The organism is Micromonospora parastrephiae (assembly GCF_016802865.1).
GTDB lineage: Bacteria > Actinomycetota > Actinomycetes > Mycobacteriales > Micromonosporaceae > Micromonospora > Micromonospora parastrephiae.
Genome location: NZ_JAEVHM010000036.1, coordinates 1 through 41,457 on the forward strand (window position 1 = coordinate 1; position 41,457 = coordinate 41,457).

General features: G+C 72.4%; 43 protein-coding genes and 5 pseudogenes. 23 read left to right on the forward strand and 25 right to left on the reverse strand.

All coding sequences use genetic code 11. The features are described from left to right. Positions 1-253 precede the first annotated feature (253 nt). The 5 genes from JNW91_RS10500 (at position 254) to JNW91_RS10520 (ending at position 4,528) form a co-directional block, all read left to right on the forward strand. Complete coding sequence (locus tag JNW91_RS10500) at positions 254-538, forward strand: GlsB/YeaQ/YmgE family stress response membrane protein (RefSeq protein ID WP_203174689.1); 285 nt, start codon at positions 254-256, stop codon at positions 536-538. Positions 539-762: 224 nt separating this feature from the next. Then, the gene (locus JNW91_RS10505) at positions 763-2,049 is read left to right on the forward strand and encodes a sugar ABC transporter substrate-binding protein (protein ID WP_203174690.1); all 1,287 of its coding nucleotides are present in this window, start codon (positions 763-765) and stop codon (positions 2,047-2,049) included. After that, positions 2,046-3,032 (forward strand): carbohydrate ABC transporter permease, encoded by a 987-nt coding sequence (locus tag JNW91_RS10510; protein WP_203174691.1) that lies wholly within the window; start codon positions 2,046-2,048, stop codon positions 3,030-3,032. Before JNW91_RS10505 ends, JNW91_RS10510 begins: the two co-directional genes overlap by 4 nt. Beyond that, positions 3,029-3,859, forward strand: coding sequence for a carbohydrate ABC transporter permease (locus JNW91_RS10515; protein WP_203174692.1), 831 nt, complete (start codon positions 3,029-3,031; stop codon positions 3,857-3,859). The genes JNW91_RS10510 and JNW91_RS10515 overlap by 4 nt, the downstream gene beginning before the upstream one ends. Positions 3,860-3,886: 27 nt before the next feature. Then, on the forward strand, positions 3,887-4,528 hold the full coding sequence (locus JNW91_RS10520) for an MOSC domain-containing protein (RefSeq protein ID WP_238424735.1): 642 nt from the start codon (positions 3,887-3,889) through the stop codon (positions 4,526-4,528). A 51-nt stretch (positions 4,529-4,579) separates the two neighbouring features. On the opposite strand, the gene JNW91_RS10525 is transcribed toward JNW91_RS10520, so the two are convergent. Next, on the reverse strand, positions 4,580-5,482 hold the full coding sequence (locus JNW91_RS10525) for a phytanoyl-CoA dioxygenase family protein (RefSeq protein ID WP_203174693.1): 903 nt from the start codon (positions 5,480-5,482) through the stop codon (positions 4,580-4,582). A gap of 221 nt (positions 5,483-5,703) precedes the next feature. Then, on the reverse strand, positions 5,704-6,561 hold the full coding sequence (locus JNW91_RS10530) for a hypothetical protein (RefSeq protein WP_203174694.1): 858 nt from the start codon (positions 6,559-6,561) through the stop codon (positions 5,704-5,706). A 283-nt stretch (positions 6,562-6,844) separates the two neighbouring features. Here JNW91_RS10530 and JNW91_RS10535 point away from each other — a divergent pair, with 283 nt between their 5' ends. Beyond that, complete coding sequence (locus JNW91_RS10535; RefSeq protein ID WP_203174695.1) at positions 6,845-7,609, forward strand: SDR family NAD(P)-dependent oxidoreductase; 765 nt, start codon at positions 6,845-6,847, stop codon at positions 7,607-7,609. A gap of 64 nt (positions 7,610-7,673) precedes the next feature. Here the strand turns inward: JNW91_RS10535 and JNW91_RS10540 are convergent, their stop codons facing one another. Continuing rightward, positions 7,674-8,483, reverse strand: a complete 810-nt coding sequence (locus JNW91_RS10540) for an enoyl-CoA hydratase-related protein (protein ID WP_203174696.1) — start codon at positions 8,481-8,483, stop codon at positions 7,674-7,676. A 19-nt stretch (positions 8,484-8,502) separates the two neighbouring features. On the opposite strand from JNW91_RS10540, the pseudogene hemW reads away from it, so the two are divergent. Then, positions 8,503-9,725, forward strand: a pseudogene (gene hemW / locus JNW91_RS10545) (radical SAM family heme chaperone HemW). Between the two features lie 65 nt (positions 9,726-9,790). Here the strand turns inward: hemW and JNW91_RS10550 are convergent. Further along, positions 9,791-10,432 carry a DUF4870 domain-containing protein gene (locus JNW91_RS10550; RefSeq protein WP_203174697.1) on the reverse strand — a complete coding sequence of 214 codons (642 nt, stop codon included), beginning with the start codon at positions 10,430-10,432 and terminating at the stop codon, positions 9,791-9,793. A gap of 228 nt (positions 10,433-10,660) precedes the next feature. On the opposite strand from JNW91_RS10550, the gene hrcA reads away from it, so the two are divergent. From hrcA to JNW91_RS10565, 3 genes are all read left to right on the forward strand, one after another. Next, complete coding sequence (gene hrcA / locus JNW91_RS10555) at positions 10,661-11,683, forward strand: heat-inducible transcriptional repressor HrcA (protein WP_203174698.1); 1,023 nt, start codon at positions 10,661-10,663, stop codon at positions 11,681-11,683. 73 nt (positions 11,684-11,756) lie between these two features. Then, positions 11,757-12,902 (forward strand): molecular chaperone DnaJ, encoded by a 1,146-nt coding sequence (gene dnaJ / locus JNW91_RS10560; RefSeq protein ID WP_203174726.1) that lies wholly within the window; start codon positions 11,757-11,759, stop codon positions 12,900-12,902. Position 12,903: 1 nt separating this feature from the next. Beyond that, on the forward strand, positions 12,904-13,638 hold the full coding sequence (locus JNW91_RS10565) for a 16S rRNA (uracil(1498)-N(3))-methyltransferase (RefSeq protein WP_203174699.1): 735 nt from the start codon (positions 12,904-12,906) through the stop codon (positions 13,636-13,638). A 25-nt stretch (positions 13,639-13,663) separates the two neighbouring features. Here JNW91_RS10565 and ppk2 read toward each other — a convergent pair whose 3' ends face one another. Both ppk2 and JNW91_RS10575 read right to left on the reverse strand, forming a co-directional pair. Beyond that, positions 13,664-14,575, reverse strand: coding sequence for a polyphosphate kinase 2 (gene ppk2, locus JNW91_RS10570; RefSeq protein WP_203174700.1), 912 nt, complete (start codon positions 14,573-14,575; stop codon positions 13,664-13,666). Positions 14,576-14,646: 71 nt separating this feature from the next. Then, entirely contained in the window at positions 14,647-15,408 is a 762-nt protein-coding gene (locus JNW91_RS10575) for an SDR family NAD(P)-dependent oxidoreductase (RefSeq protein WP_203174701.1), read from the reverse strand. Between the two features lie 43 nt (positions 15,409-15,451). On the opposite strand from JNW91_RS10575, the gene JNW91_RS10580 reads away from it, so the two are divergent. The 8 genes and pseudogenes from JNW91_RS10580 to JNW91_RS10615 all read left to right on the forward strand — a co-directional run bounded on the left by JNW91_RS10580 (position 15,452) and on the right by JNW91_RS10615 (position 22,912). Next, positions 15,452-15,811 (forward strand): histidine triad nucleotide-binding protein, encoded by a 360-nt coding sequence (locus JNW91_RS10580; protein WP_203174702.1) that lies wholly within the window; start codon positions 15,452-15,454, stop codon positions 15,809-15,811. Beyond that, a pseudogene (locus JNW91_RS10585) lies at positions 15,808-17,192 on the forward strand (serine hydrolase domain-containing protein). Before JNW91_RS10580 ends, JNW91_RS10585 begins: the two are co-directional and overlap by 4 nt. 133 nt (positions 17,193-17,325) lie before the next feature. Beyond that, on the forward strand, positions 17,326-18,384 hold the full coding sequence (locus JNW91_RS10590; protein WP_203174703.1) for a PhoH family protein: 1,059 nt from the start codon (positions 17,326-17,328) through the stop codon (positions 18,382-18,384). A 15-nt stretch (positions 18,385-18,399) separates the two neighbouring features. After that, entirely contained in the window at positions 18,400-18,873 is a 474-nt protein-coding gene (gene ybeY / locus JNW91_RS10595; RefSeq protein WP_030491788.1) for an rRNA maturation RNase YbeY, read from the forward strand. Then, entirely contained in the window at positions 18,849-20,252 is a 1,404-nt protein-coding gene (locus JNW91_RS10600; protein WP_203174727.1) for a hemolysin family protein, read from the forward strand. Before ybeY ends, JNW91_RS10600 begins: the two co-directional genes overlap by 25 nt. Then, positions 20,245-20,631: a cytidine deaminase gene (locus tag JNW91_RS10605; RefSeq protein ID WP_203174704.1), complete on the forward strand. Its 387-nt coding sequence runs from the start codon at positions 20,245-20,247 to the stop codon at positions 20,629-20,631. The genes JNW91_RS10600 and JNW91_RS10605 overlap by 8 nt, the downstream gene beginning before the upstream one ends. 5 nt (positions 20,632-20,636) lie before the next feature. Then, entirely contained in the window at positions 20,637-21,533 is an 897-nt protein-coding gene (gene era, locus JNW91_RS10610) for a GTPase Era (RefSeq protein ID WP_407664306.1), read from the forward strand. A 185-nt stretch (positions 21,534-21,718) separates the two neighbouring features. Further along, positions 21,719-22,912, forward strand: coding sequence for an acyltransferase family protein (locus JNW91_RS10615; protein WP_203174706.1), 1,194 nt, complete (start codon positions 21,719-21,721; stop codon positions 22,910-22,912). Here JNW91_RS10615 and JNW91_RS10620 read toward each other — a convergent pair. Further along, positions 22,899-23,705: a DUF4097 family beta strand repeat-containing protein gene (locus JNW91_RS10620; protein ID WP_203174707.1), complete on the reverse strand. Its 807-nt coding sequence runs from the start codon at positions 23,703-23,705 to the stop codon at positions 22,899-22,901. The two genes, JNW91_RS10615 and JNW91_RS10620, sit on opposite strands and share 14 nt — an antisense overlap. Before the next feature lie 102 nt (positions 23,706-23,807). Between JNW91_RS10620 and recO the strand changes: the two are divergent. The 3 genes and pseudogenes from recO to JNW91_RS10635 all read left to right on the forward strand — a co-directional run. Beyond that, a pseudogene (gene recO, locus JNW91_RS10625) lies at positions 23,808-24,323 on the forward strand (DNA repair protein RecO); the annotation flags it as partial. 62 nt (positions 24,324-24,385) lie between these two features. Further along, entirely contained in the window at positions 24,386-24,919 is a 534-nt protein-coding gene (locus tag JNW91_RS10630) for a hypothetical protein (protein WP_203174708.1), read from the forward strand. Between the two features lie 39 nt (positions 24,920-24,958). Further along, a pseudogene (locus JNW91_RS10635) lies at positions 24,959-27,183 on the forward strand (AAA family ATPase). Between the two features lie 154 nt (positions 27,184-27,337). Here the strand turns inward: JNW91_RS10635 and JNW91_RS10640 are convergent. The 18 genes from JNW91_RS10640 to JNW91_RS10725 form a co-directional block, all read right to left on the reverse strand. Beyond that, positions 27,338-27,691, reverse strand: coding sequence for a gas vesicle protein K (locus JNW91_RS10640; protein WP_203174709.1), 354 nt, complete (start codon positions 27,689-27,691; stop codon positions 27,338-27,340). Beyond that, positions 27,688-27,900 carry a gas vesicle protein gene (locus JNW91_RS10645; protein ID WP_203174710.1) on the reverse strand — a complete coding sequence of 71 codons (213 nt, stop codon included), beginning with the start codon at positions 27,898-27,900 and terminating at the stop codon, positions 27,688-27,690. Before JNW91_RS10645 ends, JNW91_RS10640 begins: the two co-directional genes overlap by 4 nt. Further along, complete coding sequence (locus JNW91_RS10650) at positions 27,897-28,715, reverse strand: GvpL/GvpF family gas vesicle protein (protein ID WP_203174711.1); 819 nt, start codon at positions 28,713-28,715, stop codon at positions 27,897-27,899. Before JNW91_RS10650 ends, JNW91_RS10645 begins: the two co-directional genes overlap by 4 nt. After that, positions 28,708-29,082 (reverse strand): gas vesicle protein, encoded by a 375-nt coding sequence (locus JNW91_RS34170; RefSeq protein WP_203174712.1) that lies wholly within the window; start codon positions 29,080-29,082, stop codon positions 28,708-28,710. Before JNW91_RS34170 ends, JNW91_RS10650 begins: the two co-directional genes overlap by 8 nt. 1 nt (position 29,083) lies before the next feature. Beyond that, positions 29,084-29,413, reverse strand: coding sequence for a gas vesicle protein GvpO (locus tag JNW91_RS10660; RefSeq protein WP_203174713.1), 330 nt, complete (start codon positions 29,411-29,413; stop codon positions 29,084-29,086). Then, complete coding sequence (locus JNW91_RS10665) at positions 29,382-29,702, reverse strand: gas vesicle protein GvpG (RefSeq protein ID WP_203174714.1); 321 nt, start codon at positions 29,700-29,702, stop codon at positions 29,382-29,384. The genes JNW91_RS10660 and JNW91_RS10665 overlap by 32 nt, the downstream gene beginning before the upstream one ends. A 3-nt stretch (positions 29,703-29,705) precedes the next feature. Further along, complete coding sequence (locus tag JNW91_RS10670; RefSeq protein WP_203174715.1) at positions 29,706-30,461, reverse strand: GvpL/GvpF family gas vesicle protein; 756 nt, start codon at positions 30,459-30,461, stop codon at positions 29,706-29,708. A 1-nt stretch (position 30,462) separates the two neighbouring features. After that, positions 30,463-30,834, reverse strand: coding sequence for a gas vesicle protein GvpJ (gene gvpJ, locus JNW91_RS34175; RefSeq protein ID WP_203174716.1), 372 nt, complete (start codon positions 30,832-30,834; stop codon positions 30,463-30,465). Further along, positions 30,831-32,537, reverse strand: coding sequence for an SRPBCC family protein (locus JNW91_RS10680; protein ID WP_238424738.1), 1,707 nt, complete (start codon positions 32,535-32,537; stop codon positions 30,831-30,833). The genes gvpJ and JNW91_RS10680 overlap by 4 nt, the downstream gene beginning before the upstream one ends. A 275-nt stretch (positions 32,538-32,812) precedes the next feature. Next, a complete protein-coding gene (locus JNW91_RS10685; RefSeq protein ID WP_203174717.1) occupies positions 32,813-33,322 on the reverse strand; it encodes a GNAT family N-acetyltransferase in 510 nt (169 codons plus the stop codon). Between the two features lie 140 nt (positions 33,323-33,462). Next, a complete protein-coding gene (locus tag JNW91_RS10690) occupies positions 33,463-34,359 on the reverse strand; it encodes a hypothetical protein (protein ID WP_203174718.1) in 897 nt (298 codons plus the stop codon). Then, positions 34,328-35,035 carry a DUF3618 domain-containing protein gene (locus JNW91_RS10695; protein ID WP_203174719.1) on the reverse strand — a complete coding sequence of 236 codons (708 nt, stop codon included), beginning with the start codon at positions 35,033-35,035 and terminating at the stop codon, positions 34,328-34,330. Before JNW91_RS10695 ends, JNW91_RS10690 begins: the two co-directional genes overlap by 32 nt. A gap of 22 nt (positions 35,036-35,057) precedes the next feature. Then, a complete protein-coding gene (locus tag JNW91_RS10700) occupies positions 35,058-35,453 on the reverse strand; it encodes a phage holin family protein (protein ID WP_203174720.1) in 396 nt (131 codons plus the stop codon). After that, complete coding sequence (locus tag JNW91_RS10705; RefSeq protein WP_203174721.1) at positions 35,450-36,100, reverse strand: hypothetical protein; 651 nt, start codon at positions 36,098-36,100, stop codon at positions 35,450-35,452. Before JNW91_RS10705 ends, JNW91_RS10700 begins: the two co-directional genes overlap by 4 nt. 153 nt (positions 36,101-36,253) lie before the next feature. Beyond that, positions 36,254-36,646: a DUF3263 domain-containing protein gene (locus JNW91_RS10710; protein WP_203174722.1), complete on the reverse strand. Its 393-nt coding sequence runs from the start codon at positions 36,644-36,646 to the stop codon at positions 36,254-36,256. A gap of 145 nt (positions 36,647-36,791) precedes the next feature. Continuing rightward, the gene (locus tag JNW91_RS10715; RefSeq protein ID WP_203174723.1) at positions 36,792-37,808 is read right to left on the reverse strand and encodes an ABC transporter permease subunit; all 1,017 of its coding nucleotides are present in this window, start codon (positions 37,806-37,808) and stop codon (positions 36,792-36,794) included. Next, entirely contained in the window at positions 37,805-38,815 is a 1,011-nt protein-coding gene (locus JNW91_RS10720; protein WP_305070404.1) for an ABC transporter ATP-binding protein, read from the reverse strand. The genes JNW91_RS10715 and JNW91_RS10720 overlap by 4 nt, the downstream gene beginning before the upstream one ends. Before the next feature lie 120 nt (positions 38,816-38,935). Beyond that, entirely contained in the window at positions 38,936-39,721 is a 786-nt protein-coding gene (locus JNW91_RS10725) for a DeoR/GlpR family DNA-binding transcription regulator (protein ID WP_203174731.1), read from the reverse strand. A gap of 198 nt (positions 39,722-39,919) precedes the next feature. Here JNW91_RS10725 and JNW91_RS10730 point away from each other — a divergent pair, with 198 nt between their 5' ends. Continuing rightward, positions 39,920-40,849 carry an SIS domain-containing protein gene (locus tag JNW91_RS10730; RefSeq protein ID WP_203174724.1) on the forward strand — a complete coding sequence of 310 codons (930 nt, stop codon included), beginning with the start codon at positions 39,920-39,922 and terminating at the stop codon, positions 40,847-40,849. A 100-nt stretch (positions 40,850-40,949) separates the two neighbouring features. Then, a pseudogene (locus JNW91_RS10735) lies at positions 40,950-41,457 on the forward strand (ROK family protein); the annotation flags it as partial.

Here is a 41,457-nt window from a genome sequence, read left to right on the forward strand (position 1 = left end):
GGGCCGGACGCGCGAGGCGGGGTGCCCGAGCGCGGGCAGGCCGCTCCCCGAGCGTGGCGGGGGCGCCCCCAGAGCGGCCAGGTTGGCGTCCGGCAGGCCGGCGCGCGGGGGGCCGGGGAAGCTGCCCAGGTCGGCCAAGTCGTGATCGTCTGGTGGACAAAGTCGGTTTGGATTTTCGGCCGGTCGGGCACTTAGCGGTCACGACAGGAAGCACACAGACCGTGTGTCGGACATTCTTAGAAGGAGGGCGACCGTGGAGCTCACCGTGTGGGGCATCATCACTGCGCTCGTTGTTGGTCTCATCGTCGGCGCGCTCGGCCGCCTGGTCGTCCCGGGTCGGCAGAACATGCCCATGTGGCTGCACCTGCTGATCGGTGTGGGCGCCGCCCTGCTGGGCACGGTACTGGCGCGGGCGATCGGCATCGCCACCGAGACCAACGGCATCGACTGGGGCGAGCTGCTGGTGCAGGTCGTCGTCGCGGCCATCGCGGTCGCGCTGGTGGCTGGTGTGGGTCGTCGCCGCAGCGTCACCCGATAACAACCCGGTATCACCTGGTTGCATCGCACCGCTCGCAGAAGAGCGCCCGGCCATCGGCCGGGCGCTCTTTCGTGCTGGACTGCCCGACTTCGGCGGGATGCCACGGCGTCACGGGCCGGATGGCTGCGGTACGGTCGCGACACCTCCCACTGTCGTAAAGGAATTCTTCGTACTAAGGTGCGGCGGAGAAGGTTAGTTCCAAGCGGCGCGAGGGGAGAAGTGGCGTGAACAGGTGGAAGCGGCTGGCCCCGGTCACCGCCATGGTGGCCTCGGCCGCGATGGTGCTGACCGGCTGCGGGGGCTCCGGGGACGAGGCGTCCGACGACAGCAAGCTCACGGTCTGGATGATGGGCGAGGGCGGCGACGCGCAGAACACCTTCCTCGACTCGGTCGAGACCGAGTTCCGCCAGAAGCACCCCGACACCGACGTGGTGGTCCAGTACATTCCCTGGCTCGAGGCGCCCAAGAAGTTCCAGGCCGCGCTCGCCGGCGGTGAAGGGCCGGACATCACCGAGCTGGGCAACACCGAGACCCAGGGCTGGGCGGCCCAGGAGGCGCTCGCCGACGTGACCGGGCGGATGGGCGGCTGGGCCGACGGCAAGGACCTGCTGCCCGACCTGGTGCGCAACGCGCAGCTCGACGGCAAGCAGTACGGCGTGCCCTGGTACGCGGGCGTGCGGGCGATCTACTACCGCACCGACTGGTTCGCCGAGGCCGGCGTTCAGCCGCCGAAGACCTGGGACGAGCTGGTCACCGTGGCCAAGGCCGTGCAGGCGAAGAAGCCGGGCACCTACGGCATCGCGCTGCCGGGCAACTCCGAGCTGCCCTTCTACTCATTCCTCTGGGGCGCTGGCGGGGAGATCGCCACCAACCAGGGCGGCACCTGGAAGTCCGGCTACACGACGCCGGAGGCGCAGCGGGCCGTCAAGTACTGGACCGACCTGGTGACGGTGCACAAGGTGGCCCCGCCGGCCGCGGCCGGCTGGAACGAGATCGACGCGCGCACCCAGTTCGCCACCGGCAAGGCCGCGATGGCGTTCGCCGGTAGTTGGCAGCAGGGCGCCATCAAGAAGGACAACCCGGAGATCGAGAAGGTCTGGGGTACGTTCCCGATCCCCGGCCCGGACGGCAAGGCCGCGCCCGGTTTCGCGGGCGGCTCGGACGTGGCGATCTGGAAGGACAGTGAGCGTCAGGACCTGGCCTGGGACTACCTGACCGTGCTGCTGAACAAGAAGAACTCGCAGAGCTTCGCGAGCAGCCTCGGCTTCTTCCCGGTCTACCAGGATCTGGTCGCCGGTGACACGTACGCCAACGACAAGGTGATGGCGGCGTTCGCGACCACCATGCAGAACACCAAGCTCACGCCGCTCACCCCGAAGTGGGTGGAGGTCAGCCGGACGAAGACGGTGACCCAGGCGATGAACAGCTCGGTCATGAAGGGTCAGAAGACGGTCGAGAAGGCTACCGCCGACGCGGCCGGCGAGATGGAAAGCATCCTCAACGCCAAGTGACCACGCTGACCGAGGTGCCGGAGGCGGCCGCCGCGCGGGAGACCCCCGCGCGGCGGCGTCGCCGGGTGGACCGCCTGCCCTACCTGCTGCTCCTGCCCGCCCTGCTGATCATCGGGGTCCTGCTGCTCTGGCCGCTCGGTCAGGTGGTGGGGATGTCCTTCTATCGCCTCAACAGCGTCCGGCAGTTACGCGGCGACCGGGAGTGGCCGTGGGTGGGGCTCGGCAACTACACCGACATCCTCTCCGATCCGTTCTTCCTGACCGTGCTGCGCAACACGGTCCTGTTCGCCCTGGCGAACGTGCTGCTCACCATGGTCCTCGGCACCCTGGTCGGGCTGCTGCTCAACCGGCTCGGCCGCAGGATGGCCACCTTCGTGGCCAGTTGCGTCATGCTCGCCTGGGCGACCCCGGCGTTGACCGGCACGATCGTCTGGAAGTGGATTTTCGACGACACGAGCGGCCTGGTCACGTGGCTGTTCAACGCGCTGCCGGACGGTCTGTCGAACACCCTGTTCGGTCGTAGCGACTGGACCGGCTACGGGTGGTTCAACTCGCCGCTGCTGTTCTTCGCCATCCTCACGCTGGTGGTGGTCTGGCACTCGTTCCCGTTCATCGCGGTGAGCGTCCTCGCCGGCCTGAAGAGCGTGCCGAGCGAGTTGCACGAGGCGGCCCGGGTGGACGGGGCGAGCCCCTGGCGGGTCTTCTGGAAGATCACCTTCCCGCTGTTGCGCCCGGTCTTCGGCATCCTGATCGTGCTCTCCACCATCTGGGACTTCAAGGTCTTCACCCAGCAGTTCGTGCTGGCCGGCGGCACCCAGGACCGGCCGACGTTCATGCTCTCCATCTACTCGTACGCCGAAGCCTTCTCCCCGCCGCCGAAGTACGGCCTCGGCGCGGCCATCGCGGTGATCCTCACGCTGATCCTGCTGGTGGTCACCGGCTTCTACGTACGGATGGTGCTCAGGCAGGAGGACGAGTCGTGAAGAAGATCGCCCTCAACGGCGCCGGGCTGCTGGTCGCGCTCTTCGCGGCGTTCCCGGTCTACTGGATGATCTCCACCTCGCTGAAGCCGAGCAGTGAGATCTTCTCGTCCACCCCGCAGCCGGTGCCGGCCCACCCCACGTTGGCGCACTACCGGGAGATCCTCACCGGCAACCTGATCCCGGGCGTGAGCTTCCTCGACTTCTTCCTCAACAGCGCGATCGTCGCGGTCTCGACGGTGGTGCTCAGTGGTCTGGTCGCCCTGCTCGCCGCGACCGCGGTGGCCCGGTTCCGGTTCAAGCTGCGGACCAGCTTCCTGATCATGCTGCTGGTGGTGCAGATGATCCCGCTGGAGGCGCTTGTCATCCCGCTCTTCCTGATGATCCAGCGGCTCGGGTTGTACAACACGCTGCCCAGCCTGATCCTCACGTACCTCGGTTTCTCGTTGCCCTTCGCGGTCTGGATGCTGCGCGGCTTCGTCGCGGCGGTGCCCAAGGAACTGGAGGAGGCGGCGGCGATCGACGGCGCGAGCCGGGCCCAGACGTTCCGCCGGGTGCTGTTCCCGCTCGTCGCGCCCGGCCTGGTGGCGACCAGCATCTTCTCCTTCATCACGGCGTGGAACGAGCTGATCTTCGCGTTGACGTTCATCAACGACCAGGGCCGCTACACGCTGCCGGTGGCGATGACCTTCTTCTTCGGGCGCGACGACACGAACTGGGGACCGGTGATGGCCGCCTCCACCCTGTTCACCCTGCCGGTCATCATCTTCTTCCTGCTGGTGCAGCGACGGATGGTCTCCGGTCTGGTGGCCGGCGCCGTCAAGGGCTGACCGCCGTCCGCCGCTACGCTGGCCGTCATGACGGGCAGGGTGGCAGCGGTGAACCTCGGCATCGTGACCGAGGCGGAATGGGCCGGCGACGCGAGCGGTCGCAGCGGCATCGACAAGCGGCCGGTCGACGGACCGGTGTCGCTGCTCGTCGAGGGCCTCGCCGGCGACTTCATCGCCGAACGGGCCCATCACGGCGGGCCGGACCAGGCCGTCTACGCGTACGCCGAGGAGGACGCCGCGTGGTGGTCGGCCGAGATCGGCCGGTCGATCCGCTCGGGCGGCTTCGGCGAGAACCTGACCACCTACGCGGTGGACGTGACCGGTGCGGTCATCGGCGAGCAGTGGGCGGTCGGCACGGCGGTGCTCCAGGTGACGATGCCGCGTACCCCGTGCACGACGTTCGCCGGCTTCTGGGGGGTGCCCGACCTGATCCGGCGCTTCACCGTGCGCGCCACGCCGGGGGCGTATCTGCGGGTGTTGCGCGAGGGGGAGGTGGGCGCCGGCGACCCGGTCGAGGTGGTGGAACGCCCCGCGCACGGGGTGACCATCGGCGAGGTGTTCCGGGCGACCAGCCTGGAGCCGGAGTTGCTGCCCCGGCTGCTCGATGCGGAGGATCTGCCGGAGAAGATCCGGGAGAAGGCCCGCCGCCGGCTCGCCGGACGCGGCTGAAACGTGAGGAAGGCCCCCTGCGGACAGGGGGCCTTCCTCACGGGCGGCCGATCAGCGCAGCCAGGGGATGTTGCGGTCCAGCAGACCGCGCTCCTTGAGTTCCTTGCGCAGCGGGATCTCGTCGTCGACGTACCCGTCCCAGTTGATGCCCCAGTAGTTGGCGGTGTGGGTGCCCTCACCGATCAGCTGGCGCTGTACGGGCGTGCGGTTGCGGTACCACTCGCCGTTCACGTCCGGGTGCAGCTCGTCCAGCGGGCGGATCCACCGGTAGGTGTAGCCGACGAACAGCATCTTGCGGGTGATGGTCGACAGGTTCGTCGACCGGGAGTGCCACTGCCGGCGGTCGAAGATGAAGGCGTCGCCCGGGTTGGCGGTGATCTCCACCGTGCCCTCCGGGTCCGGGTTGTGCACGCTGAGGTCCTTGGGCCGGTCCAGCGAGTTCCACAGGTGGCTGCCCGGGATGACCTTGGTGGCGCCGCGGCCGGTCTCGGAGAGGTCGGACAGCACGTACGCGACCTTCAGCGAGAACATCGGGCGGGGCAGGTTGGGGTCCATCGTCTCCGGGTCGGAGTTCTGCCGGTACCCGTCCTGGTGCCAGCCCCAGTAGGGCTTCTCCGGCTCGAGCGCCGGCGGGGTGACGTCCAGGTGGTTGTGGTGGGTGTAGATGTTCCAGCCGGCCAGCCCCCACATGTACGGGAAGGCGATCGGGTGGGTCAGCAGCTCGCCGAAGAGCTCGTCGCGCTCCAGGAAGCCCAGCAGGTGCAGGGTGCCGTCCTTCTTGGTGGTGCCCTTGGCCTGCTCCTCCGCGTAGACGCGGTCGACCGCCGCCTCCAGCGCCGCCCGGTGGTCCTCCGTCAGGACGTTGCGCAGCAGGAGGAAGCCCTGCTCGTGGAACTCCTTGCGGTCAGTGTCGCTGATCGGTTCGTAGCCGGTCCGGTCGCCGTAATCGAACACCGCGTCGTACCCCTCCCCATGAGGTGAAACCTTTTCTGGCACAGGCCGCCGATCGTAACGCGACTGTCCAGGCAGCGGGGAGGGTGTGCGGCATGGGCGGACCCGGGTCGGACCATGTGCAGCGGGTCCGCTGCGTACGGTGACATATCTGTGATCAATTAGGTGTCATGTGGGGCGATGTCCGATTGTGCGGTGACTGCCGGTTAAGAGATCCGGGTAGCTCACCCCTCGGCGAAGACCTCCGCCAGCACCTGCCCCGCGGGACCCTGCTGGCCGTCCACCCGACCCCACGTGCCGTCCCGGGCGGTCCACTCCAGGTTGCCGAAGCGGACCCGCTTCACACCGTGGTCCTGCGCGTGCGAGACCAGCCAGTGCGCGTACCGCCAGCCGTCGCGCTGGTCGGCCGCGGGCACCGCCAGCCCGGTCAGGTCGGCCGGGTCGGTGCCGGACAACCCCCAGTCCAGCTTCAGGTTGCGGGTCAGCTGCGCGGCCGCGGTCGCGCCCCGCATCACCGGGGTACGCCCCACCGTGCAGGCGACGGCGCTGGTGGCCTCGCCCAGCAGTGCCCGGCTGAGCACCTCGGACTCGTCGGCCCACTTCTGGTACGCCTCGGGGAACGCCGAACGCTGCACCCGCTGGGCGGCGTCGGTGACGCGCATCTCCTCCCAGCCGCGCACCTTCTTCAGCGCCGCGTAGAAGCGGTTCGCCGCGTACCGCGGGTCGCGGATCTGCGCCTGGCTGCCCCAGCCCTGGCTCGGCCGCTGCTGGAACAGGCCGACCGAGTCACGGTCGCCGTCGGCGAGGTTGCGCAGCCCCGACTCCTGGTACGCGGTGGCCAGCGCGACCACCACGGCCCGCTCCGGCATCCCCCGCTGCGCTCCGATCGCCGCGATGGTCGCCGCGTTGGCCATCTGGTCGGCGTCCAGCGCCACCCGACCGTCGGCCTGGACTGTGCACTTGCGCGCCAGGGGCAACTGCAGACGGTCCCCGGCCTGCCGTACGACGAGCCAGACTCCGATCACGGCGACAAGGATGAGCACCACTCCACCTGCCACGGCTGCCCGAGTTCGCACCCACACCCCCTGATCGACACAGTTCGACAAGCGTACGTCCCCGTTGGCGCCGTCCGGGTCGTCCGACCGGTTCTGGGTCGGCTCTGCCGGCGCGTACCGATCGGGAACTTCCCGGTTCGGCGCGGATCTCACCTGCCGCGTCGACCCTGGCTGGCCTGTCTGCCGGGTCACTGGATCCCGGGCGCAGGGAAGTGATTGACGGGTCAAGGACTTGAGTGGTTGACACGTCAATCACGGAAGCCGGCCGCCCACCGGGCGACGCCTTCCGGCCCCGCAAGGAGGAGTTCAGATGGGAACGATGGACGGCAAGGTAGTGCTCATCACCGGCACCGGCGGCGGTCTCGGCCGCGTCTCGGCGCTGGCGTTCGCACGCGAGGGCGCCAAGGTCGTCGGGGCCGACCTCCAGGTCGACGGCAACAACGAGACGGTCGAGCTGGTCCGCGCCGCCGGCGGTGAGATGACCGGCATCGCGCCGGTCGACCTCACCGACCCGGAGCAGGTACGCACCCTCGTCGAGGACGCCGCCGCGGCCTACGGCGGGCTCGACGTGGTCTACAACAACGCGGCCGCGCTGCGCTTCGGCCCGGTGCCCGACTTCTCCGTGGAGGACTGGCGCTACACCATCAACGGCGAACTCGACATTCCCTACTTCGTGTCGAAGTTCGCCTGGCCGCACCTGGTCCAGCGCGGCGGCGGCGTCATCATCAACGCCGCCTCGATGGCCGGAATGATCGGTGGTCACGTCCCCCCGATGGTCGGCCACACCGCGGCGAACGCCGGCATCATCGGCATGACGCGGCAGCTGGCGCTGGAGGGCGCGCCGCACGGGATCCGTTCGGTGGCGGTCAGCCCCGGACCCATCCTCACCCCGGCCAGCGAACGCGACCTGGGCGACAACCAGGCGGCCCGGGACGCCATCACCAGCAAGACGCTCCTCAAGCGCTTCGCCCGCCCCGAGGAGGTCGCCGAGCTGGTGGTCTTCCTGGCCTCCGACCGGGCGTCGTACATCACCGGGGCGAACTACCCGGTCGATGGCGGCGCGAGCGCCTGGTGACCCGACCGGAAACCGGGACGCCGCCAACCACAGGCGGCGTCCCGGTGGTCGCCGGGCCCCGGTCCTACCCGGAATGAGCACCGTGGTCCGCGTCCAGAGCGGCCACCCATCGAGTCAATCTCTTCTCCCGGAACGCGGTGACCCCCTCGCGCCCCTCGTCGGACAGGAAGTAGCCGGTCGAGAGAGCGGACAGCCGGGCCAGGTCACCGCGCAGCTCGGCGGTACCCGGCCGGCGCAGCAACTCCTTCGCGCCGGCCAGCGCGCCGGGCGCGCCGCGCACCAGCGAGTCGCAGTAGCCCCGGACCGCCTCGTCCAGCCCGTCCGCCGGCACGGAGGCCGTGACCAGGCCGATCTCGGCCGCCCGCCGACCGTCGAAGGTGTCCCCGGTCAGGTACAGCTCGGCGGCGGCGCGCGGGTGCAGCCGCGGCAGCACGGTCGCCGAGATCACCGCCGGGATCACCCCGATCCGTACCTCGGTGAACGCGAACGTCGCCTCGTCGGCGCAGACCGCCAGATCGGCGGCGGCGATCAGGCCCAGCCCACCGGCCCGCGCCGGCCCGCCCACCCGGGCCAGCACCGGCTTCGGGCACTCCCAGAGCGCGGCGAGCACGTCCCCCAGCATCCCGGCGGGCACCGTCCCGCTGGCGTACGCCGCGGCGGTCTCCTTCAGGTCGGCCCCCGAGCAGAAGACCGGGCCGGTGTGGCCGAGCACGATCACCCGGACCGCGTCGTCGGCGACCGCGTCGGCGAGTCCCGCCAGCAGCTGGGTCATCAGGCCGGTGGAGAGCGCGTTGCGGTTGTGCGGGCTGTCCAGGGTGAGGGTGGTCACCCCACGGGCCGTGGCGACCCGCACGAGGACGTCGGGAGAGGTCATGCCGGGCACACTAGTGGCCATGCCCGGCGTCCTTCCAGATGGTGAGACCGTCCCCGTCGACGGATCGCTGCCCGCCACCGCCACCGCGGCGGTCGGCGCGCGCGGCTTCGGCGTGTACGTCCACGTGCCGTTCTGCGCCAGCCGCTGCGGCTACTGCGACTTCAACACCTACACGGCCGCCGAGCTGGGCGGCGGCGCCAGCCGCGAGGGGTACGCCGACACCGTGCTGGCCGAGCTGGCGCTCGCCGCCCGGGTGCTCGGCGACAACCCGCCGCCCCGGGTCGACACCGTCTTCGTCGGCGGCGGTACGCCCACCCTGCTCCCCGCCGACGACCTGGCCCGCATCCTCGAGGGCATCGACCGCGCCTGGGGGCTCGCCACCGACGCCGAGGTGACCACCGAGGCCAATCCGGAATCGGTCACCCCGGAATCGTTGAAGCTGCTGCGGTCCGCCGGCTACACCCGGATCTCGCTGGGCATGCAGTCCGCCTCCCCGGGGGTGCTGGCGATCCTGGACCGCAGACACAGCGCCGGTCGGGCCACCGCCGCCGCCCTGGAGGCACGCGACGCCGGGTTCGAGCACGTCAACCTCGACCTGATCTACGGCACCCCGGGGGAGCGGGCCGAGGACTTCGCGGCCTCGCTGGAGCAGGTCGTCGCCGCCGGGGTGGACCACGTCAGCGCGTACGCCCTCATCGTCGAGGACGGCACCCGACTCGCCGCGCGGATGCGCCGCGGCGAACTGCCGTACCCCAGTGACGACGTCGCCGCGGATCGCTACCTGGCGGCGGAGGCCGCCCTCGACGCGGCCGGGCTGTCCTGGTACGAGGTCTCCAACTGGGCGCGCACGGACGCGGCCCGGTGCCGGCACAACCTGCTCTACTGGACCGGCGCGGACTGGTGGGGGCTGGGCCCGGGGGCGCACAGCCACGTCGGCGGGGTGCGCTGGTGGAACGTCAAGCACCCGTCGGCGTACGCCCAGCGGCTGGCCGCCGGCGCGTCTCCCGGGCTGGCCCGGGAGGTGCTCACCACCGACGAGGCGCACATGGAGGACGTCATGCTCCGGCTGCGGCTCGCCACCGGCCTGCCACTGGCGGTGCTCGACGCCACCGGGCGGGCCGGCGCCGAACGGGCGCTGGCGCCGGACTGCTGGACGCCGAGAGGTACGCGGCGGGCCGGGCGGTGCTCACCCTGCGCGGCCGGTTGCTCGCCGACGCCGTGGTCCGCGACCTGCTGCCCTGAGCCGGCCCGCTGCCCCGACCGGCGGCGGCGGTGCGCCGGACCGGCCGGGGGAGCGGCGGCCCGGGTCACTTGATGAAGCTGGCGGAGAGCGGGTAGCGGTAGAGCTGCCCCTCGTTGGCCTTGATGCCGGCGATGATGCCGAACACGGCACCGAGGATCACGGCCGCCGCGACCGGGATGAACCCGATCACGATGCAGGACAGCACCCAGCCGACCAGGCCGATGATCGACCAGATGAGCTGGAAGTTGAGTGCCCCCACGGCGTGCGCGCGGACGGTGGGGGACGCGTTGCCCCGGGCCAGCAGCGCCACCAGCGGGCCGATCCAGCCGAGCACACCACCGCTGACGATCATCCCGGCGGCCCCGCCGAAGTGCGCGACCAGCGCCCAGGTCTTGTCCTCGTTGTTGGCGTAGCCGCCGCCGGGGCCGCCGTAGGCGCCACCGGTCGGATAGCCGCCACCGGGGTGACCACCGGCCGGGGGATAGCCACCGGGCGGGTAGTTGCCCGGCGGAGGGTAGCCGCCCGACGGCGGTTGGTCACCGGTGGGCGGCGGATAGCCACCGGGCGGGGGATAGCCGCCCGGGCCGGACGCCCCGGACAGTGGTGCGGTGGGTGGCTCGGCCGATGGGGACGAGCCCGGTGAGGTCGGCTCCGGCGGGTAGGTGCCGGGGTCTCCCGCTCCGGGAGGGCGAGGAGGTTCAGTCATGGCTGTCACGGTAGGGGCCGTTGGCAACGCCGCACCAGAGCGACACCGCCCGGCTGGGCGGACCGATCGGCCCGAGCGGGGTGGTGCGTGCCGCACCGACGAGCTGTCGTTGATCATCGCGCCGGCGGGGGCGCCGACGTAGACTGGCACTCGTTACAGTCGAGTGCCAGGACGGTCCGCCGGCTTGAGGTCGCGCCGGCGGCCGACGTGCGACAGGAGGTGCGGAGGATGGGTCTCGACGACCGCAAGCTCGCCGTGCTCCGCGCCATCGTCGAGGACTACGTCTCCACCCAGGAGCCGGTCGGCAGCAAGGCGCTGGTCGAACGGCACCAGCTCGGGGTCTCCCCGGCCACGGTCCGCAACGACATGGCCGTGCTCGAGGAGGAGGGCTACATCCGCCAGCCGCACACCAGTGCGGGGCGGGTGCCCACCGACCGCGGCTACCGGCTCTTCGTCGACCGGTTGTCCCGGGTGAAGCCGCTCAGTCCGGCCGAGCGCCGGGCCATCGAGCGTTTCCTGGTCGGCGCGGTCGACCTCGACGACGTGGTGCACCGCACCGTACGGCTGCTCGCCCAGCTGACCAGGCAGGTGGCCGTCGTGCAGTACCCGAGCCTGGCCCGCTCCTCGGTGCGGCACCTGGAGCTGGTGCCGATCTCCACGACCCGGTTGATGCTCGTCATGATCGCCGACACCGGGCGGGTGGAGCAGCGGCTGGTGGAACTGCCCGGGCCGGTGCCCGCCGACGACGTCACCGACCTGCGCCGGCTGGTCAACGAGAAGCTCGCCGGCGCCCGCCTGTCGGACACGCCGCCGCTGGTGCAGGCGCTGGTCGACGAGGCGCCGGCCGAGCTGCGTCCGACGATGGCCACCCTCGCCTCGGTGCTGCTGGAGACGCTGGTCGAGCGGCACGAGGAACGGATCGCGCTGGCCGGCACCGCCAACCTCACCCGGGGCGGCCTGCTGGACTTCCAGGGCTCGCTGCGGCCCATCCTGGAGGCGCTGGAGGAGGAGGTCGTGCTCCTCAAGCTCATCGGCGAGACCGAGCCGAGCACGACCCGGGTGCTGATCGGCGACGAGAACGAGTTCGACAACCTGCGCGCCGCCTCGGTGGTCAGCACGGGGTACGGCCCGGGCGCCACGATCGTGGGCGGCCTGGGGGTGCTGGGGCCCACCCGGATGGACTACCCCGGCACCATCGCCACGGTGCGCGCCGTGGCACGCTACGTGGGCGAGCTGCTGGCCCAGAACTGACCAGTCAGGGCCGACGGCCGGCTGCGGCCGCCGGTCGGCGCAACGCGAGACGAACATGAGGACACGGAACGCAGTGGCCAGGGACTACTACGGCATCCTCGGTGTGAACCGGGAAGCCTCCGATGACGAGATCAAGCGCGCCTACCGCAAGCTGGCGCGCCAGTTCCACCCGGACGTCAATCCGGACCCGGAGGCTCAGGAGAAGTTCAAGGACATCAACGCCGCGTACGAGGTCCTCTCGGACGACCGCAAGCGGCAGATCGTCGACCTGGGTGGCGACCCGCTCGCCCCGGGTGGCGGCGGTGCCGGCGGCCCGGGTGGCCCCGGTGGGGCCGGCCCGTTCGTCGGTTTCCAGGACATCATGGACGCTTTCTTCGGTGGGGCGGCCGGTGGGGCCCGTGGCCCGCGTCCGCGTACCCGGCCGGGCGCCGACGCGATCCTCCGACTCGAACTGGACCTGCACGAGACGGCGTTCGGCGTCGAGGCCCCGATCACCGTCGACACCGCCGTGCTCTGCACCACCTGCTCCGGTGCCGGCACGGCCGCCGGCACCCACCTGGCGACCTGCGAGGCGTGCGGCGGCCGGGGTGAGGTGCAGTCGGTGCAGCGCACCTTCCTCGGCCAGGTGGTTTCGGCACGGCCGTGCACCGTCTGCCAGGGCTACGGCACCACGATCCCGCACCCCTGCCCCACCTGCGCCGGTGACGGCCGGGTGCGTACCCGCCGCTCACTGACCGTCAAGATCCCGGCCGGGGTCGAGGACGGCATGCGGATCCGGCTGGCACAGCAGGGCGAGGTCGGCCCGGGTGGCGGCACCGCCGGTGATCTCTACGTGGAGATCCACGAGCGCCCGCACGACGTGTACTCCCGCAAGGGCGACGACCTGCACTGCCGGGTGACCGTGCCGATGACCGCGGCGGCGCTGGGCACCCGACTCACCATCAAGACGCTCGACAGCGAGGAGACGGTCGACGTCAAGGCCGGCACCCAGCCGGCCAGCACGCTGCGGCTGCGCGCCCGCGGGGTGCCGCACCTGCGCGGCACCGGCCGAGGTGACCTGTACGTGCACCTCGACGTGCGGACGCCCACCAAGCTGGACCCGGACCAGGAGCGGATGCTGCGCGACTTCGCGAAGACCCGTGGTGAGGAGGTCGCCGAGCTGTCCAAACAGGGCGGCTTCTTCTCCCGGATGCGCGACGCGTTCAACGGGCACGCCTGAGGTGTCCGCGCCGCTGTTCCTGGTCGAGGCGCTGCCCACCGGCGACGCGTTGACCCTGGACGGCCCGGAGGGGCACCACGCCGCCACCGTGCAACGGCTGCGGGTCGGCGAGGCGTTGCTGCTCGCCGACGGGCGGGGCGGCACGGCCGCCGCCGTGGTCACGGCCGTCGGCCGGGGCAGCCTGGAGGTCACCGTCACCTCCCGGGGGTACGCGGACGCGCCGGTACCCCGGATCGTCACCGTGCAGGGCATCGCCAAGGGTGACCGGGGCGAGTTGGCCGTGCAGGCGATGACCGAGGTCGGGGTGGACGAGATCGTGCCCTGGGCGGCGTCCCGCTCGGTGACCCAGTGGCGCGGTGACCGGGGCGTACGGGCCCGGGAGAAGTGGGTGGCCACCGCCCGGGAGGCGGCCAAGCAGGCCCGCCGGCCGTGGCTGCCGGTGGTGGCCGGGGCGCCGGACGAGTCCACCGCGACCGTCGCCCGTCGGATCGCCGGCGCCGCCGCCGGGTTCGTGCTGCACGAGGAGGCCGACGAGCGGCTCACCACCGCCGAGCTGCCCTCCACCGGCGAGATCGTCCTGGTGGTCGGTCCGGAGGGTGGCATCGCCCCGGCCGAGCTGGCCGCGTTCCATGAGGCCGGCGGCCGGCCGGTGCGGCTCGGGCCGGCGGTGCTGCGCACCTCGACGGCCGGAGTGGCGGCGCTCAGCGTGCTCGCCACCCGCCTCGGCCGCTGGTGATCCCGCGTCGGGTGCGCGTCGTCGGTCAGGGGCGGGGGAAGACCGGCACCGGCTCCTCCTCCGGCCGCAGGTCCAGCCCGGCCGGCCCGATGATCTGCGGGTCCGGCGTGCCGACCACCTCGGGGTCCTTGCCGGCGTAGTCGAAGCGGTGCAGCACGTGCCGCATCGCCTCGATGCGGGCTCGCTTCTTGTCGTTGCTCTTCACGACCGTCCACGGCGCGTCGGCCGTGTCGGTCCAGAAGAACATCGCCTCCTTCGCCTCGGTGTACTCGTCCCACCGGTCGAGCGAGGCGATGTCCATCGGGGACAGCTTCCACTGCCGGACCGGGTCCACCTGGCGGATCGCGAACCGGGTCCGCTGCTCGTTCTGCGACACCGAGAACCAGAACTTGACCAGCCGGATGCCCGAGCGCACCAGCATCCGTTCCAACTCCGGGGCCTGACGAAGGAACTCCAGGTACTCCTTGCGGGAGCAGAAGCCCATCACCCGCTCGACGCCGGCCCGGTTGTACCAGGACCGGTCGAACAGCACCATCTCGCCGGCCGCCGGCAGGTGCGCCAGCCACCGCTGGAAGTACCACTGGCCGGACTCCCGCTCGTCCGGCTTGGCCAGCGCCACCACGGAGGCGCCGCGCGGGTTGAGGTGCTCCATGAACCGCTTGATGGTGCCGCCCTTACCTGCCGCGTCCCGACCCTCGAAGACGATCACCAGTCGCTCGCCGGACTCCTTGATCCAGTCCTGGAGCTTGAGCAGTTCGATCTGGAGCAGTCGCTTGTCGCGGTCGTACTCGTCGCGGTCCATCCGCTCGTCGTACGGGTAGTCCTCGCGCCAGGTCTGCACGGGGGTGCCGTCCGGGCGCAGCAGGACGGGATCGTCGTCGTGGCCGTCGGCCACCCGGTAGTCGGCGGTGAGGTCCAGCAGCGCGGAGTCGGCCATGTCGGTGGGACTTACCCGCCCACGTGCCGCCAGCCACCTTCCGGGACCGGGAATTCCGGGTGGTGTCGGGGTCAGCTACGCAGGTAGGAGGCGCCGTTGAGGTCGACGATGGTGCCCGACGCCCACTCGGCCAGTGGCGAGGCCAGCCAGTGCACCGCGGCAGCGATCTCCTCCGGACGTGCCACCCGGTCGAACGGGCTCTGTGCGCGGATCGCCGCGCCGCCCTCGCCGCCCAGGTGCCCGGCGACCATGTCGGTCGCCACGAAGCCCGGCGCGACGGTGGCCACCGCGATGCCGTACGGCGCGAGCGCCACCGCGAGGGACTGGCCCAACGCGTTCAGTCCCGCCTTGCTGGCCCCGTACGCCGGCTGCTGCGGCTCACCCCGGAACGCGCCCCGGGACGAGACGTTGACGATCCGACCCCCGCGCTCGCGCATGTGCTGCGCGGCGCACCAGGTGACGTTGCCCGCGCCGGTCAGGTTGGTCTCCAGCACCTGCCGCCAGCGTCGTTGCCACTGCTCGTAGGAGGCGCCGAAGATCGGGTGCGGGTCGTCCCGGTCGCCGTACGTCCCGGCGTTGTTGACCAGCACGTCGAGCCCGCCGAGCAGCTCGGCCGCCCGGTCGACCATCAACCGGACCGCGTCCGGGTCGGCGAGGTCGGCGCGGACCACCACGTGCCCCGCGCCGGGCAGCTGGGCGCGCACCTGCTCGGCCGCGTCGGCGGAGTCGCGGTGGTGGATCGCCACCCGGTCCCCGCTGGCCGCGAACGCCTCCGCCACCGCCCGGCCGATGCCACGCGAAGCCCCTGTCACGAGTACCGCCCGATCCGTCATGCCGGCCATCCTGCCGTAGCCGTTTCCTCCTTACACTGCCCGGATGGGATCCGACTGCCTGTTCTGCCGCATCGTCGCCGGGGAGATCCCGGCCACCGTGGTCCGGGAGACCGCCACCACCCTCGCCTTCCGCGACATCACCCCGAAGGCGCCGGTGCACATCCTGGTCATTCCGAAGGAGCACTACGCCGACGTCGCCACCCTCGCCCAGGGCGACCCCGGACTGGCCGCTGAGGTGCTGGCCACGGCCGCCGACGTCGCCGACGACGAGGGGCTGCTCGGCGACGGTTTCCGGCTGATGTTCAACACCGGGACGTACGGCGGGCAGGAGGTGTTCCACGTGCACGCGCACCTGCTCGGCGGCGCGCCGCTCGGCCCGATGCTCGCCCGGGACCTGGCGTGACGGCCAACCGCGACGTGCCCGACCGGTTGGGCCGGCTGGTCCGGCGGGTTCAGGCCGACGCCCGGGTGCCCGCGGTGTCGGTGGCGCTGCACCGGGCCGATCGGCCGCTGTGGAGCTGCACCGTCGGCGACACCGGCACCGACAGCCCGCTGGGGCCCGGCACCCAGTTCCGGATCGGCTCGGTCACCAAGACCTTCACCGCGGTGCTCACCCTCCAGTGCCGCGACGACGGCCTGCTGGACCTGGACGACCCGGTAAGCCGGCACCTGGACGTGCCGGCGCACGGTGAGCTGACCGTCCGCCGCCTGCTGTCGCACACCGGTGGGCTGCAACGCGAGCCGTTCGGCGACGTCTGGGACACCCTGCGCGCACCGGACGACGCTCGGCTGATGGCGGAGCTGGACCGGGCCGAGCGTGTGCTGCCGCCGGCCCGGCGATTCCACTACTCCAACCTCGGCCCGGCCGTGCTCGGCCAGCTGGTCGCCCGGCTGCGTGGCGGCAGTTGGGCCGAGGTGCTCGCCGAGCGGGTCCTGACGCCGCTGGGGCTGGCCGACACCACCCCGGCCCCCGGGCCGGCGGCGGCGACCGGGTTCCTCGTCGACGCGTACTCCGACGAGGCGCACCCGGAGACACCGACCGATTTCGGCGCGGTCGGCCCGGCCGCCCAGCTCTGGAGCACCGCGTCGGACATGGCCCGCTGGGCCGCGTTCCTGGCCGACCCGGCGGCGCTCGACCCGCCCGGCGCGGTGCTCGCCCCGGACACCCTGGACGAGATGCGCTGGCCGTTGACCACCACCGACGAGACGCTCTGGGCCGCCGGGTTCGGGCTCGGGCTGATCCTCGTGCCGCAGGGCGAGCGGGTGGTGCACGTGGGGCACGACGGCGCCATGCCCGGTTTCCTGGCCGCCGTGTACGGGCGGCGCGGCGGCGACGGCACGGCCGGCGCGATGGGCGCCGCGGTGCTCGGTTCCTCCGGTACGGCGGCGGAGCTGTTCGACCTGCCGCACAAGCTGCTGGCCGAGGCGGTCGAGCACGACCCGGCCGAGATCGAGCCGTGGCGGCCCGGCGAGCCGGCGCCGGCGGCCCTGCGGGGCCTGCTCGGCCGTTGGTGGGCGAGGGCTCCGAGTACGTCTTCTCCTGGCACGACGGCACCCTCCAGGCGCGCGGGGCACGGGACCCGGCACGCCGCCCGCCGGCGGTCTTCGCCCCGCTGCCGGACCGCCCGGACGTGTTCCGCACGGTCTCCGGGCGGGAGGCCGGCGAGCTGCTGAGGCTGACCCGCGACGACGCCGGCACGGTGATCCGGATGCACTGGGCGACGTACCGGTTCACCCGCCACCAGGAGACGTTCGACCGGTACGACTTCCGGGCCGGGAGTTGATCGCCGGCCAGCGGAAATGGGCGCGATGCGCCCCGCGTTGAACCGATACGATGGGTACAACGTCCGCACGCCGCGCCACCAGGGGCCGGCGCCGAGATCGAGAGCAGGTGCGCAGGGCCCTTCGGCCCAACTTATGACCGGCACCCCACCTCCCGGCCCGCCCCGGGTGCAGACCAGGATCACCGTGCCCGACCCGAAGATCATGGTCAACCTGCTCGGCGCGGGTGACGAGATTCTGCGACTCGTCGAACGCTCGGTCACCAGTGACGTGCACGTCCGTGGCAACGAGATCACCATCACCGGCGCCCCGGCGGACAACGCCCTCGCCGAGCGGGTCTTCACTGAGCTGCTCGAACTCATCGAGAAAGGCGAGACCCTGACCACTGACGCCGTCCGGCGTACCGTCGGCATGCTCGAGCAGGGCAGCGCCGAGCGGCCCGCCGAGGTCCTGACCCTCAACATCCTCTCCCGGCGCGGGCGCACCATCCGCCCCAAGACGCTCGGGCAGAAGCGGTACGTCGACGCCATCGACTCGCACACCATCGTGTTCGGCATCGGTCCGGCCGGTACGGGCAAGACGTACCTGGCGATGGCGAAGGCCGTCCAGGCGTTGCAGGCCAAACAGGTCAACCGGATCATCCTGACCCGGCCGGCCGTCGAGGCCGGCGAACGACTGGGCTTCCTGCCCGGCACGCTGAACGAGAAGATCGACCCGTACCTGCGCCCGCTCTACGACGCGCTGCACGACATGCTCGACCCGGAGACCATCCCGAAGCTGATGGCCGCCGGCACGATCGAGGTCGCCCCGCTGGCGTACATGAGGGGCCGCACGCTCAACGACGCGTTCATCATCCTGGACGAGGCGCAGAACACGACGCCCGAGCAGATGAAGATGTTCCTCACCCGGCTCGGCTTCAACTCCAAGATCGTCGTCACCGGTGACGTCACCCAGGTGGACCTTCCCGGCGGGACGACCAGCGGTCTACGGGTGGTCCGGGAGATCCTGGAGAACGTCGAGGACGTGCACTTCGCCCAGCTGTCCAGCTCCGACGTGGTCCGCCACCAGCTGGTCGGGCAGATCGTCGACGCGTACGCCCGCTGGGACGCCGAGCGGGAGACCCAGCAGGCGCAGGGCGTCCACGCCGTGCCCGGGCGTCCCGCCCAGGGTGGCCGAGCCGGCCGCCGCCGCTAAAGCAGAGGAAAGCAGTTGTCCATCGAGATCGCCAACGAGTCCGGTGTCGACGTCGACACCGACGCCGTGCTCGCCGTCGCCCGGCACGCACTCGACGAGATGGGGGTCAACCCCCTCGCCGAGCTGTCCGTGCTGCTGGTCGACATCGACTACATGACCGAGCTGAACCACCGCTGGATGGGCGGCGACGGCCCGACCGACGTGCTCGCGTTCCCCATGGACGAGGGCAGCGTCGACCACGGCCCGGGCGAGTCCGCCCCGGCCGGTGGGGAGCCGGCCCTGCTCGGTGACATCGTGCTGTGCCCCGAGGTGGCGGCCAAGCAGGCGGCCACCGCCGGGCACGCCCCGGCGGACGAGCTGCACCTGCTCACCGTGCACGGGGTGCTGCACCTGCTCGGCTACGACCACGCGGAGCCGGAGGAGGAGCGGGAGATGTTCGCGCTCCAGGCCCGACTGCTGGCGAGCTGGCGGTCGACCCGCACCCAGTGATGTCCACTCCTCCGTTACTGGCGGCCGGCCCCACCGCCGGCCTTCCCGATGTGCAGCTGATCGTCTTCGCGGCCGGCCTGGTGGTGCTGGCCGGCGTGATCGCGATGACCGAGGCGGCGCTCGCCGCGGTTTCTCCGGCCCGGGCCGCCGAACTGGCCCGGGACGGCGTACGCGGTGCCCGCACCCTCCAGGCGGTGGCCGGCGACGTGGTCCGGCACCTCAACCTGCTCCTGCTGTTGCGGCTGCTCGCCGAACTGACCGCCACCACGCTGGTGGCGCTTGTCGCGGTGGACAGCTTCGGCGCCGGCTGGCGGGCCGCGCTGGTCACCGCCGGCGCGATGACCGTGGTCAGCTTCGTGGTGGTCGGGGTCGCCCCGCGCACCATCGGGCGGCAGCACGCGTACGCCGTGGGTCGGGCGGTGGCGCCGCTGGTCCGCTGGCTGGGCCGGGCGCTCAACCCGCTCGCGTCGCTGCTGATCCTCATCGGCAACGCGGTCACCCCGGGGCGCGGCTTCCGGGAGGGCCCGTTCGCCACCCAGGTGGAGTTGCGTGAGCTGGTCGACCTGGCCGAGCAGCGCGGCGTGGTCGAGCACGGCGAACGTCAGATGATCCACTCGGTCTTCGCGCTCGGCGACACCATCGCCCGTGAGGTGATGGTGCCGCGGACGGAGATGGTGTGGATCGAGGAGGGCAAGACGCTCGCGCAGGCGCTGGCGCTCTTCCTGCGGTCCGGTTTCTCCCGCATCCCGGTGATCGGCGAGAGCGTCGACGACGTGCTGGGCGTGCTCTACCTCAAGGACCTGATCCGGCGGTCCCGGGGCGGTGACCCGTCGGCCGAGCAGTTGCCGGTGGCCGAGCTGATGCGCCCGGCGACCTTCGTACCCGAGTCGAAGCCGGTGGACGACCTCCTGTCGGAGATGCAGGCGGCCCGCAACCACCTGGTCATCGTTGTCGACGAGTACGGGGGCACCGGTGGCCTCGTCACCATCGAGGACATCCTGGAGGAGATCGTCGGCGAGATCACCGACGAGTACGATGTCGAACGCCCTCCGGTCGAACGCCTGCCCGACTCCTCGGTGCGGGTCACCGCCCGCCTGCCGGTGGAGAACCTGGGCGAGCTGTTCGACACCGACCTGCCCACCGACGAGGTGGAGACGGTCGGTGGTCTGCTCGCCCAGTCGCTCGGGCGGGTGCCGATCCCCGGCGCGGAGGTCGAGGTGGCCGGTCTCCGACTCGTCGCCGAGGGCACCACCGGCCGGCGCAACCGGATCGACACGGTCCTGGTCAGCCGGGCGGAGTCGGGCGACGAGCAGGACACCAGCCCCGGGGACGACCAGGGCCACAACCGCGACGAGGAGAGGCAACCCGCAGATGCCTGAGACACCCGCCACGCCCACCGCCCGGCCCACCCCCACCGCGCCGGCCCCGTTGAGCACCGAGGACGCGAAGCTGGTCGTCCTGGCCCGGGGAGCCCGTGGGCGGGTCGCGGCGGTGGAGGGCGCCGCGGTCCGGGACCAGGACGGCCGGACGTACGCGGCGGCCAGCGTCGCCCTGCCCTCGCTGACCCTCACCGCGTTGCAGTTGGCGGTGGCGTCGGCGGTGGCGGCCGGTGCGAGTCGGCTGGAGGCGGCGGTCGTGGTGACCGAGGCGTCGACGCTGGACGGCGCCGGCCACGCCGCCGTTCGTGACCTCGCCGTGGACGCGCCGATCCACGTGGCCGCGCCGGACGGCACCGTGCTCGGCACGGTGACCCAGTGAGCCCCGTGCAGGATCCGCAGGCGCGCCCGTACCGGGCCGGGTTCGGTTGCTTCGTCGGACGGCCCAACGCCGGCAAGTCCACGCTGACCAACGCCATCGTCGGCACCAAGATCGCGATCACCTCGAACAAGCCGCAGACCACCCGGCACGTCATCCGGGCCGTGCTGCACCGTCCGGATTCGCAGCTGGTCCTGGTCGACACGCCGGGCCTGCACCGTCCGCGTACGCTGCTGGGCGAGCGCCTCAACGACCTGGTCCGGTCGACCTGGACCGAGGTCGACGTGATCGGCCTCTGCATCCCGGCCGACGAACCGGTCGGGCGGGGTGACCGTTTCATCTCCGGTGAGTTGGCCGAGCTGAAGGCGACCGTGCTGGCGGTGGTCACCAAGACCGACCTGGTGGACAAGCGCCGGCTGGCCGAGCAGTTGCTCGCGGTCAGCGAGATGGGGGAGTTCGCCGAGATCGTGCCGGTGAGCGCCGTGTCCGGGCACCAGGTGGACACGCTGGTCGACGTGATGACCAGTTACCTGCCGCCGTCGCCGCAGCTCTACCCCGACGACATGCTCACCGACGACCCTGAGCAGGTGCTCGTCGCGGAGCTGATCCGGGAGGCCGCCCTGGAAGGTGTCCGCGACGAGTTGCCGCACTCGATTGCGGTGGTGGTCGAGGAGATGATCCCCGAGGGTCAGGTCATGAAGATCTACGCCGACCTGTACGTGGAACGACCCAGCCAGAAGGCGATCGTCCTCGGCCACAAGGCGAGCCGACTCAAGGAGGTCGGCACCACCGCCCGCAAGCAGATCGAGGAGTTGCTCGGCAGCCGGGTCTACCTGGACCTGCACGTGCGGGTGGCGAAGGACTGGCAGCGCGACCCGAGGCAGCTGCGCAAGCTGGGCTTCTGATCCACCACGCCGGCCGGACCGGGACACTCCGGTCGGGTCGCGACCGCGCTGGCGACGTACTCCATGATCGTCTTCGGTCGTGTCGATGGGGAGATTCACGTTCGGTCGGGGTGCCGGCCGTTTGGTGGCGGCACCGCGCAGGGTAGGGGAGGTACGCCCCGCGTCCCCGACCCAGATGCAGGCTGATGCGCAACAGGTATCTCGATCTGCTCCGTTTCCTGGCCATCGTTCGAGTTGTCGTCTACCACGTCACCGGGTGGGCGACCCTCACTCTCGTCTTCCCTGCCATGTCGGTGATGTTCGCGCTGGCCGGCTCGTTGATGGCCGCATCGCTCACCCGGTCCGGCCCGGTCGCGGTCGGTCGTCGGCTGCGTCGGTTGCTGCCGTCGCTGTGGGTGCTGGCGGCGGTCTTCGTACCGGCCATGCTGTTCAGCGGGCTGGCGGTGAGCCCCCGGCTGCTGCTGTGGCTGTTCCCCATCGCCGATCCGCCGGCCAACAACTGGGGCGCCATCGCGCTGAGCATCATCTGGTACCTGCGCGACTACCTGTGGTTCGTGCTCGCCTCACCGGTGGCGTTCTGGCTGTTCCGCAAGGCCCCACTGCCCACTCTGCTCGCCCCGTACCTCCTGTTGGTGACCGTCGAGGTGGGCATCTACCCGGCGCCGCCGGTGCTGCGCGAATTCGGTCTGTACTTCGGCGCGTGGCTGCTCGGGTTCGCCCACCACGCGGGGATGCTGCGCCGCCTCGCCGGCCGGGTGCTGTACCCGCTGGCGCTGGCGCTCGCGACAGCCGGCGGCGCGTGGATCGTCGCGCATCCCGGTCCACGCGGGTACGACCTCAACGACAACCACCTCGGCAACGCTCTCTGGTCCGCGGCGTTCATCCTGATCGTGCTCGGTCGGGGGCCGGCCGACATCACCTGGCTGGGGCGCAGCCGGCTGGCCGACCGGGCGGTGACCGTGCTCAACCGGCGCGCGCTGACGATCTACCTCTGGCACATGCCGTTCGTGGTGGCGCTGACCCCGCTGGTCGACGTGGTCGGCTGGTCCCACCGGAACCCGCTGGGGTTGGCCATCCGGGTGCTGCTGGTCTTCGCGCTGGTCGGGGTCGTCACCCTGGCCGTCGGCTGGGTCGAGGACGTCGCCGCCCGACGGCTACCGGAGCTGATCCCGGGCGGCCCGCCGGTGCCGGCCGAGTCGGCTGGTCGGTCCGGTGCCGGGTCGGCTGGTCGGTCCGGTGCCGGGTCGGCTGGTCGGTCCGGCGCCGAGTCGGCTGGTCGGTCCGGTGCCGGGCCGGTTGGGCGCGCCGTCGGATCGGCCGCGGTGCCGGCGCAGCGGGTGGCCGGGGAGGCGGCCACCGTCGACGTCACCGCTGGTTGATCCGAACGTTGCCGCTGCCGGCCGAACCGTCGAGCACCAGGGACGCCGCCGGGTCGTCGGCGACGGTCACCTGGGTGTCGCCGGAGCCGGCGCTGGAGCGCACCCGGTAGCTGCCCGCCGGCACCAGCATCGTCACGTCTCCGCTGGACGCGTGCGCCCGCGCCGCGGCGGGCTTGTCCAACTCGACGGTGACGTTGCCGGAGCCGGCCTCGGCGTCCGTCGCGCCACCGAGCCGCCGCGCGGTGATGTCACCGGACCCGGCGCGCAGGCGGACCGCCGCGCCGGCCTCGCTGACGTCGATGTCGCCGGAGCCGGTCTCCACCCCGACCGCGCCCGTGGCGCCGGCGATCCGCACGTCACCCGAGCCCAACCGGAGGTCCACCGCACCGACCCGGCTCAGGTCGACGTCACCGGAACCGGACTCCCCCTGCACGGTCACGCCCTCCGGCACGGTCACCTCGTAGGAGACGGTGCACCGACTGCCGCAGTCGGTGTCCAGGACCAGCTCGCTGCCCTTGATCTCGTACCGGGCCTTGGGCTCGCCCCCCTGGTACCGCACCACCCGCTTGATCCGCGCCTCACCCGCCGGCCCGGTGCCCCGGACCATCATGTCGCCGGAGCCCCCCAGCATCCGGATCGTGGTGATCTTCACCGCCTCGGTGTCGTCGTAGTCGAGCCGGCGGAACGAGAGGTTGTCGCACCCGGCGAGCAGGATGAGGGTGGCGGCCATCCCCAGCGCGACGGGGGCCGTGGCGCGACGGCGAACGGCTGCGGTGGTTTCGAGCAGTGCCATGGCCAGCACGCTACGGCCGAGCACGAGTCGGGCGCATCGGGGTTCATCCGCGCGTCCACCCCGAACCGACCCTGATTTCACACCCCGAGGGAGAATGGTCCGATGGCCGGGTACCGCCGACAGCTCTACCGCGACGACGCGGTGGTGCTGCGCGTACAGAAACTCGGCGAGTCCGACCGGATCATCACCCTGCTCACCCGCCGGCACGGCCGGTTGCGCGCGGTGGCCCGGGGGGTTCGTCGCACCATGAGCAAGTTCGGTGCGCGGCTCGAACCGTTCGGCCACGTCGACCTGCAACTCGCCGGCGACCCGAAGGGCAACCACGGCAGCTCGCTGCACACGGTCAGCCAGGTCGAGGGCATCGACCTGTACGGCAAGCGGTTCCTCGGCGACTATCCCCGCTACACGGCGGCCAGCGCCATCGCCGAGACCGCCGAGCGGCTGACGCCGGTGGAGCGGGAGCCCTCGCTGCGACTGTTCCAGCTCACCGTGGGCGCGTTGAAGGCGCTGTCCCGAGGCGAGCACGCCACCACCCTGGTGCTCGACGCGTACCTGCTGCGCGGGATGGCCCTCGCCGGCTGGGCGCCGGCGTTGACCGCGTGCGCGGTCTGCGGCACCGTGGCGCCGGTCAGGAGGGCCTGAGCCGACCGGCTCCGGCCGTGGCGGGAAGGGGTGATCTGGTGAGGGGCGACCTGGACGAGACGCTGGCCCGGCTGGCTCGGCGCGAAGAGGCGCTGCGTCGGCGGGCCAACGACCGTGACGACAGCACACCACCGCCGGGTCCGGTCGGCGGACCGGTCCACCACGCGAGCGGCCACACCGACCCCCGCAACGCCGGGCCGGGCCGGCACGATGCCCGACACGCGGGGCGGGACGTCCCCGACGAGCCGGCCGGCTGGGGCCCGGTCGAGGAGGTTGCCGAGGCGGTCCGTCAGGTCGTCGACGCCCACCCGGGGCTGGCGGTGACCGTCCGCGTCGAGCACGCCGGGCGGACGTACCCGCTGCGGGTTTCCTGGGACGGCCCGCACGTCACGGTCGGCCCGGAGCCCCCGGCGACGCCGGTGGAACCCCCGCCGGCCTGGCCGATGTCGGGACGGACGGTGCCGGCGTGGGCACCGGGCCCGGACGGGTTGACCCCGGACCCGGCGGCCCGCCTGGCCGAGTTGATCCGGCGGGACCCGTCGCTGCTCGACGAGTTGGACCCGCGGCGCTGACCAGACGCGGAACTGGCCGCGGGCGGCTACGGTCGGGCGGTGGCGCAACCCGACCTGACCCTGATGGCGAGCCTGCGGCGGCCGCGTTGGACGCTCGACGTGGCATCGTGCGGCTGCACCCGGAGGCGCTGACCGCGCTCGGCCTACGCCCCGGCGATCCGGTCCGGCTGACCGGTCGCCGGGAGACGGCCGGGATCGTCGCGGCCGCCGACCCGGGCGCGAGCGCCGCCCTGCTGTACGCCGACGACCTGACGCTGGGCAACCTCGGCCTGCGCGACGGCGGTCAGGTGCGGGTGACCCCGGTGCCGCTGACGGCGGCGGGCCGGGTCACCCTCGCCGGCCCGGTGGGGGTGGTGGCGGCGGTCAGCCCGGAGATGCTCCGGCTCGCCCTGCTCGGCAAGGTGGTCACCATGGGCGACGACGTGTCGCTGTTGCCGCAGGATGTGCTGCCGGACGCCTCGGTACGCAGCCTGGTCGAGGCGGCCCGCCGCAGCCTCGCCAACACCGTCGGCTTCGCCTGGACGAGCACGCTGCTCACCGTGGTCGCGGTGGAACCGGCCGCCGGTGCGCTGGTCACCATGGACACGCTGGTCGGCTGGGAGCACGGCCCGGCCACGCACGGCGAGCCCGCCCCGGCCCACGACGCGCCGGCCCGGTCGCGCGGGACGACCGGCACGGCCCCGGAGATGATCCCGGCCGACGACGCGCCGGACGTGGACGAGCTGCCCGGGCTGCGGGCCCAGGCCGAGGAGCTGACCGAACTGCTCGACCTCGGCTTCCACCACCGGGAGGTGCTGGGTCGGCTGGGCACCACCATCTCGTTGGGCGTGCTGCTCGGCGGGCCGGCCGGCTCCGGGAAGTCGGCGCTGGTCCGGGCGGTAGCGGCCCGCGTCGGTGCCCGCGTCCACCCGCTGTGGGCACCCGAGGTGGCCGCGCTGGCCAACCAGGCCGCCGCGGACCGGCTGCGGACCGCGGCGACGGCGGTACGCGCAGGCGGGCCGGCGGTGCTGCTGGTCACCGACGTGGAGGCGCTCGCCCCGGCCGACGAGCCCGGCCCGGTGGCGACCGTGTTCCGGCAGGTGCTCGCGGAGACCATCCGGGCCGGCGCCGCCGTGGTGTGCACCACGAGCCGACCGGAGGCGGTCGACCCGGCCCTGCGCGCGCCGGACCTGCTGTCGCTGCGGATCAGCATTCCGCTGCCCGACCCGGCGCTGCGCCGCGAACAGCTCACCGTGCTGACCCGCCAGGTTCCGCTGGCCGACGACGTACGGCTGGACGAGGTGGCCGCGCGTACCCCGGGGTTCGTCGCGGCGGACCTGGCCGCGCTGGTCCGGGAGGCCGGGGTACGGGCGGCACTGCGGCAGAAGGTGGCCGACATGCCGACGGTGGCGATGGGCGACTTCACCGCCGCCCTGGAGGTGGTCCGGCCGACCACGATGGCCGCGTCCACCCTCGAACTGGCGTCGGTGACCCTGGACGACGTCGGCGGACTGGGAGAGGTCAAGCAGACGTTGACCGAGTCGGTGCTGTGGCCGCTGACCTACCCGGACACGTTCGCCCGGCTCGGCGTCCAGCCGCCGCGCGGCGTGCTGCTCTACGGACCGCCCGGCTGCGGCAAGACGTACCTGGTGACCGCACTGGCGGGGTCGGGGCGGGCGAACGTGCTCTCGGTGAAGGGTGCGGAACTGCTCTCCAAGTGGGTGGGCGAGAGCGAACGCGCGGTACGCGAACTGTTCCGCCGGGCCCGGGAGGCGGCACCGACGCTGATCTTCCTCGACGAGGTGGACGCGCTGGCCCCGGTACGCGGCCAGGCCACCGACGGGGGCACCACGGACCGGGTCGTCGCCGCGCTGCTCACCGAACTGGACGGGGTGGAGACCCTGCGCAACGTGGTGGTGGTCGGCGCGACGAACCGGCCGGACCTGGTCGACCCGGCGCTGCTGCGGCCGGGGCGCATGGAGCGGCTGGTCTACGTGCCGCCGCCGGACGGGACCGCGCGGGCGGAGATCCTGCGGGCCACCGCCCGAGACGTGCCGCTGGCACCGGACGTCGACCTGGCCGCACTCGGCGACGAACTGGTCGGCTTCTCGGCGGCGGACTGCGCGGCGCTGGTCCGGGAGGCGGCGCTGGCCGCGATGCGCGAGTCGTTGACCGCCGCGACGGTCACCGCCGCGCACGTGGCGACGGCCCGGCAACGGGTACGCCCGTCGCTGGACCCGGCCCAGGTCGCCCGGCTGGCCGCGTACGCCGCCGACCGCGGGTAGAACGTCACACAACCTTTCACCGCGCCCGCGGCGTTCCCAGGACGTCACATTCCTCAGTGGAGATATCCACGACGACGTCAGGCGGTGCTCCGGGTCCCGGCCTGATCCGACGGCGGGCGGCGACCCCCTCCGGGTTGCTGCCGGCCGGCGCGGGTCAGTCCGTGGGCAGGAGCGGACCGAGTGGACCGAGGTCCAGGTTCAGGTCCTCCGGAGCCAGCCCGAAGTGTTCGCGCAGCCCGACCATCTGCTCCTCCAGGGCCATCAGCGTCACACCGATCCGCTCGACCTGCTCCTCGGTGAGGTCACCGAGGTCCACCCGGCGCAGGGCCTGCCGCTCCATCAGCTGCCGCAGCAGCTCGACGACGGTGAGCACCAGGCTCGCCAGCCCCCGCTCGACCGAGTCGCGGTCCACGACGATCCGGCGGTCCAGCGGGGTCACCCGGGGCGGCTGCCACGACTCCGAGCCCAGCGCGGCGGCCAGCTCCGTCGCCTCGTCCCGCCCGGTCATCCGGCGTCCTCCGGCTGCCTGAGCGCCCCGACCGACGCGACGAGCGCACGCAACGAGATCCGGACCAGGTCCACGTCGGCGATGGCCAGGGTGATGTCACCGCTGATCACCACGCCGCTGGCGAGGACCCGGTCGAGCAGGTCGACCAGGGCGACCGGCCGGTACGCCAGCGGGTCGTCGGCGCTGTTCGGCGCGAGCGCGGTGGTCACCCCGGCCCCCGTACGGTGAGCGCGGGCTCCGGCCGTTCCGCGACGAAGGAGTACGCCGGCCACGGCCCGGTCAGCTCCAGGTGAAGTCCCGGATACCGGCCGCCCAACGAGTCGACCAGCTCGGTGAAGCGGGACAGCGCGGCGACGTCCACCAGGTACGCCCCGTTGAGCACCATCGGCGCGGACGCCCCGGAGAGCCGTCGGTCCTGCGGAGCGTGCCGCCGGCCCGCCACCGCCAGCTCGCACAGGGCGCTGTGTACCGCGTCCGCAGCCGCGCTCGCCACCTGCTGGCGTTCCTCCCGGGCGGTCAACTGGGCACGTCGCCGCCGCAGGTACGCCGTGCCCACCCCCGCACCCCCGGCGGTGTCGGCGGCAGCGGTGGCCGCTCCCGGCACCAGATAGCCCTTGACGCCCCACTCGCCGCGCCCGGCCAGCCGCTCCAGAGTGGCGACAAGTTCGGCACGGCGTGCGGCGAGGGACCCGGCCACCCGCTCGTCATCCGTGTGCACCGTGGCGAGCCGGGCCGGCACCACCGGCCCCCGCCGGGCCAGCGCCTCGACCACCGCGTGGTGCGCTCGGGCCGCCCGCTCCAGCCAGGCCAGATCCTCCAGGTTGCGGCGTAGTGGCTCCTCGCCGTACTCGTCGAGGGGAGCGGTGCTGACCACGGCGACGAGTCCGGCGGCGGACACCGCGCGGACCGGGCCGCCGTCCATCCCACCGATCGCCGCGAACGTCGCCGGCTCGGCGTCCCGAACCACACCGTGCAGCCAGGCACCGGCGGGGGGCGCGGACAGGTCGGCGGCCACGTCAACCATCCCACTCCTCCAGTTCGGCATCCCGGCGTCGCGCCCGGGCCTCCACCCGGGGCCGCCGCTCCGCTTCGACCTGCTCCGGGTCACGCGGCCCCGGCTCCACCGGGGGACGAGCCCGCGAGCTGAGCCACGGGTCGTGCTCCCACCAGTCGATGCCGATCTGGCGTGCGGTGTCGACCGACGCGATGACCAGCCGCAACTTCAGCGTCAGCAGTTCGATGTCGAGCAGGCTGACCCGGATGTCACCGGCGATGACGATGCCCCGGTCGAGCACCCGCTCCAGGATGTCGCCCAGGTTGGCCGGCTCGTGGCCGGCGGGCAGGACCTGGCCGGAGTTCTGCACCACCGACGGCGGCTGCGCAGCGGTCATCTCAGCCCACCTCACCCTTTCCGCGCTGGTAGCGGCGCACCCGTCGATAGCCGAGCAGGCTCCCCTCGATGTCCAACTCCACCTCGTACAGGCCGAGCAGGTCGGTCGAGTCGGGAATCCGGCGCGCCTCCACAACCTCCACCCCGACCAGCCAGCCGTCCTCGGTAGCCTCCAACGACGTGGTGACGGACGGCTCGCGGCCGGTCAGCTCGACCAGTTGCCGCAGCGCCGCCCGGGCCGCCTCGGCCGCCGACACCGGCTCCACGTACTCGTCGTCGGGGTAACCCTCGGCGGCCGGATCACGTCGTCGGGCCTGGGCGTCGCCGGTCATGCCGCACTCCTCCCTCGCGTGCCGGGCCGCGCCGGGCCGCACGTGGTCGCTCGCCGGACCGGCCCGCTGCCCCGCTGAGTCGGTCCAGCACCCGCTGCTCGGCCCGGTCGCGTTCCTCGGTGCTGAGCTCACCGGCTGCCATCGCGGCGTCCAGCTCCTCCAACTCGCGCCGGACGTTGACCGGATTCCGCTGCCGCGACTCGGCTTCGCGGGCGACCACCCCGACCACCGCGGTCAGCCCGCGCACCGGCGCGTACGGCAGGGTCAGCAGCGCCCAGAGCAGGTCCACCGCTCAGCCCGCCAACTGGTGGGCGCCGACGAAGTCATACGGGGCGAACGGCCCGAGCAGCCGCAACCGCAGCAGGCCCCGGCGGTGCTGCGCGTACTCCTCAAGGGCGTCCACCAGGGCGGCCTCGCGATCGGTGTCCACCAGCAGGGCCACGTGGACCGCGTCCATCTCGTGGCTCGGCGGACGCAACTGCGTGGAGACGACGTACTCGGCCGCGGCGTCGAGCAACCGCCGGTTCTCCGCCTCGCGGCGCAGCTCCACCGCCTGGCTGATCACCTCGCCGAGCCGGATCCGCGGCTCCCGACTGGCCGCCTCGGGCCGACCACGCACCTGCTCGGCGAGCCCGGCGGCCGTCGGGTTCTCGTCGAGGATGCCGCGCAGCAACGTCCGCTCGTCGAAGCGCCCGTGCACGACGTACTGCACCCTGCCCTCGAACTCGGCCAGCGCGGCGGCGAACCGGTCGTGGTGCGGTCGGAGCAGGTCGAGCACCGCGTCCGGGCCGGTGACAACAGTGCCGAACCGCACCGGCAGCACCGGCGCCACCGCCGCCGTCCCGTCCAGCAGGTTCTGGTACGCCCGAAGGTCCGCCGACCGGCCGAGCGACGCGTCCAGCGGCACCGCGCTGACCAGGGCAGCGACATCCCGGTGCCGGATCACCGTCACCTCGCCGGGTGGGTCGCCGACCCCGGCGGCGTCCGGCGTCGCCTCCACGTCGGCCGGCACCAGCCCGTAGACGAACAGTCCCGTCTCGTCCGCCATCTCAGCTCCTCCCGAGGTCGCGCACACTGCCGGCGACGCCACCGACCGAGTCGGTGGCGTCCCGCACCGAGCCGGTGACGTCCCGGACCGCCCCGGTGACACCACCGAGAAGACCGGACAGCCCCTCGCCCTCCTCCGGGGCGATGTCCAGCCGGTCGACCGCCTCGGCGAACCGCAGGTACGTCTCGATGCTCGCCACCACCACCCGTGCGTTGATCTCCACCAGGGGGATGCCGACGACGCCGATCGTCACCTGCGCGTCGATCACCACGCCCTTGTCGAGCACGGTCTCCACCACGTCGGCGAGCCCGCCGGCGGAACCCACCCGTTCCAGGGCGCCGCCGACGGCGTCACCGCCAGGGACCGGCGTCACTCGTCCTCCTCCCGGCGGCGGCGCACCACGGGTCGGCGCGGCGGCTCCGGTCCACGTCGGACGGGCGGTCGAGGGCGTTGCGGCTCCTCGCGCGGCTGGGCTCGCCGGGCCCGCTCAGGTGCGCGGCGGCGGGGTGGCGGTGGCTCCTCGTCGGGCTCGTCCGCGTATCCCTCGTCGTAGCCGTCGTCGTAGCCCTCGTACTCCTCGTCGTACTCCGGCTCGGCCGGCCGCCGGGGCGGCCGTTGGCGCAGGCGCCCACCCGGCCTGCGGCGCGGCTCCTCCTCGGCCTGCTCCTCCGCACCCCCCTCGCGCTGCTCCTGCTCCTGCTCCTCGCGCAGACCGGTCTCGTGGTCCATGACCACCTGGGAGTCGCGGATCTCGCCGCGCCAGCCCTCGACCTGGTCCGGGTCGAGCGCCACCTCGGTCATCACGTGCCGGACGAAGTGCTTCAACTCCAGCCGCACCCGCCGGCCCTGGGCGCGCCACAGGTTGCCGGTGTGTTCGAAGAGTCCCTGGGGGTGGTACTCCAGCACCACCAGGATGCGGGTCAGGTCCGGGGTGACCTCGTGGAAGCTGACGGTGCCGTCGACCGAGCCCTTCTCACCCTTGGATCGCCAGTGGATGAGTTTGTCCGGCACCTGGCGGACGATCGTCGACTCCCACGTCCGGTGCGACCAGAAAACCTGCGCCTTCCAGGTCATCTTCTCGGGGGAGTCGTTCTCGGCCTGCTCGACCTTCTTCATGAAGCTCGGGAAGTCGCCGAACTGCGTCCACTGGTTGTACGCGGCCCGTACCGGCACACCGACCTCGATCGTCTCGACGATGTTGGTGACCTTCTTCTTCCCGCCGCCCTTTCCGCCCTTTCCCCTGGCACGGCCGAGAGCCGACATCACCTTCTCCTTACCGCCGGCCACACCGGCATGCACCATCGCCTTCACCGGTGGACCGCCCTCGGCCAACTTTTGCGCACCCGTGGCGGCGGCGATCAGGCCGGGTCCGCCGCCCTGACGCGCGTACTCGCTGAGCCGACCCGTCGCACCGGTGATCCGCTCGGTCACCGCGCTCACGGCGCGATCGCCGATCGCCCCGGCGAGGTTGCGCACCTCGCCAACCAACTGGCCGCGCAGCTTGTCGCCGAGTCCTCCCGGATTGTTGTGCGCCGCCATGGTCACCGCCCCCGCCGCTGTGCGGCCGTCGAGTCGCCGCGGTCGTTCGTCGCGCCGCCGTTTCCGTCCCCGCCGTTGTCGTCGGCGCCGCTCTGGCGGTCCGTCCCGCCCTGACCGCCCGCGCTCTGCTGACCGCGCTGACCGCCCTGACCGCTCTGACCGCCCTGACCGCTCTGACCGCCCTCGCCGCCCTGACCGCTCTGACCCGCCCTCGCCGCTCTGACCGCCGGAGCGGCGACGCAGGGCGTCGGCGGAGTCACGCAGCCGCCCGGTGACCGCGTCGACGCTGCTGCCGGCCGCGGCGGTCGCCGCCGCCCGGCCGGCGTTGACCAGCGGCCCGCCGAGCCGGCCCAGATTGCTCAGATGGGGGGACGAGTGCAAAACGTCGGTGCCCCGCTTCAACAGACCGCCGGGGTGCCGGCTCGCCCGCCCGGCGGCGACCGCCGCGGCCAGGCTGAGCGCCGTACGCAGCTTGCGGCGGCGGCCGAGCAGGTAGCCGAAGCCCACCGCCAGTCCGATCCGTGTTCCGTTCTTCATCAGGTCTCCCTCGCTCCCCGGGGTCCGGACGTCTGCTGGGAAGGGCCGGAGAAGGGCTGCCGGGGAACAGCGCGAACCGTGCCCTCGATCAGACGTCCCGTATCTGCGGACCCGGCGGGCAGTACCCGTCGGCATTACTCCGAAACCGCTACGACAATTTCCGTCGCCACCAGGAAAAGGGCATTCGGAAATGCGGTAGCGAAGGACCCAGACCGGACTTCAGGGCGGTTACGAGCAGGGAGAACGCCAGTAAAGGCGAAACGCGGAAGGCGCGTTCAGAGGGCCGGAGGGGTCGAATCGAGGCAGATTTCGGCGTACACCTTGCCGCCGTCCTCGCGCAGTTTCGCACCGCATTTTTCAAGTACGGCGACCGCGCCGATGTTGTCCGGGGTGGTCTCCGCCAGCACGGCACGCATACCGGCCCGCGCGGCGGCGTTCAGCAGCTCGCGCAGGGCGACGGCGCCGATCCCCTGGCCACGGGCCGAGCGCCCGAGCCACATTCCGGTCTCCACGGTGCCCGGGTCGTCACAGCGCGTCATCCGGACCATGCCCACCACTTCGCCGCCGACGAGGATGGCGTACATCTGGGAGCCGGTCGGGCCGTCCAGGCCACCGAAGCTCGCTCGGTGGAACTCTCGGAACGCCTCGCGGCGGGCGAGCGACCAACCGGCGGGAGCCTCCACCGGAGGCATCACGTCATCCGGCTCGGCCTCGGCAGCCGCTACGGAGAGCAACGGCTCCAGGTTCTGCTCGTCCACCGGCTCCAGCCGGACCGCACCCGCCACGTGCCGCAGTCTGCCGGCCTCATCGGCCGAAGTCCACCCCATTGGGCATCCAGTGGCGGTCCGGTCACCGGTACCGGCCGGTCGGGCGGTGTGGGTGTTCCTCCTCACGCTCCGTTGTCACCCGTCGGGGTAAAAAAATTTCACGCCACTGGCTCGAACTCGCAGAACACCACCGAGGCGTCGTCGGTGGCCTTGTGCCGCCGCAGCCGGTCGGCGTGCTCCCGCTCGGCGTCGCGGACCCGGTCGAGCAACGCGCCCGGCCCGTCGACGCTCAGCAGGTCGAGCAGACCGGCCCAGTCGGTCAGCCCGAACTGCTCGACCGCGCTGGACGCGCCGTCGCTGAGCAGCGCCGCCCGGCGCACGGCCCCCGGACCGCGCCGAGGCACCGTGCCGGTCACCGCGTGGAACGCCGCGTCGGGATCGGCCGCCGCCACCCAGTAGCCGTGTGTGCGGTTCATCCGTTCCCGCTGGACGCCCACGGCGTGCCGAAAACGGGTGACCGGGTCGGTGTGGTCCGCCGGCACGGTCGCGACCGTGCGGCGCAGCTCCGCCATCGCCGTCTCCAGCCGGTCGTCGGTCACCACAGTTACCTGCCCGCCGGCGTCCAGCACCAGCGGGCTGTCGCAGAGCACCAGGTAGTCCACCTGGTCGCCGCAGTCCCGCAGCAGGCACACCGTGCTCGACGGCGTGCCCGGATGATCGAGGTCGCACAGCCCGCCGTGGTCGGCCCGCACGGCGAGGATGGCCGCGGCCAGGTTGCTGGTCAGGCGGGCCGCCGGCCGGGCCGCCTCGGCGACACCCAGACGGGCGACCAAATGCCGGACGTACCACTCGGGCCCGTGCACGCAGCCGGTGTCGAAGCCTTCCGGCACCGTCGCGCCGTCCAGGACGCCGACCAGCGGACCGAACCGGAAGACCAGGTCCTCGTTGACTCCTCGGCCCGGGGCCGGCGCGGAGGCGGAGCGTACCCGCATCACCGGCGCCGGCCCCGCCGCGTCGATCGGGTCAGCGCTGCCGAAGGTCGTCGGCGGCCGCATGCGCCTCCCCCTGCATGTGACCGGCGGCCGAACGGCCCTGGTCGCGTACCGCGGACACCCCGTGCTGGGCGGTGGACCGCACCGACTGGGCCGCCTGCTGCGCCGGCTCCCGCAGGTTGTCCTGGACCTGGTGGCCGATCTGGCTCGCCTGCTGGCGAAGCTCGTCGGAGTGCTCACTCACCATGTTGCGGGCCTGGCCGGCGAGCTGCCGCTCCCGCCCGCTCGGCGGGATCAGCGAGGCGGCCAGCAGACCGACGCCGAAGGCGACAAGGCCGGCGGCCAGCGGATTGCCCTGGGCCCGCTCGCGGGACTGGTGCCCGAGCGAACGCGCCTCGTTCCGCACCGAACCCATCGCCTCCCGGGACTGGTGCCCGAGCGAACGCGCCTCGTCCCGCACCGAACCCATCGCCTCCCGGGACTGGTGCCCGAGCGATCGGGTCTCGTCGCGTACCGAGTCGGCCATGTGCGACATCCTCTGGCTCGCTCCCTGCCCCATGTGGCTCGAGCTGCCCATCACCTTCTCCTTCGCTCGGGTGAACACGCCGCGGGCCTGCCCGACGCGGTCACCGGCGATCCGACGCGGGTTGACCTTGTCGGTCAGCGCGTCGACGTCACTGCTCAATTCGTTGCGGGTGGTCTCGATCTCCCGCCGGATCCGATCCGGATCACTGGACATGATCTGTTCCCTCCCGACTCGTTCACCGACCCCGCAGGGCATCCGGCATTTCCCGGGCGGTCTGCGTCGCCCGGGGCAGCACCGCTCGTGCCCGCTTGAGCTGGGTACGGGCGTTGATGAAGAGCCCCCCGGCGACGGCGGCCCAGATGATCGCGACAATCAGCGCCGCCCACCCCTGGTCCATCGTGTTGGACAACCCCCACCAGAGGGCGTACGACACGAAGAGCACGGCCAGGAAGCCGGCCAGCCCGGCACCACCGAACATGCCGCCGGCCTTGCCGGCCTGGCTGACCTCCTCGCGGAGCTCGGCCTTGGCCAGCTCGACCTCTTTGCGCATCAGGGTGGACACATCCCGGGTCACCTCGCCCAGCAGTTCGCCGACCGAAGCCTGGTTCCGTTCCTTCTCGGGGGCGCTCACGGTGCCACCCCGCCGGGCAGGTTCGGCTCCGGTCGACCCGTGGGCGTGACGTTCTGCGCCCGCGCCGACCCCACGTACGGCTGCTGGGCGGTTGCCGTAGTCGCGCCCTGCGGTGCCGGCGGAGCACCGGCCGCGCTCCCACCCCCGCCGTTGCCGGAGCCCGAACCGGTCAGACCGCGGGTGAGCCGTCCGACCAGCAGTCCGGCGACGGCCGCACTCGCCAGGAACGTCCCCGGGTGACGCCGCGCGTACGTGCGCACCTCGTCGAACAGCTCGCCGGGCTCGCGCTCGTCGAGCCAGCCGGCGGCCTGCTGGGCGGCGTCGGCCACGCGGCGTACCGCCTGACCGGCCAGCCCGGAATCGCCGTCCCGCTCGGCCATCGAGCCCAGTTCCCGGCCCAGGCCGCGCAGGCCCTCGGCGGCCCGCCGCTGCTGCGTGTGCGCCTGCTCCCGGAGCTGCCCACCGGCCTGGCCGGTCAACTGCCGGGCCTGCCGCCGCGCCTCGGCGGCCACCTGCCCGCCCTGCTCGGCGGCGGTCTGGGTGATGTGGCTCCCGGCCTGCGTGGCCTCGTGGCCGACTCGGGATGCCTCTTGCCGGGCCTGCTGCCCACGGCCGCTCGGCGGCCCGTTCTGGTTCATTGCAGTCATGCTCCGCTCCCCTCCTGGGTCCTCGGTCGCCGTGCGACCCCGGAACGCCTCCCGCCTACCCGCCTGGCCAGCGGCCATGCGGCGGGATCGGGTGGCCCGAGGAGCAAAGGCCGACATCGGGACGTCATCGGGAGGAACAGGCGGAGACCACCGTCAGCGGCGGCGGTTGCGGGCGCGCGACGAGCGCAGTCGACGGAGCCGCCCGATCAGCAAGGGGTCGGCGGCGAGTGCCGCCGGATTGTCGAGCAGTCCGTTGAGCAGCTGGTAGTAACGGGTCGACGAGACCCCGAAGGTGTCTCGCACGGCCTGCTCCTTGGCACCCGCGTGCCGCCACCACTGCTGCTCGAACGCGAGGATGGCCAGCTCCCGCTCGGTCAGCCCCGGCGCCGGATCGGTGGGCTCGACGGGCGGCGCCGGCTCGCCGACGGTCTCGATGGCCGGCGCTGCCCGGGGGGTCGGGACGGCCGGTCCGGGGCCACCCGCGACGTCACCCGGGCGAGCGTCGGCGGACGGCTCGGGCGTGGCCGGGGTGGCGTCGGCGGACATGTCCTTCAGCCTAGCCAGGGACGACCCCGGTCGCAGCAGCCGGCGCGGCCGGGCTGCACGAACACCCCGAACGGCACCCGGGAGGCGACTGCGGACGCACGAGGGCCCCGACTCTCGCCGGGGCCCTCGTACCGCTGGTGCACGCTCAGGTGATGTCGCGCCGACGCATCGCCCAGAGCGACGCGCCGAGGATCACCACCACACCGACGGAGAGCAGTACGGACGACTGCTGCCAGGTGATGTCCACGGTCTCCGGTTTGCACTCCCCGTAGTAGGTCGCGTTGCAGGAGTCCCAGTTCTGCAAGGTGACCGTCTTCGTCATCCAGGCCATCACGTACGTGGGCAGCAGCCACGCCTCGGCGAACTTCACGCTCGCCATCGACAGCAGGATGCCCAGGCCGAACTGGCCGACCACCATGACGGCCACGACGCCACCCAGTGCCATCGCGGTGTGCCGGCCCAGCGAGGCCAGCGCGAATCCGATGGTGGTGAGCACGAGGACGAGCACCACGCCGCGCAGCCCGGTCAGGGCCAACGACTGCCAGACCCCCGAGGTCACCTTCTCGGTGCTGCCCCGGAACGTGGCTATCGCCCAGAAGCCGGCGAACCAGAGCACCGCGGCGGGCAGCGTCACAGCCAGGATGCCGGTGAGCAGCGCGGCGAGCTTGGTGACCAGCACGGTGAGCCGATTGGGCCGCCAGAGCAGCAGGTTCATCATGCCGCCGTTGCTCCACTCGGCGCCCACGAAGGACGCGCCGACCACGAACCCGACCAGGCCGAGGATCGCCGCGAACGGGATCAGTGTCTCGTCGAACGTCTCCCGGAAGTTGAACGTCGACGGCAGGAACCACTCCGCCTCGATCTGCTCCCGTGGCGGCGGCGTGATCACCGAGCAGTCGTCGGGGAAGCGGCCGTCGGTCGCCGTGCCGGCCTTCTTGGCCTGCTCGCACGCCGCGCGCTCCTGCTCACTCCAGCGCACCTGGTCCTGGTACTGCTGGTCGGCCTGACGTTCGGCGCGGGCGAGCTGGTCGGCGCCGATCTTCTGGTTGGTGAAGAAGACCCCGACCACCACAGCGGCCAGCACCAGCAGGCCGAGCAGCGTCATGTAACGGGTGAAGCGCCGCTTGGTGAGCCGGCGCAGCTCCGTACGAAAGAGGCTCACGCGCCCCACCCTCCCCCGGTGGCGCCGGGCTGACCCGTCCCACCGACCTTCATGGACTCGTCGACCTGCCGGTGCTGGCCGGGTACCGGCGCGGTGGCGGTCAGTTCGAGGAAGACGCTCTCCAGGTCGACGGCGATCGGAGCCAGCTCGCTGACGTAGAGGTTGTGCTCTGCGAGCAGTCGCGTCACCGAGGCCGGCTTGTCGACGCCGGCCAGCATCAGGTGGTCCGGGTGCCCGGTGACCAGGATCCCGGCCCGGGTGAGCGCGTCGGTGGCGGCCGGCAGGTCGCTGACCGCCTCCAGGCGGACCCGGACCGCGCCGGACGAGTGCTGGGCGAGCACCTCGTCGACCGGGCCGAAGGCGACCCGCCGGCCCAGCGAGATGATGGTGACCGAGTCGCAGATGAGCTGGATCTCGCCGAGGATGTGGCTGGACAGCACCACCGTCATCCCGGATTCGGCGAGGGTCCGCATCAGCGTGCGCATCTCCCGGATGCCGCCCGGGTCGAGGCCGTTGGCCGGCTCGTCGAGGATGAGCAGCTTCGGGTTCTTCAGCAGCGCGGAGGCGACGGCGAGCCGTTGCTTCATGCCCAGGGAGTACGTCTTGACCCGCTCGCCGGCCCGGTCGCGCAGCCCGACCAGCTCCAGCACCTCGTCGACCCGGGTGGCCGGGACCTCACCCGCACCGGCCAGCAGGGACAGGGTGTCCCTCGCCGAGAAGTGCGGGAAGAACTGCGGGCTCTCCACGATCGCGCCGACCTGGCCGGCGACCGTGGGAAGCGCGTCGGGCACCTCGTGCCCGAGCAGTGTCATCCGACCCCCGTCGGGCCGGATCAGGCCGAGCAGCGTACGCAGCGTGGTGGTCTTCCCGGACCCGTTGGGGCCCAGGAAGCCGTGCACCTGCCCCGCGTCGACCCGCATGTCGAAGCCGTCGAGCGCGTTGCGGGTGCCGCGTCGACGACTCTTGTACGTCTTACGTAGACCTTCGATCTCCAGGACAGCTGGCAAGCTGCACCTCCCCCGATGGTGGGCGTGACAGCCGACACCATACGCGGTATGCAGACGCGTGCAATACCCGGTATGCATAGACGCGCCGAGCGGGCTATCTGATCGACGGAGCGTGACCGGTCAGGCGCAGATGACCTGCACGCCGGCGGCCCGGAACGCCTCCACCACCTCCGGGGCGGCGCCGGAGTCGGTCACGAGTGTCTCCACCCGCTCGACCGGGCAGATCCGGGCGAAGGCGTGACCGCCCAGTTTGGACGAGTCGGCAATGATCACGACCCGCTTGGCGCGGGCCACCATCAGGTTGTTCATCGCCGCCTCCCCCTCGTGGTGGGCGGCCGCACCGAGCTGCGGATCGATCGCGTCCACGCCGAGCAGCGCAACGTCCAGGGTGACCTCGCGCAGCAGCGCTCCGCCCAGCGGGCCGACCAGCTCGAACGACTTCGGGCGCACCACCCCGCCGGCCACCACCACCTTCATCCGGGACCGGACCAGCAGCTCGTTGGCGATGTTCAGCGCGTTGGTCACAACGGTGAGCTGGGCACCCTCGGCACTGGTGTTCAGATCCGGTCGGACGGCCAGCGCGCGGGCCACCTCGGTGCTGGTGGTGCCGCCGTTGAGGCCGACCACGGTGCCCGGCGTGACGAGCGCCGCGGCGGCGGCGCCGATCCGCTGCTTCTCCGCCGAGTGCTTGGCCGTCTTGTAGCGCAGCGGCAGGTCATAGGAGACGCCGTTCGCGACCGCGCCGCCCCGGGTCCTCGTGATCATCTGCTGCTGGGCGAGCTGGTCGAAGTCACGCCGGATGGTGGCCTGGGAGACGTCCAGCCGCTCGGCGGCCGTCTCGACGCTGACCCGGCCGTTGTCGGTCAGCATCTCGAGCAGGGCGTTCCATCTGGCGTACCGGTCCACCGCGGGGCCCTCCAGAGACTGCACGGACGGTGATTGATTGCGTGCACACTAGTGCGCGAAACTGGGCTGGCGCAAAAGTACGGTCTGCGCGATCGGCCCGTCGGTTGCCATGGCCGCCCGCGTTCGCGCAGAATGACGCGCGAAATGCGGGTGTAACGAGCCGTATTGCGCACAGATCGGCCCTGCGAGGAGTTTCCCATGGCGTACGTGGACGCGGAGATCGCGAGCCAACCCGACTGCTGGCGGGAGGCCGCCGAACTGGCCGGGTGCGTACGCGGTGACCTCCCGCGACCCGGTGAGCGGGTCGCCGTCGTCGGTTGCGGCACGTCGTGGTTCATGGCGATGGCGTACGCGGCCCGCCGCGAACAGGCCGGCCAGGGTGAGACCGACGCGTTCCAGGCGTCCGAGTTCCCCACCGGCCGCCGCTACGACCGGCTGATCGCGATCACCCGCTCCGGCACCACCACCGAGGTACTGGAGCTGCTGGCCGCGCTGCGCGGGCGGACACCCACCACCGTCATCGTCGGCGACCCGGCATCCCCGGCCGTCGACCTGGCCGCCGCCGCGGTGACCATGCCCTTCGCCGACGAGCGCTCGGTGGTGCAGACCCGTTTCGCCACCACCGCGTTGGCCCTGCTCCGGGCGCACCTCGGTGACCCGGTGACCGCGCTCGCCGCCGACGCCGAGGTGGCGGTGCGCTCCCCGCTGCCGATCGACCCGGCCACCATCGGGCAGGCCACCTTCCTCGGTCGGGGATGGACGATCGGGCTCGCCCAGGAGGCCGCGCTGAAGTGCCGCGAGGCGGCCACGTTCTGGGCCGAGGCGTACCCGGCGATGGACTACCGGCACGGCCCCATCTCGGTCGGCGCGCCCGGTCGGCTGGTCTGGGCGTTCGGCGAGCTGCCCGAGGGGCTGCCCGAGGACGTGGCCGCCACCGGTGCTGCCTTCGTGCACAGCCGCACGCACGGCTGGCGCACGGTGCTGGGCAGCTGGTCCGCCGGTCGTACGCCGGTCGACCCGATGGCCGACCTGATCCTCGCCCAACGCTTCGCGGTCGCGCTCGCGACAAGCCGGGGCCTCGACCCGGATGCGCCCCGGCACCTGTCCCGGTCGGTGGTGCTGGCGTGAGCGCGAGGAGTGAGCCGGGTTTGCGAGCCCCGCAGTCGCGAACCGAGATGGCACCGTGACCGACCGGGTGGTCGTCGCGCTCGACGTCGGCGGCACCGGCATGAAGTGCGCCCTGGTCAGCCCGGACGGCGTCGCGGTACGCACCGAACGACACCCCACCGACGCCACGCGCGGCCCGCAGGCCGTGGTCGGCACCATCCTGGACGTGGCCGTCGGGCTCGCCGACAAGGCCCGTGCCGACGGGCTCACCCCGGTCGCGGTCGGCATCGCCGTGCCCGGTGTCGTGGACGAGGCGCGCGGTGTGGCGGTCTGGTCGGCGAACGTGGGCTTCCGGGACGTACCCCTGCGGGACCTGGCGGTGTCACGGCTCGGCCTGCCCACGGCGCTCGGCCACGACGTGCGCGTCGGTGGTCTCGCCGAAGCGCGGCTCGGCGCCGGGCGCGGCACCGGGCATGTGCTGTTCGTGGCGATCGGCACGGCATCGCCGCCGCGCACGTGGTCGACGGCGTCGCCGCCGTGGGCGCGCACGGCGCCGCCGGGGAGATCGGCCACATCATGGTCCGGCCGGACGGCCCGCGCTGCGGCTGCGGTCGGCCCGGCTGCCTGGA

What these genes read in the sequence shown, in the direction of transcription:
- JNW91_RS10620 (WP_203174707.1), bottom strand. Translation starts at nt 23,705, where the DNA reads ATGGCACTGCTCGAAACCACCGCAGCCGTTCGCCGTCGCGCCACGGCC.
- JNW91_RS10615 (WP_203174706.1), top strand. Translation starts at nt 21,719, where the DNA reads ATGCGCAACAGGTATCTCGATCTGCTCCGTTTCCTGGCCATCGTTCGA.
- JNW91_RS10690 (WP_203174718.1), bottom strand. Translation starts at nt 34,359, where the DNA reads ATGCGGCCGCCGACGACCTTCGGCAGCGCTGACCCGATCGACGCGGCG.
- JNW91_RS10520 (WP_238424735.1), top strand. Translation starts at nt 3,887, where the DNA reads ATGACGGGCAGGGTGGCAGCGGTGAACCTCGGCATCGTGACCGAGGCG.
- JNW91_RS10705 (WP_203174721.1), bottom strand. Translation starts at nt 36,100, where the DNA reads ATGACTGCAATGAACCAGAACGGGCCGCCGAGCGGCCGTGGGCAGCAG.
- JNW91_RS10535 (WP_203174695.1), top strand. Translation starts at nt 6,845, where the DNA reads ATGGGAACGATGGACGGCAAGGTAGTGCTCATCACCGGCACCGGCGGC.
- JNW91_RS10580 (WP_203174702.1), top strand. Translation starts at nt 15,452, where the DNA reads ATGGGATCCGACTGCCTGTTCTGCCGCATCGTCGCCGGGGAGATCCCG.
- JNW91_RS10640 (WP_203174709.1), bottom strand. Translation starts at nt 27,691, where the DNA reads ATGACCGGGCGGGACGAGGCGACGGAGCTGGCCGCCGCGCTGGGCTCG.
- JNW91_RS10605 (WP_203174704.1), top strand. Translation starts at nt 20,245, where the DNA reads ATGCCTGAGACACCCGCCACGCCCACCGCCCGGCCCACCCCCACCGCG.
- JNW91_RS10730 (WP_203174724.1), top strand. Translation starts at nt 39,920, where the DNA reads ATGGCGTACGTGGACGCGGAGATCGCGAGCCAACCCGACTGCTGGCGG.
- JNW91_RS10670 (WP_203174715.1), bottom strand. Translation starts at nt 30,461, where the DNA reads ATGGCGGACGAGACGGGACTGTTCGTCTACGGGCTGGTGCCGGCCGAC.
- JNW91_RS10660 (WP_203174713.1), bottom strand. Translation starts at nt 29,413, where the DNA reads ATGACCGGCGACGCCCAGGCCCGACGACGTGATCCGGCCGCCGAGGGT.
- JNW91_RS10710 (WP_203174722.1), bottom strand. Translation starts at nt 36,646, where the DNA reads ATGTCCGCCGACGCCACCCCGGCCACGCCCGAGCCGTCCGCCGACGCT.
- JNW91_RS10650 (WP_203174711.1), bottom strand. Translation starts at nt 28,715, where the DNA reads ATGGTTGACGTGGCCGCCGACCTGTCCGCGCCCCCCGCCGGTGCCTGG.
- JNW91_RS10575 (WP_203174701.1), bottom strand. Translation starts at nt 15,408, where the DNA reads ATGACGGATCGGGCGGTACTCGTGACAGGGGCTTCGCGTGGCATCGGC.
- ppk2 (WP_203174700.1), bottom strand. Translation starts at nt 14,575, where the DNA reads ATGGCCGACTCCGCGCTGCTGGACCTCACCGCCGACTACCGGGTGGCC.
- JNW91_RS10680 (WP_238424738.1), bottom strand. Translation starts at nt 32,537, where the DNA reads ATGAAGAACGGAACACGGATCGGACTGGCGGTGGGCTTCGGCTACCTG.
- JNW91_RS10695 (WP_203174719.1), bottom strand. Translation starts at nt 35,035, where the DNA reads ATGTCCAGTGATCCGGATCGGATCCGGCGGGAGATCGAGACCACCCGC.
- hrcA (WP_203174698.1), top strand. Translation starts at nt 10,661, where the DNA reads ATGGGTCTCGACGACCGCAAGCTCGCCGTGCTCCGCGCCATCGTCGAG.
- JNW91_RS10550 (WP_203174697.1), bottom strand. Translation starts at nt 10,432, where the DNA reads ATGACTGAACCTCCTCGCCCTCCCGGAGCGGGAGACCCCGGCACCTAC.
- JNW91_RS10590 (WP_203174703.1), top strand. Translation starts at nt 17,326, where the DNA reads ATGACCGGCACCCCACCTCCCGGCCCGCCCCGGGTGCAGACCAGGATC.
- JNW91_RS10540 (WP_203174696.1), bottom strand. Translation starts at nt 8,483, where the DNA reads ATGACCTCTCCCGACGTCCTCGTGCGGGTCGCCACGGCCCGTGGGGTG.
- JNW91_RS34170 (WP_203174712.1), bottom strand. Translation starts at nt 29,082, where the DNA reads ATGACCGCTGCGCAGCCGCCGTCGGTGGTGCAGAACTCCGGCCAGGTC.